The sequence below is a fragment of the Streptococcus sp. 400_SSPC genome, from assembly GCF_001072745.1.
Lineage (GTDB): Bacteria > Bacillota > Bacilli > Lactobacillales > Streptococcaceae > Streptococcus > Streptococcus xiaochunlingii.
The window spans coordinates 1-57,671 of the sequence record NZ_JVIQ01000003.1; the positions used below are offsets into that span (position 1 = coordinate 1).

58 protein-coding genes, 1 pseudogene and 1 other annotated feature (1 of these 60 running past the window's edge) are annotated in these 57,671 nt (G+C 38.2%); of the genes and pseudogenes, 49 read left to right on the top strand and 10 right to left on the bottom strand.

Annotated elements, in window-relative coordinates:
• Positions 1-74: 74 nt before the first annotated feature.
• Complete coding sequence (locus ADH49_RS00490) at positions 75-917, bottom strand: DegV family protein (protein ID WP_048687914.1); 843 nt, start codon at positions 915-917, stop codon at positions 75-77.
• Positions 918-1,044: 127 nt separating this feature from the next.
• Here ADH49_RS00490 and ADH49_RS00495 point away from each other — a divergent pair, with 127 nt between their 5' ends.
• Positions 1,045-1,623: a TetR/AcrR family transcriptional regulator gene (locus ADH49_RS00495; protein ID WP_048687917.1), complete on the top strand. Its 579-nt coding sequence runs from the start codon at positions 1,045-1,047 to the stop codon at positions 1,621-1,623.
• 26 nt (positions 1,624-1,649) lie between these two features.
• Here ADH49_RS00495 and ADH49_RS00500 read toward each other — a convergent pair whose 3' ends face one another.
• From ADH49_RS00500 to coaA, 3 genes are all read right to left on the bottom strand, one after another.
• Complete coding sequence (locus ADH49_RS00500) at positions 1,650-2,180, bottom strand: DNA topology modulation protein (protein ID WP_048687926.1); 531 nt, start codon at positions 2,178-2,180, stop codon at positions 1,650-1,652.
• 66 nt (positions 2,181-2,246) lie between these two features.
• Positions 2,247-2,495 carry a 30S ribosomal protein S20 gene (gene rpsT, locus ADH49_RS00505; RefSeq protein WP_023023719.1) on the bottom strand — a complete coding sequence of 83 codons (249 nt, stop codon included), beginning with the start codon at positions 2,493-2,495 and terminating at the stop codon, positions 2,247-2,249.
• A gap of 107 nt (positions 2,496-2,602) precedes the next feature.
• Positions 2,603-3,523, bottom strand: coding sequence for a type I pantothenate kinase (coaA, locus tag ADH49_RS00510; RefSeq protein ID WP_048687931.1), 921 nt, complete (start codon positions 3,521-3,523; stop codon positions 2,603-2,605).
• 95 nt (positions 3,524-3,618) lie between these two features.
• On the opposite strand from coaA, the gene ADH49_RS00515 reads away from it, so the two are divergent.
• The 8 genes from ADH49_RS00515 (at position 3,619) to ADH49_RS00550 (ending at position 11,358) form a co-directional block, all read left to right on the top strand.
• Entirely contained in the window at positions 3,619-4,212 is a 594-nt protein-coding gene (locus tag ADH49_RS00515) for a class I SAM-dependent methyltransferase (protein WP_082160986.1), read from the top strand.
• Positions 4,209-5,486 carry a pyrimidine-nucleoside phosphorylase gene (locus ADH49_RS00520; protein ID WP_048687938.1) on the top strand — a complete coding sequence of 426 codons (1,278 nt, stop codon included), beginning with the start codon at positions 4,209-4,211 and terminating at the stop codon, positions 5,484-5,486. The genes ADH49_RS00515 and ADH49_RS00520 overlap by 4 nt, the downstream gene beginning before the upstream one ends.
• Before the next feature lie 22 nt (positions 5,487-5,508).
• Complete coding sequence (gene deoC / locus ADH49_RS00525; protein WP_048687940.1) at positions 5,509-6,171, top strand: deoxyribose-phosphate aldolase; 663 nt, start codon at positions 5,509-5,511, stop codon at positions 6,169-6,171.
• The gene (locus ADH49_RS00530; protein ID WP_048687941.1) at positions 6,158-6,547 is read left to right on the top strand and encodes a cytidine deaminase; all 390 of its coding nucleotides are present in this window, start codon (positions 6,158-6,160) and stop codon (positions 6,545-6,547) included. Before deoC ends, ADH49_RS00530 begins: the two co-directional genes overlap by 14 nt.
• A 78-nt stretch (positions 6,548-6,625) precedes the next feature.
• Positions 6,626-7,681 carry a BMP family lipoprotein gene (locus tag ADH49_RS00535; protein ID WP_048687944.1) on the top strand — a complete coding sequence of 352 codons (1,056 nt, stop codon included), beginning with the start codon at positions 6,626-6,628 and terminating at the stop codon, positions 7,679-7,681.
• A gap of 137 nt (positions 7,682-7,818) precedes the next feature.
• Positions 7,819-9,351: an ABC transporter ATP-binding protein gene (locus tag ADH49_RS00540; protein WP_006596012.1), complete on the top strand. Its 1,533-nt coding sequence runs from the start codon at positions 7,819-7,821 to the stop codon at positions 9,349-9,351.
• On the top strand, positions 9,344-10,399 hold the full coding sequence (locus ADH49_RS00545; protein ID WP_048687948.1) for an ABC transporter permease: 1,056 nt from the start codon (positions 9,344-9,346) through the stop codon (positions 10,397-10,399). The genes ADH49_RS00540 and ADH49_RS00545 overlap by 8 nt, the downstream gene beginning before the upstream one ends.
• Before the next feature lie 2 nt (positions 10,400-10,401).
• Positions 10,402-11,358 carry an ABC transporter permease gene (locus ADH49_RS00550; RefSeq protein ID WP_048687951.1) on the top strand — a complete coding sequence of 319 codons (957 nt, stop codon included), beginning with the start codon at positions 10,402-10,404 and terminating at the stop codon, positions 11,356-11,358.
• Positions 11,359-11,416: 58 nt separating this feature from the next.
• On the opposite strand, the gene ADH49_RS00555 is transcribed toward ADH49_RS00550, so the two are convergent.
• Positions 11,417-12,307 (bottom strand): polysaccharide deacetylase family protein, encoded by an 891-nt coding sequence (locus ADH49_RS00555; protein WP_048687954.1) that lies wholly within the window; start codon positions 12,305-12,307, stop codon positions 11,417-11,419.
• A gap of 246 nt (positions 12,308-12,553) precedes the next feature.
• Here ADH49_RS00555 and ADH49_RS00560 point away from each other — a divergent pair, with 246 nt between their 5' ends.
• The 30 genes and pseudogenes from ADH49_RS00560 to ADH49_RS00705 all read left to right on the top strand — a co-directional run bounded on the left by ADH49_RS00560 (position 12,554) and on the right by ADH49_RS00705 (position 46,956).
• On the top strand, positions 12,554-13,840 hold the full coding sequence (locus tag ADH49_RS00560; protein ID WP_048687957.1) for a homoserine dehydrogenase: 1,287 nt from the start codon (positions 12,554-12,556) through the stop codon (positions 13,838-13,840).
• Position 13,841: 1 nt separating this feature from the next.
• Complete coding sequence (gene thrB / locus ADH49_RS00565) at positions 13,842-14,717, top strand: homoserine kinase (protein WP_048687960.1); 876 nt, start codon at positions 13,842-13,844, stop codon at positions 14,715-14,717.
• Positions 14,718-14,874: 157 nt separating this feature from the next.
• Complete coding sequence (locus ADH49_RS00570; RefSeq protein ID WP_048687963.1) at positions 14,875-15,801, top strand: hypothetical protein; 927 nt, start codon at positions 14,875-14,877, stop codon at positions 15,799-15,801.
• Between the two features lie 133 nt (positions 15,802-15,934).
• A complete protein-coding gene (gene murB, locus ADH49_RS00575; RefSeq protein ID WP_048687964.1) occupies positions 15,935-16,837 on the top strand; it encodes a UDP-N-acetylmuramate dehydrogenase in 903 nt (300 codons plus the stop codon).
• Positions 16,838-17,042: 205 nt separating this feature from the next.
• On the top strand, positions 17,043-18,200 hold the full coding sequence (locus ADH49_RS00580; protein ID WP_048687968.1) for an ABC transporter ATP-binding protein: 1,158 nt from the start codon (positions 17,043-17,045) through the stop codon (positions 18,198-18,200).
• Complete coding sequence (locus ADH49_RS00585) at positions 18,181-18,987, top strand: ABC transporter permease (RefSeq protein WP_048687974.1); 807 nt, start codon at positions 18,181-18,183, stop codon at positions 18,985-18,987. Before ADH49_RS00580 ends, ADH49_RS00585 begins: the two co-directional genes overlap by 20 nt.
• Positions 18,984-19,757 (top strand): ABC transporter permease, encoded by a 774-nt coding sequence (locus ADH49_RS00590; RefSeq protein WP_048687979.1) that lies wholly within the window; start codon positions 18,984-18,986, stop codon positions 19,755-19,757. The genes ADH49_RS00585 and ADH49_RS00590 overlap by 4 nt, the downstream gene beginning before the upstream one ends.
• On the top strand, positions 19,754-20,824 hold the full coding sequence (locus tag ADH49_RS00595) for an ABC transporter substrate-binding protein (RefSeq protein WP_048687983.1): 1,071 nt from the start codon (positions 19,754-19,756) through the stop codon (positions 20,822-20,824). The genes ADH49_RS00590 and ADH49_RS00595 overlap by 4 nt, the downstream gene beginning before the upstream one ends.
• Before the next feature lie 163 nt (positions 20,825-20,987).
• Positions 20,988-22,004 carry a UDP-glucose 4-epimerase GalE gene (galE, locus tag ADH49_RS00600; protein ID WP_023023679.1) on the top strand — a complete coding sequence of 339 codons (1,017 nt, stop codon included), beginning with the start codon at positions 20,988-20,990 and terminating at the stop codon, positions 22,002-22,004.
• Positions 22,005-22,148: 144 nt separating this feature from the next.
• Positions 22,149-23,459: pseudogene (locus ADH49_RS00605) on the top strand (DUF2142 domain-containing protein).
• 87 nt (positions 23,460-23,546) lie between these two features.
• Complete coding sequence (locus ADH49_RS00610; RefSeq protein ID WP_023023673.1) at positions 23,547-24,473, top strand: glycosyltransferase family 2 protein; 927 nt, start codon at positions 23,547-23,549, stop codon at positions 24,471-24,473.
• A gap of 65 nt (positions 24,474-24,538) precedes the next feature.
• Entirely contained in the window at positions 24,539-25,390 is an 852-nt protein-coding gene (gene rfbD, locus ADH49_RS00615) for a dTDP-4-dehydrorhamnose reductase (RefSeq protein WP_023023671.1), read from the top strand.
• 59 nt (positions 25,391-25,449) lie between these two features.
• The gene (locus ADH49_RS00620) at positions 25,450-26,487 is read left to right on the top strand and encodes an acyltransferase (protein ID WP_023023670.1); all 1,038 of its coding nucleotides are present in this window, start codon (positions 25,450-25,452) and stop codon (positions 26,485-26,487) included.
• A 331-nt stretch (positions 26,488-26,818) separates the two neighbouring features.
• Positions 26,819-28,072, top strand: coding sequence for an oligosaccharide flippase family protein (locus ADH49_RS00625; protein ID WP_023023668.1), 1,254 nt, complete (start codon positions 26,819-26,821; stop codon positions 28,070-28,072).
• 1 nt (position 28,073) lies between these two features.
• A complete protein-coding gene (locus tag ADH49_RS00630; protein WP_023023666.1) occupies positions 28,074-29,054 on the top strand; it encodes a glycosyltransferase family 2 protein in 981 nt (326 codons plus the stop codon).
• 31 nt (positions 29,055-29,085) lie between these two features.
• Positions 29,086-30,054, top strand: coding sequence for a glycosyltransferase family 2 protein (locus ADH49_RS00635; protein WP_048687990.1), 969 nt, complete (start codon positions 29,086-29,088; stop codon positions 30,052-30,054).
• Complete coding sequence (locus ADH49_RS00640) at positions 30,055-30,771, top strand: glycosyltransferase family 2 protein (protein WP_048687994.1); 717 nt, start codon at positions 30,055-30,057, stop codon at positions 30,769-30,771.
• Positions 30,771-31,127: a DUF2304 domain-containing protein gene (locus tag ADH49_RS00645; protein ID WP_048688001.1), complete on the top strand. Its 357-nt coding sequence runs from the start codon at positions 30,771-30,773 to the stop codon at positions 31,125-31,127. Before ADH49_RS00640 ends, ADH49_RS00645 begins: the two co-directional genes overlap by 1 nt.
• On the top strand, positions 31,117-31,893 hold the full coding sequence (locus tag ADH49_RS00650) for a glycosyltransferase family 2 protein (protein ID WP_048688004.1): 777 nt from the start codon (positions 31,117-31,119) through the stop codon (positions 31,891-31,893). The genes ADH49_RS00645 and ADH49_RS00650 overlap by 11 nt, the downstream gene beginning before the upstream one ends.
• Before the next feature lie 23 nt (positions 31,894-31,916).
• A complete protein-coding gene (locus tag ADH49_RS00655; protein ID WP_048688007.1) occupies positions 31,917-33,134 on the top strand; it encodes a hypothetical protein in 1,218 nt (405 codons plus the stop codon).
• A gap of 193 nt (positions 33,135-33,327) precedes the next feature.
• Entirely contained in the window at positions 33,328-36,279 is a 2,952-nt protein-coding gene (locus ADH49_RS00660) for a rhamnan synthesis F family protein (RefSeq protein ID WP_048688011.1), read from the top strand.
• Positions 36,266-37,567: a DUF2142 domain-containing protein gene (locus tag ADH49_RS00665; RefSeq protein WP_048688013.1), complete on the top strand. Its 1,302-nt coding sequence runs from the start codon at positions 36,266-36,268 to the stop codon at positions 37,565-37,567. The genes ADH49_RS00660 and ADH49_RS00665 overlap by 14 nt, the downstream gene beginning before the upstream one ends.
• A gap of 8 nt (positions 37,568-37,575) precedes the next feature.
• Positions 37,576-38,808 carry a glycosyltransferase family 4 protein gene (locus ADH49_RS00670; protein ID WP_048688016.1) on the top strand — a complete coding sequence of 411 codons (1,233 nt, stop codon included), beginning with the start codon at positions 37,576-37,578 and terminating at the stop codon, positions 38,806-38,808.
• Between the two features lie 98 nt (positions 38,809-38,906).
• Positions 38,907-40,055, top strand: coding sequence for a beta 1-4 rhamnosyltransferase Cps2T (cps2T, locus tag ADH49_RS00675; protein ID WP_048688020.1), 1,149 nt, complete (start codon positions 38,907-38,909; stop codon positions 40,053-40,055).
• Entirely contained in the window at positions 40,052-40,993 is a 942-nt protein-coding gene (locus ADH49_RS00680) for a glycosyltransferase family 2 protein (RefSeq protein WP_048688025.1), read from the top strand. The genes cps2T and ADH49_RS00680 overlap by 4 nt, the downstream gene beginning before the upstream one ends.
• Positions 40,993-41,802, top strand: coding sequence for an ABC transporter permease (locus ADH49_RS00685; protein ID WP_048688028.1), 810 nt, complete (start codon positions 40,993-40,995; stop codon positions 41,800-41,802). Before ADH49_RS00680 ends, ADH49_RS00685 begins: the two co-directional genes overlap by 1 nt.
• Positions 41,802-43,001, top strand: coding sequence for an ATP-binding cassette domain-containing protein (locus ADH49_RS00690; RefSeq protein WP_048688031.1), 1,200 nt, complete (start codon positions 41,802-41,804; stop codon positions 42,999-43,001). Before ADH49_RS00685 ends, ADH49_RS00690 begins: the two co-directional genes overlap by 1 nt.
• Entirely contained in the window at positions 43,002-43,862 is an 861-nt protein-coding gene (locus tag ADH49_RS00695; RefSeq protein WP_048688034.1) for a rhamnan synthesis F family protein, read from the top strand.
• A 1-nt stretch (position 43,863) separates the two neighbouring features.
• Positions 43,864-46,338 carry an LTA synthase family protein gene (locus ADH49_RS00700; protein WP_048688038.1) on the top strand — a complete coding sequence of 825 codons (2,475 nt, stop codon included), beginning with the start codon at positions 43,864-43,866 and terminating at the stop codon, positions 46,336-46,338.
• A 129-nt stretch (positions 46,339-46,467) separates the two neighbouring features.
• Entirely contained in the window at positions 46,468-46,956 is a 489-nt protein-coding gene (locus ADH49_RS00705) for an EbsA family protein (RefSeq protein WP_048688043.1), read from the top strand.
• Here the strand turns inward: ADH49_RS00705 and ADH49_RS00710 are convergent.
• Positions 46,953-47,150 (bottom strand): ferredoxin, encoded by a 198-nt coding sequence (locus ADH49_RS00710; RefSeq protein ID WP_048688046.1) that lies wholly within the window; start codon positions 47,148-47,150, stop codon positions 46,953-46,955. The genes ADH49_RS00705 and ADH49_RS00710 overlap by 4 nt on opposite strands.
• Positions 47,151-47,195: 45 nt before the next feature.
• Between ADH49_RS00710 and ADH49_RS00715 the strand changes: the two genes are divergently transcribed.
• From ADH49_RS00715 to ADH49_RS00745, 7 genes are all read left to right on the top strand, one after another.
• Entirely contained in the window at positions 47,196-47,639 is a 444-nt protein-coding gene (locus ADH49_RS00715; protein WP_048688049.1) for an SAG1386/EF1546 family surface-associated protein, read from the top strand.
• Positions 47,640-47,649: 10 nt separating this feature from the next.
• Positions 47,650-48,333: a (d)CMP kinase gene (cmk, locus tag ADH49_RS00720; protein WP_048688051.1), complete on the top strand. Its 684-nt coding sequence runs from the start codon at positions 47,650-47,652 to the stop codon at positions 48,331-48,333.
• A 20-nt stretch (positions 48,334-48,353) separates the two neighbouring features.
• Positions 48,354-48,484: a sequence feature (ribosomal protein L20 leader region), on the top strand.
• Positions 48,485-48,499: 15 nt separating this feature from the next.
• On the top strand, positions 48,500-49,030 hold the full coding sequence (gene infC / locus ADH49_RS00725; protein ID WP_006597373.1) for a translation initiation factor IF-3: 531 nt from the start codon (positions 48,500-48,502) through the stop codon (positions 49,028-49,030).
• 33 nt (positions 49,031-49,063) lie between these two features.
• Entirely contained in the window at positions 49,064-49,264 is a 201-nt protein-coding gene (gene rpmI / locus ADH49_RS00730; protein WP_001125942.1) for a 50S ribosomal protein L35, read from the top strand.
• Positions 49,265-49,313: 49 nt separating this feature from the next.
• The gene (gene rplT / locus ADH49_RS00735; protein WP_000124834.1) at positions 49,314-49,673 is read left to right on the top strand and encodes a 50S ribosomal protein L20; all 360 of its coding nucleotides are present in this window, start codon (positions 49,314-49,316) and stop codon (positions 49,671-49,673) included.
• A gap of 131 nt (positions 49,674-49,804) precedes the next feature.
• Positions 49,805-50,272 (top strand): deoxycytidylate deaminase, encoded by a 468-nt coding sequence (locus ADH49_RS00740; protein WP_023023644.1) that lies wholly within the window; start codon positions 49,805-49,807, stop codon positions 50,270-50,272.
• Between the two features lie 91 nt (positions 50,273-50,363).
• A complete protein-coding gene (locus ADH49_RS00745; protein ID WP_048688055.1) occupies positions 50,364-51,857 on the top strand; it encodes a hypothetical protein in 1,494 nt (497 codons plus the stop codon).
• Positions 51,858-51,898: 41 nt separating this feature from the next.
• Here ADH49_RS00745 and ADH49_RS00750 read toward each other — a convergent pair whose 3' ends face one another.
• Genes ADH49_RS00750 through ADH49_RS00765 form a run of 4 tightly spaced genes read right to left on the bottom strand, consistent with a single transcriptional unit; the run spans position 51,899 to position 54,845 of the window.
• Entirely contained in the window at positions 51,899-52,756 is an 858-nt protein-coding gene (locus ADH49_RS00750) for a cysteine ABC transporter substrate-binding protein (RefSeq protein WP_048688060.1), read from the bottom strand.
• Between the two features lie 11 nt (positions 52,757-52,767).
• Positions 52,768-53,526, bottom strand: a complete 759-nt coding sequence (locus ADH49_RS00755; protein ID WP_048688064.1) for an amino acid ABC transporter ATP-binding protein — start codon at positions 53,524-53,526, stop codon at positions 52,768-52,770.
• A gap of 1 nt (position 53,527) precedes the next feature.
• Entirely contained in the window at positions 53,528-54,205 is a 678-nt protein-coding gene (locus tag ADH49_RS00760) for an amino acid ABC transporter permease (RefSeq protein WP_048688070.1), read from the bottom strand.
• Entirely contained in the window at positions 54,165-54,845 is a 681-nt protein-coding gene (locus ADH49_RS00765; RefSeq protein WP_048688074.1) for an amino acid ABC transporter permease, read from the bottom strand. The genes ADH49_RS00760 and ADH49_RS00765 overlap by 41 nt, the downstream gene beginning before the upstream one ends.
• Before the next feature lie 233 nt (positions 54,846-55,078).
• Between ADH49_RS00765 and ADH49_RS00770 the strand changes: the two genes are divergently transcribed.
• From ADH49_RS00770 to ADH49_RS00780, 3 genes are all read left to right on the top strand, one after another.
• Positions 55,079-55,576, top strand: a complete 498-nt coding sequence (locus ADH49_RS00770; RefSeq protein WP_053091439.1) for a hypothetical protein — start codon at positions 55,079-55,081, stop codon at positions 55,574-55,576.
• Positions 55,577-55,770: 194 nt separating this feature from the next.
• Entirely contained in the window at positions 55,771-56,961 is a 1,191-nt protein-coding gene (metK, locus tag ADH49_RS00775; RefSeq protein WP_048688076.1) for a methionine adenosyltransferase, read from the top strand.
• A 305-nt stretch (positions 56,962-57,266) separates the two neighbouring features.
• Positions 57,267-57,671, top strand: the 5' portion of a protein-coding gene (locus tag ADH49_RS00780) for a CopY/TcrY family copper transport repressor (RefSeq protein ID WP_048688079.1). It continues 30 nt past the right edge of the window; the window shows 405 of its 435 coding nt (coding positions 1-405); it begins with the start codon at positions 57,267-57,269; its stop codon lies off the right edge, out of view.

The window sequence follows — 57,671 nt, forward strand, 5'->3', positions numbered from 1 at the left end:
CTGCGTCTTGCTCGATAATCCAAAGACAATTGAGAGGCTAGGACTTTTGTCCCAGCCTCTTTTATAGTTTGTTGTTAAATTTCATAGCCAATTAAGAGGCCACCTTCTTCAGCGTAGAAGCTGCAGAGGCCAGAGGTCGGAAGAACTTCGATATCCGCATTGGCGAACTTTTCATGGACCAAGGCAGAGAGTTGTTCTACGAATTTCTCGTTGCGGCGGTGAGCGATGGTGATATGTCCACCTTTATAGCCGGCTTTGAGCATTTCTTCAAAAGTAGTGGAAATAGCTTTCTTTTGGCCACGGGCTTTATGAAGGAGTTCAAGGGTTCCGGTATCGCTGGCTTGGCCGACCATACGGATGTTTAAGAGGCCGACAACCGTTCCGATAATTTTATTGAGTCGACCATTTTTTACCAAATTATCGACCTTAGCTAGGACAAAGATCAGTTTGGTTTTTTCTTGGTATTTGGTGATGACTTCGACCACTTGATCAAAGTCAAGGTCTTGAGCGATGAGTTGATGGAGTTTGCGGGCGAGTAGATCCACTTCACCACCAGCTGATAAACTATCAATCACATGGATATTGGTTGCAGGATTGTCTTCTAGATAAAGTTTTTTTGCAACCTGAGCACTATTGTGGCTACCAGACAAAGTACCAGTGATGGTAACAACGATGATATTATCAGCACCCTCAAAGGCTTTCATATAGTCATCGGGACTAGGACAAGCCGATTTGGAAGCAGTAGTAGTAGCATACATATCTTCCATCATTTTATCTGTATCAAGCTTGGCGTCGTCTGTGTAGATGGTCTCACCAATCTGAATGGTAAGGGGAACTGAAACAAAGCTAGTATCTGGTGCAGCACTTTCATAAGTACGATAATCACAGCCAGAATCTGCAATAATTTTCCATTTCATTTTTATTACCTCAAAATGTAAAAAATTGTACATTGACAAGTAGTTAGTCTTTTTTTACAATTATATCATGAAGTTGCATTCTCTGAAAGCAGATACATTCAGATGATACAGATAGAAAGTAAGTGTTATGGCAGAAAGAAAGATATCCGAAAAATCCTTAGCAAATCTAAAGCGATCCAATCAAGAAAGCAATGCCATCACACGGGAATCCTTGGAGATTTCCCTGCTTCAGTTGTTGGATAAAAAGGACTTGAAAAAGATTACCATTTCAGAATTGGTGGAGAGAGCAGGCGTTTCTCGTGCAGCTTTTTACCGAAATTATGAGTCAAAAGAAGAATTGCTCGAATCCATCTTCCAATCAACTGTTTCGAAGATTACCAAGTCTTTGGAAGGCTACAATTTTAAGACCGATTTGTACCAGATTTGGGTCTATCTCTTTAAAGAGGCTAAGAAGGAAGCCCGTATTATCAGCTTGGCCGTCGATTATAATTTTGAGAAACTGCTTACCAAGGCCGTTTATGAATTTCTGGAAAAGAGGAGTAAAAGTCAGAAATCCTCACAAGGACCAGCTAGCTATTTGAATTCCTTCCTCAGCTCAGCCATTGTCTCTGTCCTAGCCAAGTGGATTAAGGATGGCATGAAGGTACCGGCGGAGAAGATGGCTTCCTTAGGTCTTCCCTTGTTTCCTCAAAAGAAAAGAAAATAAGAAAAATGATCTACTAGATCGAGTGTTTACTTCGATTCCAGTAGATCATTTTTTACGTTATCTAGAAAACAGTCCAGTTCCTTTTGATTCTTGAGCGAGATAAATTTGTCTGGATAGGTTTGGTCGATAGTCTGATAGCGTGTGACCTGTCTGGCTTGGCGACCGTCCCAGAGAATCCAACGGATGAATTCCCAGTCAAAGCGTTCAGGGCAGCCTGCTGCCATACTCTCACGGACTCGGCCTCTATAACTGCGGTATCGTTTCCACCCTCTATAGAGACAGTTCCAACGAGAGAAGTTGAGAAAGATAATCTGGTCGGCTTGCTCCATTCTTTCCTCATAGCAACACCAAGAATAATTGCCATCAATGACCCAGTCTCTATGATTGCTGAGAAATTGTTTCATCTCTTGCTCCATCAAATCTCGGTCACTGTCTATCCAACCCGGTTGAAATTGAAGGGTATCCATGTGGAGCTTGGGGATGGAGTAGTAGCGGGCTAGGTTTTCAGCCAAAGTTGACTTGCCAGATCCTGAATAGCCGATAATAACGATTTTCATAAGCACCTCTCAAAATTTTAGGAACAAAAAAAGCTCCGGAGAGCTTGATTTTTATGCTGTTCTTGATTAACCAAGTTTCGCTGCAAGACGTGCTTTATCACGGCTAGCTTTGTTCTTGTGGATCAAACCTTTAGTTTCTGCTTTATCGATAGCTGAGCTAGCAGCGCGGTAAAGTTCTTCAGATGGGTTTGCTTCAAAAGCTTTGATTGCAGTACGCATAGCTGATTTTTGAGCTGAGTTTTTTTCGTTTTGTTTAACGTTCAATTCAGCGCGTTTGATAGCTGATTTAATGTTTGCCAATTTTTTCACCTCCAATGATAATCTAACTCTCTTATTATATCTGAAAACTTTTCTTTTGACAAGCCCAAACTAATTTTTCTTCGAATCGCTACTTTTTTAAAGATCATTTTGTCTTAAAACTCTTATCTCTTGAGATAGATTTCGTCGATCTCATGGTTGGCAGATTTGTGCAGGATCAGTTCGGCTCGGTTACGAGTGGGCTCGATATAGTCTTTTAGATTTAAGAGATTGATCGACTCCCATACCTGATGAGCGAAGGCGAGGACTTCTTCTTCAGGTTGCTTAGTAAAGCGGTGGTAGTAGTTGCTTGGGTCATCTTTCGCACGGTCTAACAACTTTTTAAAGCGATCGATATACCAGGACTCAATATTGGCAACCTCAGCATCCACATAGATGGAAAAGTCAAAGAAGTCTGTCATATAGAGCCGATCGTTTTGGGGATTCTGAAAGACATTGATCCCTTCCACGATAATAAAGTCCGCAGCTTGGATGGTTTGCTTTTGATCAGGGACGATATCATAAATCTCATGAGAATAGACAGGGATCTGATAGCTTTGACCATTTTTGAGTTGGTTGAGGAAATCCAAAAGGAGCTCCATATCATAACTTTCAGGGAAACCCTTGCGATTGAGGATGTTTTGTTCAATCAAGGTGGCGTTGGGATACAAGAAGCCATCGGTGGTGACCAATTCAACAGTGGAATCAGAAAAGGTCCGAGAAAGAAGGATTTGAAGGAGACGACTCGTCGTTGATTTGCCGACAGCCACGCTCCCTGAAATCCCGATAATGAAGGGCTGTTTTTTACTTTCCTGTTGGAGGAAGATACCTTTAGAAAATGCTAAATCTTCTTTCGCTTTTTTGTAGATTTGGATTAAGTGTGTCAGCGGTAAATAAATGTCTGTCACATCTTGTAAACTAATGAGGTCATTAAAACTCTTGATCGAATTCAATTCCTCTTCAGACAGAGGAGGGGTTGATTTCCGGTGGAGATTTTGCCAAGTTTGTCGATTAATTTTTTCGAAGTGTAGAAATTCTTTATCCATTGCAAGCCTTTCCTCTATAGTGACCTTTAGTATATCAGTTTTAAGATCTTCTGTAAACGATTTAAAAATAGGTTAAATTATGCTATAATGCTAATATGAGTAAAATGTACTATGACGAACATCCAGATGCCCAACATGATATCCATGAGTTACAGGTGGTTCTTTTAGGGGAGCGGATGAAATTTCTGACGGATGCCGGTGTTTTTAGTAAGAAAATGATCGACTTTGGTAGCCAGGTCCTTTTATCTTGTTTGTCCTTCCAGCAAGGAGAGACGGTTTTGGATGTTGGTTGCGGGTATGGTCCACTTGGGCTTTCATTGGTCAAGGCCCAAGGGATCCATGCTACTATGGTAGACGTCAATACACGGGCTTTAGATCTAGCTAAGAAAAATGCGGCTTTAAATAAGGTCGAAGCTACTATCTTTCAATCCAATGTTTATGATCAGGTTGAGGGAAGTTTTGATCATATTATCAGTAACCCTCCCATTCGGGCTGGAAAAAAGGTAGTCCATGAAGTACTTTCTGGGAGTTTTGACCATTTGAATCCTGGGGGAGACTTAACCATTGTTATCCAGAAAAAGCAGGGTGCTCCTAGTGCGAAAGCCAAAATGGAAGAAGTCTTTGGAAACTGTGAAATCCTCAAAAAAGACAAGGGTTATTATATTTTAAGGAGTGAAAAAGTCACATGAGAGCTGTAGATATCATTCAGAAAAAACGTGATGGCATTGAGTTGAGTAAAGATGAGATTCATTGGTTGATCGAAGGCTATGTGGCTGGAACAGTACCTGATTATCAAATGGCTGCCTTTGCCATGGCGGTTTATTTCAAGGGGATGACGACCCGAGAAATTTCAGATTTGACCATGAAGATGGTGGAGACAGGGGAGCAATTCGACCTTTCCGCTATTAAAGGCATCAAGGTGGACAAACACTCAACAGGTGGTGTAGGGGACAAAGTAACAATTGTACTGGCACCTCTAGTGGCTAGTTTTGGCGTCCCAGTTGCCAAGATGAGCGGTCGTGGTCTTGGACATACAGGGGGGACCATCGATAAGCTAGAATCCATTAAAGGATTCCAAATTGAGCGGACCCAGGAAGAGTTCATTAAACAAGTACAAGAGATTGGCCTTTCTGTCATTGGACAGTCGGACCAATTGGTCATGGCGGATAAGCTTCTCTATGCACTTCGGGATGTAACAGCGACGGTTGATACAATTCCATTGATTGCCAGCTCGGTCATGAGTAAGAAGATTGCGGCTGGAGCGGATGCCATCCTTCTCGATGTCACCGTTGGAGAAGGGGCCTTTATGAAGACCATTGAAGAGGCGCGTGAACTGGCTCGTACCATGGTAGATCTTGGTAATGCTGTTGGTCGTAAGACCATTGCTGTCTTGACAGATATGAGCCAGCCTTTAGGAACCAGCATCGGGAACCGTCTCGAAATTCTTGAAGCCTTAGATATTCTTCAAGGCAAAGGCAGAGAAGATGTGACTCACTTCATTTGTGAATTGGCTCAAATTATGCTGGAACTTGGTGGGGTGACGGCCAACTTGGAAGAAATTAAGCAGCATCTGACAGCCGGCAAAGCACTGAAGAAGTTTGAAGAAATGGTCCTTGCTCAAGGTGGAGATTTAGACGATCTCTATCGTCCAGTTCAGGTAAAAGAACAAGTGGCTGTCTATGCAGAAGAGGATGGCTATATTGCAGCCTTGCCTGCGATGGAACACGGACTCTTCGCTATGCGTCTTGGGGCTGGCAGAGCAGTCAAATCAGATGATTTAGATTATGAAACAGGGATTGTTTTTGCTAAGAAAGTTGGGGATCCTGTTCAAAAAGGCGACCTTGTTGCAACTATTTATACAAATTTAGAAATTAGTCAAAAAACCATTGCAGAATTCCAAAAAAATGTTAAAATACTAGACAAGGTTGTAAGCGTTTCAGAAATTATTGAAATTGTTTCGTAATTCATTTGGGGGAGATTTATTAATGAAATTAAACAAATATATTGACCACACATTATTAAAACCTGATGCACAACAAGAACAAATCGAGGCTTTGATCGAAGAAGCGAAAGAATATGATTTTGCAAGTGTTTGTGTCCAACCGACCTGGGTCAACTTCGCTGCAGAAGGACTTCGGGATTCAGATGTAAAAGTGTGTACAGTGATTGGTTTCCCTCTTGGCGCAAATACACCAGCTGTTAAAGCATTTGAAACTCAAAATGCCATCCAAAATGGAGCCGATGAGATCGATATGGTCATCAATATCGGTGCCTTGAAATCAAAAAATCTGACATTAGTAGAAGAGGACATTCAGGCTGTTGTAGATGCAAGTGGTGATCGCTTGGTAAAAGTGATAATCGAAACCTGCTTGTTAACTGAAACTGAAAAAGTAGTGGCTTGCCAGATTGCCAAATTGGCAGGAGCAGACTTTGTCAAAACTTCAACTGGTTTCTCTACTGGAGGAGCAACTGTTGAGGATGTTGCCCTCATGCGCCAGGTTGTTGGACCGGATATGGGAGTGAAAGCATCTGGAGGTACTCGTAGCTATGAGGATGCACAAGCCATGATCAAAGCGGGTGCTAACCGAATCGGCACTTCCTCTGGAGTAGCCATCATGAAGGGAGAAGTAGCCCATGGCGACTACTGAGTTGATTGACCTAGCTGTAAAAACAAGTGAGAATGCTTATGTACCTTATTCTCATTTTCCAATCGGAGCTGTTCTTGTGACAGATGAGGGGAAGATTTATACAGGCGTCAATATTGAAAATGCGAGCTTCGGCTTGACCAATTGTGGAGAGCGGACAGCCATCTTTAAGGCTGTTTCAGAAGGAGAGCGTTCATTTAAGGAATTAATTATTTATGGTCAGACGGAAAAACCAGTTTCACCCTGTGGTGCTTGTCGCCAGGTGATGGCTGAATTTTTCGAGCCAGACCTACCGGTTACTCTGGTAGCCAAAGATAAATCGACGGTCGTGATGACGGTCAAGGAATTGCTTCCATATTCCTTTACAGATCTTACGTAGTAACATCTGTAAAGGCGGTCTATTGACCCTTTCATTAATCCGCAACTTAGTTGCATATCTTATTTAGGAGGTTCAGAAATGAACAAGAAACAATGGTTAGGCCTAGGTCTAGTAACTGTCGCTGCAATCGGACTTGCTGCATGTGGAAATCGTGCGTCTCGCAAAGATTCTTCAGATGCAAAAACTGATTTAAAAGCTGCTATCGTTACTGACACAGGTGGTGTTGATGATAAATCATTCAACCAATCTGCATGGGAAGGTCTACAAGCTTGGGGTAAAGAAAACGGTCTTTCTAAAGATAACGGCTTTACTTACTTCCAATCTACAAGTGAAGCAGATTTTGCGAATAACTTTAGCCAAGCTGCTACAAACGGCTACAAATTAGTTTACGGTGTTGGTTACAAACTTGCTCCAGCTGTTACAGCTGCTGCAGATGAAAATGCTGATATCAACTACGTTATCATTGACTCTGTTGTAGGAGATAAAAAGAACGTAGCATCTGCTGTTTTTGCGGATAATGAAGCTGCTTATCTTGCAGGGGTTGCTGCTGCCAAAACAACTAAGACTAACAAAGTTGGTTTCATTGGTGGAGCACGTGGTGAAGTTATCACTCGTTTTGAAAAAGGATTTGAAGCAGGCGTGAAGTCTGTAAACAAAGACATTTCAGTAGACGTACAATATGCTGAAGACTTCAACAACCCTGAAAAAGGAAGAACTATTGCAGCGACACAATACGCTGCAGGAGCTGACGTTATTTACCAAGCTGCTGGTGGTACAGGAGCTGGTGTCTTCAAGGAAGCTAAAGACTTGAACGAGAAGAAAAATGAAGACGAAAAAGTTTGGGTTATTGGTGTAGACCGTGACCAAGTCGACGAAGGTAAATACACTTCAAAAGATGGTAAAGAATCTAACTTCGTATTGGCTTCAACTTTGAAACAAGTTGGTAAAACTGTTCAAGAAATCGCAACTCAAACTGCTGATGGCAAATTCCCAGGTGGAAAAGTGATCACATTTGGTTTGAAAGATGGTGGTGTTGATTTGACAACTTCTAATCTTTCTGAAGATGCTAAAAAAGCAGTAGAAGATGCTAAAAAACAAATTATCGATGGTAGTGTAAAAGCACCTGAGAAATAAAACCTTCCAGAAGCGATCCATCCTTCTTGGGTCGCTTTTTTATGAGGTGTTGAGACATTTTGTCTCAATAGAACTTACTAACTCGTTTAGCAGGTCCTACTGAAATAAAATATAGTTTTCTAGAAAGGAATATTCGAATGGCACACGAAAACGTCATTGAGATGCGTGAAATTACCAAAATCTTTGGTGAATTTGTCGCAAACGACAAAATCAACCTCGAATTGCGTAAAGGTGAAATTCATGCACTTCTTGGTGAAAATGGAGCTGGGAAATCAACCCTGATGAATATGTTGGCTGGTCTTTTGGAACCAACGAGCGGAGAAATTGTGGTCAATGGGAAGTCTGAAAAACTAGATTCTCCTTCAAAGGCTGCTTCTCTAGGGATCGGGATGGTTCACCAGCACTTCATGTTGGTGGAAGCTTTCACTGTTGCAGAAAATATCATTCTTGGTAGCGAAGTTACTAATAAAGGTGTATTAGATTTGAAAAAAGCTAATGCAGATATCCTTGAGTTGTCAGAACGCTACGGCTTGGCTGTGGATCCTACCGCAAAAGTTGAAGATATTTCTGTCGGTGCTCAACAACGTGTAGAAATCTTGAAGACGCTCTATCGCGGAGCTGATATTCTGATTTTCGACGAGCCTACTGCAGTGTTAACTCCTGCTGAAATTTTGGAGTTGATGGAAATCATGAAAACCCTTGTTAAAGAAGGGAAATCTATCATCCTTATCACTCACAAACTAGATGAAATTCGTGCCGTTGCAGACCGTGTCACAGTTATTCGTCGTGGTAAATCTATTCAAACCGTTGGTATCGAAGGTGCTACCAATAAAGATTTGGCAGAAATGATGGTTGGGCGCTCAGTTTCTTTCGTAACAGAAAAAGAAGAAGCACAGCCTAAAGAAGTGGTTCTTGCAATTTCTGACTTAGTCGTGAATGAAAACCGTGGTGTTCCTGCGGTCAAAGAGCTATCTCTTGATGTTCGCGCAGGTGAAATTGTCGGGATTGCAGGGATTGATGGCAATGGTCAGAGTGAATTGATCCAGGCTATTACCGGACTTCGCAAAGTCAAATCAGGTAGTATCAAAATTAAGGGACAAGAAGTTGTTGGCCTTTCCCCACGTAAGATTACTGAAATGAATGTCAGCCACGTGCCTGAAGATCGTCATCGTGATGGTCTTGTGCTCGAAATGATGCTTTCTGAAAACATCGCACTTCAAACTTACTACAAAGAACCACTTAGCAAAAATGGTGTTTTGAATTACAATCAAATTAATTCCTATGCCCGCAAGTTGATGGAAGAATTTGACGTTCGTGCAGCTAACGAGATTGTGCCAGCAAGTGCTCTATCAGGAGGGAATCAACAAAAGGCCATTATTGCTCGTGAAGTTGATCGGAATCCAGATTTGTTGATCGTTAGCCAACCGACACGTGGATTGGACGTTGGTGCGATTGAGTACATCCATAAACGTTTGATTGGTGAACGTGATAAAGGGAAAGCCGTCCTCGTAGTCAGCTTCGAATTAGATGAAATTCTAAATCTATCCGACCGGATTGCTGTTATTCATGATGGAAAAATCCAAGGTATTGTGAAGCCATCTGAGACCAACAAACAAGAGCTTGGTATTCTAATGGCTGGTGGAGAAATCAAGGAGGCTTCAAATGAATAAAAATACAAGACAAATTGCTATTCCTTTTATTTCTGTAATCCTAGGAATCATCCTCGGAGCCATTATCATGTGGATCTTTGGTTATGATGCTCTTTGGGGTTATGAAGAACTCTTCAAGACAGCTTTTGGTTCCATTAAAAATGTGGGTGAAATTTTCCGTACAATGGGGCCGCTGATTTTGATCGCTCTCGGATTTGCGGTAGCCAGTCGAGCTGGATTTTTCAATGTCGGCTTACCAGGACAAGCCTTAGCTGGTTGGATTGCGGCAGTATGGTTTGCTTTGTCCTTCCCTGATATTCCGCGTATCCTAATGATTCCTTTGACGGTCCTTGTGGCTGCAATTGCCGGTGGTCTCATTGGTTTAATTCCAGGACTTCTGCGAGCATTTTTGGGGACGAGTGAAGTCATCGTTACTATTATGATGAACTACATCGTACTGTTTGCTGGAAATGAAATTATCCGGAACTTCCCTAAAAAGTTCATGGTCGATTCTGAATCTAGTATCACAGTAGGAGCAAATGCAAGTTACCGCCTCGGGTTCTTGACAGAATTGACTAAGTCACGGATGAATATCGGTATCTTTATCGCCTTGATTGCTGTTGCAGTTATTTGGTTCATTATTAAGAAAACAACACTTGGTTTTGAAATCCGTTCCGTTGGTCTTAACCCGAATGCTTCAGACTATGCAGGGATGTCAGCTAAACGTACCATCATCCTTTCCATGGTGATTTCAGGTGCCCTTTGTGGGATTGGAGGAGCTGTAGAAGGGATTGGTACCTTCCAGAACGTTTATGTTCAAGCTGGTTCCTTGGCTGTTGGATTTAATGGGATGGCAGTGGCTCTCCTTGCTAGCAATTCCCCTATTGGGATTGTCTTTGCTGCCTTCTTGCTTGGAACCTTGCAAACAGGCGCGCCAGGTATGACCACAGCGACTATTCCACCAGAACTTGTCAATATTGTGACAGCTTCGATCATCTTCTTTGTAAGTGCTCACTATATTATCGAAAAATACATCAAGCCTAAAAAACAAATGAAAGGAGTAGAGTAAGGATGAATATTGTTGCTATACTAACGATTCTTGTATCGAATATGCTAGTCTATGCTGCTCCCCTCATTTTCACTAGTATCGGAGGTGCCTACTCCGAACATGCTGGTGTCGTTAATGTCGGTTTGGAAGGAATCATGGTTATGGGAGCTTTCACAGGAGTCGTGTTTAACTTGACTTTTGCTGGCTCTCTTGGAGGCATGACAATCTGGCTTTCTCTCCTTGCAGGAGGTTTGGTTGGTCTTATTTTCTCTGCCATCCATGCGGTAGCGACTATTAACTTCCGTGCTGACCATGTGGTGAGTGGTACGGTATTGAATTTGTTGGCTCCTGCCTTAGCCGTCTTCTTGGTAAAAGCCATCTACGGAAAAGGTCAAACCAACAATATCGATTTATCATTTGGTAAATTTGATTTTCCTTTCTTGTCTGATATTCCTGTTATTGGCGATATCTTCTTTAAGAATACTAGCTTAATGGGATATGTAGCGATTGCATTTTCATTTGTAGCATGGTTTATCATGTTTAAAACGAAATTTGGTCTTCGCCTTCGCTCAGTTGGTGAACATCCTCAAGCTGCGGATACTCTCGGTATCAATGTTTACCTCATGCGTTACTATGGTGTGCTCATCTCTGGATTCTTAGGAGGAGTTGGGGGTGCCTTGTATGCACAATCTGCTTCTGTCAATTTCTCTGCCACTACCATTGTGGGACCTGGATTTATCGCCCTAGCGGCAATGATCTTTGGTAAATGGAGCCCAATCGGAGCCATGCTGTCAAGTCTATTCTTTGGACTTTCACAAGCCTTGGCGGTTGTGTCTACGCAGATTCCTTTCCTTGCCCACATCCCAGGAGTGTACCTCCGTATTGCTCCGTATGTGTTGACCATCATCGTCTTAGCAGCCTTCTTTGGTAAGTCGGTTGCTCCGAAAGCAGATGGTGTGAACTACATCAAATCGAAATAAAAGCCTCCATTATGGAGAAAGAAAGCACGAGTCATTCGGACTCGTGCTTTTTACATGTTTATGGATAAGGTTGCATTTCGGCAAGTAGGTTTTCTGCTGTCGTAGTCGGTAAGATCCGCAGGCGTTTTAGTGAGTAGAGGCCATCGTCTAGACTGGCTAGTCCATTATTGGTCGTTAAGCCCATTTTGTAGCCATTGTTTTTTGCTAGTTCCATGGTGACATCAGAGTAGCGACCAGCAGGGTAGACAATGGTGGTAGTGGTTTGATGGAGTTTCTTATCTAGTACTTGTTTGGAATTTGCGAGTTCAGATTCCTGACGAGAGATATCTGATTGAGCCAAGTCTGGGTGAGATACCGTATGACTTTCAAAGGTCATACCTTGCGCTTTCATTTCTTTGATCTGATCGAAGGTTAAAACACTGGGTCTTTCTTCGTCAGAAAAGGAAGTAATGATATTGTTGGTTGCGGTCATTTGGTATTTTTTTAGGAGAGGATAGACAATGGTATAGAAGTCTGCAATTCCATCATCAAAGGTTAACCAAACGACTTTTCTCCCTTCAGGCAGTTCATTTTTAGTAAGTGCCCGATAAGCTTCTTCAGGCGTCAAGGTATAGTAACCGGCTTCTTTAAGAGCTTTGAGATGACTCTCAAAAGTTTCTGGTGCCACGATGAGATTGGCATTGGCTTCTTCAGAGGGAGCCATCGTGTGAACAGCGTGGTACATGAGAATTGGAATTTTTACAGGTTGATCTTGTTTTACCCATTTAGTGGTGGAGCCTTGCTGATTCACAGTCTGACTTGTATTTGTTTCTTGCTTGTCAGCAACGGGAGTACTAGTAGCTCGTTTTAATAGGAGAAAGCCTAAAATAAAGATGCAGGATAGCAGAAAAGCATTTAAAATTAGTAGCAATCGTATTTTCTTTGGGACACGTCTTTTTCGGTGATTCATAGAGACCCCTTTCTAATTCATTATCATTATATCATAGGGGCAGGAAATCTCTTCAAGACAAAGTAACAAATAGAGTAAAATTTTGGGAAATCTCCTTGACTTTTGAAGGCATGGTTTGCTAGTGAGTTGATGTGGAGGTTTAAATCTGAAAATGAAGTATTCTTCTAGTGGAAGAGAACCATAGAACTAGTCAGAAGGGGCTAGTTTTTGATATAATAGACTATATTAGATTTTAAGGAGACCAACATGTCTGTAAAAATTGCCTTACTAGGATTTGGGACGGTAGCAAGTGGTGTGCCGTTTCTATTAAAAGAAAATGGTGATAAGATCTTCCAAGCTGCTCAGTCTGAAATTGAAGTAGCTAAAGTTCTTGTCAAAGATGAAGAAGAGAAAGCCCGCTTATTAGCTGCTGGTCATGACTATAACTTTGTGACCAATGTTGATGAGATCATTGAAGACAAAGACATTGCCATCGTTGTTGAATTGATGGGTCGAATTGAGCCAGCTAAGACCTTTATTACACGTGCTCTTCAAGCTGGAAAACATGTCGTAACAGCTAATAAAGATTTGCTTGCAGTTCATGGAGCTGAGTTGATTGCGATTGCCAAGGAGCATGGCATTGCCCTCTATTATGAAGCAGCAGTAGCTGGTGGAATTCCAATTCTTCGGACCTTGGTTAACTCTCTCGCTGCAGATAAGGTGACTCGTGTCCTCGGTGTGGTCAATGGAACCTCCAACTTTATGATGACCAAGATGGTCGAAGAGGGCTGGTCTTATGAAGATGCTTTAGCTAAGGCTCAAGAGTTGGGCTATGCGGAAAGTGACCCAACCAATGACGTAGATGGGATTGATGCAGCCTACAAAATGGTGATTTTGAGCCAATTTGCTTTTGGGATGAACGTCCAATTTGACCAAGTAGGTCATAAGGGGATCCGCAACATTACTCCTGAGGATGTTGCTGTGGCTCAAAGTTTAGGCTATGTAATCAAATTGGTGGGATCTATCGAAGAAACTCCTTCAGGTCTCTCAGCAGAAGTAACTCCAACCTTCTTACCAAAAGCACACCCACTAGCTGGCGTGAATGGTGTCATGAATGCCGTTTATGTGGAGTCTATTGGAATCGGGGAATCCATGTACTATGGTCCTGGAGCAGGTCAAAAACCAACAGCCACTAGTGTAGTCGCTGACATTATTCGCATTGTTCGTCGCCTCAATGAGGGAACAATTGGAAAAGCCTTTAACGAATACAGCCGTCCTGTGCAGTTGGCTAAACCAGAAGATGTGAAGAGTGATTATTACTTCTCTATTCAAACTCCAGATATGAAGGGACAATTGCTCAAGTTGGCACAAATTTTCAACCAAGAAGATGTTTCCTTTAAGCAGGTTCTCCAAGCAGGTGCCAAAGATTCTGTGGCTCGTGTTGTGATTATCACTCACCAATTGAATCAAACACAATTGCACCATATCATTGAGAAAATTGATGCCGAAGCTGACTTCACCTTGTTGAATACCTTTAAAGTATTGGGAGAATAAGATGAGAATTACAGTACCAGCGACCAGTGCCAATGTCGGTCCAGGATTTGATTCTGTTGGGATTGCCGTGACTCGCTATTTGACCATTGATGTGCTAGAAGCGCAAGAAAACTGGTGGATTGAACATGACTTGGGGGAGGAGATACCAAGCAATGAAGAGAATCTCTTGCTTCAAACTGCTCTCCAAGTTGCGCCAGATATGCCTCCTCATCGTCTCAAGATGACCAGTGAAGTGCCTTTGGCGCGTGGTTTGGGGTCATCCAGCTCTGTTATCGTAGCGGGGATTGAGTTGGCCAATCAACTGGGCAAATTATCCCTAAGTGATGAAGATAAACTAGAAATTGCGACAAAAATCGAAGGCCATCCAGATAACGTAGCGCCAGCCATTTTTGGAAATCTGGTCGTAGCGAGCTATGTGGATCAGCAGACCAATCATTTGGTCCTTCCCTTCCCTGAATGTGCTTTGGTAGCCTTTGTTCCGAATTACGAACTCAAGACCAGTGATAGCCGAAATGTCCTTCCAAGTGAGTGGACTTATAAGGAGGCTGTTGCAGCTAGTTCAATCGCAAACGTGGCCATTGCTGCCCTTGCTAAGGGAGACTTGAGAGTCGCAGGAAAAGCTATTGAAGCAGATCGCTTCCATGAACGCTACCGCCAACAGTTGGTTGCAGAGTTCCCTCAGGTGAAAGAAGTTGCACATCAACACGATGCTTATGCCACTTACCTTTCTGGTGCAGGTCCAACTATTATGACCTTGCTCCCTGTTGAACATGCAGAAGCCTTTGCCAAAGACTTAAAATCTAAGGGCTTAAATGGTCAGGTCTTTTCTTTAAATATTGACACAACTGGTGTGAAGGTAGAGAACAGCGAATCTTGATTTAATAAAAAAATGATTAGATAGGCTAAATTAGTCTATCTAATTTTATTTATCTATGATAAAATAGTTCTATAAATCATTTGTCTATCAAATTATTTTAGGATAATAAACAATTATTCGAAAGATAGATAGAATTGTAAAGGAGATTGTAATTCTAATGAAAGACTTTGAACGTCATCAACTTGCTACGGAACTTGGATTCCAGTATGATCCTGAAACATCATCTATTTATGGGGAAAACTCTGGCTATTTCTTCTTACTGAGAGAAACAGACACAAAAAATGTTTTTACCATTGCGCTTTCTGTGTCGCGTGATGATGCAGAAGAAGCAGCTGCTCAATTGCATCAAATGGTGAAAGACTCTTCTGTTTTGAAGAGCATTAGCCTCAACCAATATGTCACAACTTTCACTGCTAAAGCTGGAATGACTAAAGCAAAAACAATTGAAAACATTCGTCAAGCCTTAACAGAAATATTGCAATTCCTACAAACCAATGGATTCTACACTGTTTGTGGCTACTCTGGTGAAAAAGGACCGGTTGGTCTCTACCAAATCGATGACTCCCTCTTCTTGATGAACGAAGAATGCTTTAAAGAGTTAAGTACTCAACTAAAGATCGAAACCGATTCGTATAATAGTCAGAAAGAAAATGTTCTTATTGGAACAGTAGGAGCTTTTATTGGGGCCATTATTGGAGGGGCAGTAGCACTATTTATCGCTCGTATGGGCTATGTATCCTATATCGCTGGCCTGGTTCTGGGTGTCTGCGTTGTCAAAGGTTATGAGATCTTAGGAAAGAAATTTAGCAAAAAAGGTGCTGTGATCTCAACAGTTCTGATGTTGTTGACCATTGTATTAGTTCACCAATTTGACTATACTCTACATCTTATGAGTGAATATGAATTGAGCTTCGCTGATTCTTTTGATGCGGTTAACGCGACAGTCTTAAATGGGGATGCTCCACAAGAATATTTCATTAACTTCCTCTTGCTGGCTGTATTTACGGGTATTGGAGCATGGGGAGCGATTAGCTCAGCCTTGTCTACTCAAAAATCACGTGGCATTGCACGTAAGATTGGCTAATAAATTAACAATTGTTTAAAAAAATTAAAACAGAATCGGTCCTTTGACTGCTTCTGTTTTTTTACTTCTGAGTCGAAAAGTGAGCTGGTTTTTGTTATAATGGATAAGATAACGTATAGAAGAGAGTTGTGAGATGGAAATCCTAAAGCAAATCAAAGAGGAGTTGGCTGGTATTGAAATTTTGTTCAATGAGCCACTTAAACAATATACCTATACCAAGGTTGGAGGAGCGGCAGATTATTTAGCCTTCCCTCGCAATCAATATGAATTAAAACGAATTGTCACCTTTGCTAATGCTCAGGAAATTCCTTGGATGGTCTTGGGGAATTCTTCCAATATTATCGTCCGTGACGGTGGGATTGAAGGTTTTGTGATCATGTTTGATCATTTCCATGACATCCGTGTCAATGGCTATGTGATTGAAGCAGAGGCAGGAGCTAAGCTCATCGATGTGACTCATGTAGCCCGATACCATAGCTTAACAGGCTTTGAATTTGCTTGTGGGATTCCAGGTAGCATCGGTGGAGCAGTCTATATGAATGCTGGCGCCTATGGTGGTGAGATTGCCCATATTCTCCAATCGTGTAAGGTCTTGACGCCAGAAGGAGAAATTAAAACCTTAACAGTAGAAGAATTAGCTTTTGGCTATCGCCATTCCAAGATCCAAGAAACCGGTGACGTAGTGATTTCGGCTAAGTTTGCCTTAGCACCTGGTAATTATGATCAGATCGATCAAGAAATGGCTCGTTTGACGCATTTGAGAGAGATGAAACAACCCCTCGAATACCCGTCTTGTGGCTCTGTCTTCAAGCGTCCGGTCGGGCACTTTGCGGGACAGTTGATCAGTGAAGCTGGACTGAAAGGGCATCGAGTTGGTGGTGTGGAGGTTTCTGAAAAGCATGCCGGCTTTATGATTAACGTTGATCATGGTACTGCCAAAGATTATGAAGACTTGATTGCCCATGTCATTGCGACAGTTGAAAAATCAGCTGGGGTGACCTTGGAGCGAGAAGTCCGTATTATTGGGAAAGTTTAACGGTTCGAGATGGAATAGGGGCTACTCTAGGGTAGACCCTTCCTACTTTAGAAGGGGGGTGAGTGCCTATCGATACCGAAAATAGGTGGGGCAGTCTTATAAGTCCCCGAGAGGTGTTGGTGGCCTGACGAGTCTGCTCGTCAGCCTATGAGACTAATGGTTGGTCTCAGAAGGAAACGCATGAAAAAGAAGGAATTTATGTGAATTGAAAAAACCAATTATTGAGTTTAGAAATGTCTCAAAAGTATTTGAAGACAGTGATACAGTGGTTCTCAAAGACATCAACTTTGAGTTGGAAGAAGGGAAATTCTATACCCTCCTCGGTGCTTCAGGATCTGGTAAATCAACGATTCTGAACATCATTGCTGGTTTGTTAGACGCTTCGACAGGAGATGTCCTCTTGGATGGTGTTCGGATCAATGATGTACCGACCAATAAACGGGACGTCCATACCGTCTTCCAATCCTATGCCCTTTTCCCACATATGAATGTGTTTGAGAATGTTGCTTTCCCTCTCCGTTTGAAGAAAGTTGACAAGTCTGAAATCGAGAGACGAGTAACAGAAGTCCTCAAGATGGTGCAATTGGGAGGCTTTGAGAAACGGTCCATCCAGAAACTTTCTGGTGGTCAACGCCAGCGGGTAGCCATTGCACGGGCGATTATCAATGAACCGCGAGTAGTCCTCTTGGATGAGCCCTTGTCTGCCCTTGATTTGAAGTTACGGACTGACATGCAGTATGAGCTCCGTGAATTGCAACAACGCTTGGGTATTACCTTTGTTTTTGTAACCCACGACCAGGAAGAAGCGCTAGCGATGAGTGACTGGATCTTTGTCATGAACGAAGGAGAAATCGTCCAATCAGGAACGCCAGTTGATATCTACGATGAGCCCATTAACCATTTTGTTGCGACCTTTATCGGTGAGTCCAATATCCTTCCAGGGATCATGATAGAGGACTATCTAGTAGAGTTCAACGGCAAACGCTTTGAGTCGGTCGATGGAGGGATGAGAGCAAACGAACCGGTCGAAGTCGTCATTCGTCCCGAAGACTTGCGAATCACCCTGCCCGAAGAAGGTAAGCTCCAGGTGAAAGTAGATACCCAACTCTTCCGTGGGGTTCACTATGAGATCATCGCCTATGATGAATTGGGTAATGAGTGGATGATTCACTCAACCCGTAAGGCTATCGTAGGAGAGGAAATCGGTCTGGACTTTGAGCCAGAAGATATCCACGTCATGCGTCTCAATGAAACGGAAGAAGAGTTTGATGCTCGGATCGAAGAGTACGTCGAAGTGGAAGAGCAAGAAGCTGGATTGATCAATGCCATCGAGGAGGAAAGAGATGAAGAAAACAACCTCTAACCTCTTTGTGGTTCCCTACTTTCTCTGGATCCTCCTCTTTGTCTTGGCTCCTGTAGTTTTGATTATTTGGCAATCCTTTGTCAATGTCCAGGGACAGGGTTCCTTAGAGAACTACCAAACCTTTTTTACAGCGCAGAATTGGACCTACCTCAAGATGAGTTTTAACTCCATTCTCTATGCTGGAATCGTCACCTTTGTGACGCTCTTGATTTCTTACCCGACAGCTTATTTTTTGACCCAGCTTAAGCACCGCCAACTCTGGCTCATGCTGATTGTCCTTCCGACCTGGGTCAACCTCTTGCTCAAGGCTTATGCCTTTATCGGGATCTTTGGTCAAGGGGGATCTATTAACCAATTCTTGAGTTTCATCGGAATCGGTCCGCAACAGATCCTTTTTACGGACTTTTCTTTCATCTTTGTTGCTAGTTACATTGAGTTGCCTTTTATGATCCTTCCTATCTTCAATGTCTTGGATGATTTGGATCCAAACCTCATCAATGCCAGCTATGACCTAGGAGCTAACAAGTGGGATACCTTCCGTCGGGTTGTCTTTCCACTGTCTATGAACGGGGTTCGCTCCGGTGTCCAGTCAGTCTTTATTCCAAGTTTGAGTCTCTTCATGTTGACGCGTTTGATTGGAGGAAACCGAGTTATTACCCTGGGGACTGCCATCGAGCAGCACTTCCTTACGACGCAAAACTGGGGAATGGGATCCACCATTGGGGTAGTCTTGATCCTTGCTATGCTCTTAGTCATGTGGGTAACGAGAGAAAGGAGTGAACGATGAAAAAGATTTCACGTATCTATTTAGGATTGATTTTCCTTCTCCTTTATCTGCCAATCTTCTACTTGATTGCCTATGCCTTTAATGCTGGCGGGGATATGAATGCTTTTACAGGCTTTACCTTGGAGCATTTCCAGAGTCTCTTTGAGGATACGCGTCTCATGTTGATCCTCTCACAGACCTTCCTCTTAGCCTTCTTGTCAGCCTTGATTGCGACCATTATTGGGACCTTTGGGGCGATCTACATTTACCAGTCTAAGAAGAAGTTTGAAGGACCATTTTTGTCCATCAATAACATCCTTATGGTGGCACCTGACGTGATGATCGGCGCTAGCTTCCTGATCCTCTTTACGACCATCAAGTTCCAGCTGGGCTTTGCCTCTGTCTTGATGAGTCACGTGGCCTTTTCTATTCCAATCGTGGTCTTGATGGTCTTGCCACGCTTGAAGGAAATGAACCGTGATATGGTCAATGCGGCCTATGACCTAGGAGCTACTCAGGTACAGATGTTGAAGGAAATCATGCTTCCTTATTTGACACCTGCCATCATCGCTGGTTACTTTATGGCCTTTACCTATTCCTTGGATGACTTTGCGGTGACCTTCTTTGTCACAGGGAACGGCTTTACAACCTTGTCTGTTGAGATCTACTCACGGGCTCGTCAAGGGATTTCATTGAATATCAATGCCCTTTCTGCCTTGGTCTTCCTCTTCAGTATCTTACTGGTGGTCGGCTATTACTTCATCACTAGAGAGAAGGAGGAGACAGTATGAAAAAACTCTATTCATTCTTGCTAGGGATTGTCGTGGTCATCCTTGTTTTAGCAGGGTTAAGTGCCCGTCTTGAAGCCAAGACCAATCCAAAAGACAGTGACAAGCTGGTCATCTACAACTGGGGAGACTATATCGATCCAGAATTGCTTAAGGAATTTACCAAGGAGACAGGCATTCAAGTCCAATACAATACCTTTGATTCCAATGAAGCCATGTACACCAAGATCAAGCAAGGGGGAACAGCTTACGATATAGCGATTCCAAGTGAATACATGATCGCCAAGATGATGGACGAGAATCTGCTTGAAAAATTAGATAAGTCTAAACTGAAAGGCTTAGACAATATCGACCCACGCTTCTTGAACCTGGATTTTGATCCGGACAATCAGTACTCAGTTCCTTACTTCTGGGGGACCCTTGGTATCATATACAACACCAAGATGGTCGACAAGGCTCCAGAACACTGGGCTGATCTATGGAGACCAGAGTACAAGAATGACATTATGATGTACGATGGGGCGCGTGAGGTCATGGGGATTGGACTCAATAGCTTAGGCTACAGCCTCAACTCCAAGGATCCTCAGCAATTGCAAGAGTCTGTCGATAAGCTTTATACCTTGATGCCTAATATCAAGGCCCTTGTAGCCGATGAAATGAAAGGATACATGATCCAGAACAATGCGGCTATTGGGGTGACCTTCTCTGGTGAAGCTCGTCAAATGCTGGATGCCAATGAGGACCTTCGTTACGTCGTCCCATCAGAAGCCAGCAACCTTTGGTTTGATAATATTGTCATTCCAAAGACCGTGAAGAATAAAGAAGCAGCTTATGCCTTTATCAACTTCATGCTTCGCCCAGAAAATGCATATAAGAACGCTCTCTATGTCGGTTATTCCACACCGAACAAAGTAGCTAAGAAGATGCTACCAAAAGAGGTCCAAGAGGACCAGGCCTTCTACCCAAGTGATGACACACTAAAGAACTTAGAAGTCTATGAACAACTTGGTAAGAAGTGGTTGGGCATCTATAACGACCTCTACCTACAAGTGAAGATGTATCGGAAGTAGGATAAAATTCTACAAAAGCTAAAGCAAGTTTTTACCGGTAAAAACCGGATTAAAACTTGCTTTTTTGTGTGAAAAGAAGAAAATTATTATAGGAAAAATTTTGAAAAATTTTTTTAATTGTGGGATAATGGAAAAAAGTTGATTCAGTCGGGAGATAGATTACATGCAGCATAAAATATTAGTAACTGGTGGAGCGGGTTTTATTGGTTCCCACACTATTATTGAATTGGTCAATGCAGGTCATGAAGTTGTGATTATAGACAATTTAGTAAATAGTAATGAGAAAAGTATACAAGAAGTAGAAAAAATCATTGGAAAATCGATAACTTTTTATCATGAAGATATTCGAAATAAATCAAAACTTCTAGAAATTTTTCTAAAAGAAAAACCGACTGGTGTGATCCATTTTGCTGCATTAAAAGCGGTTGGAGAATCAGTACAAATCCCACTCACTTATTATGAAAATAATATTAGTGGAACATTGACTTTACTTCAGGTCATGAAAGAAGTTCAATGTAAAAATATCATCTTTAGTTCATCAGCAACTGTTTATGGAGATCCACATACAGTTCCTATCTTGGAAGATTTTCCCTTATCTGTTACAAATCCATATGGTAGAACAAAACTTATGACTGAAGAAATCCTTCAGGATATTTACAAAGCGGATTCTACATGGAATATTGTATTGTTACGTTATTTTAATCCAATTGGGGCTCATGAAAGCGGGAATATTGGTGAAAATCCAAATGGTATTCCTAATAACCTATTACCATATGTAACACAAGTAGCAGTAGGAAAGTTAGAGTCTGTTAATGTATTTGGGAACGATTATCCAACACCTGATGGAACTGGTGTACGCGATTATATTCACGTAGTTGACCTGGCAAAAGGCCACGTTGCTGCTTTGAAAAAACTTTCCAACGACTCAGGGTTAAATATTTATAATCTGGGTACGGGTCGGGGCTACTCTGTATTAGAAATTATTCAAAATATGGAGAAGGTTGTAGGAAAAACAATTCCATTCAAGATTATTGATCGACGACCAGGGGATATCGCAACCTGTTATGCAAATCCATCCAAAGCACGCAAAGAACTAGGATGGAGTGCCCAATTTGATATTCATCGGATGTGCCAAGATGCTTGGAGATGGCAGAGTAAGCATCCAAATGGATATTGTTAGTCACAATTATTCTGATCGTATTTTGTATGGAGACATGGTTCTAGTAGGGAAGGAAAAGTATGAATAATAGGATTTATAAAGATTGAAAAGAGTAGGTACAAGTCAATATACTTGATTCAACTATACCTCATCATCTTGATTGGTTTGCTATCTATATTTGTACGTTATCCAATGTCATGGTATGACGAACAAGTTCATTATGCTCGAGTTCTTACCTATTCGAATAATTTGAGTTCCAAAAGTGAGGGATATATTACTCAAAGCGAACAAGACTTTATTCATTTATCAATGACAATCATTTCTAAGTCATTAGCGCAGGAGAGTCAAAAGATAATAAGTATAGATTGGAAGAGTGAATTTAATAATCTAACAGATAGCAAAGAAAAAGTACTCACTAAGGATGGATCTACGGCAGCAGTGTATTCTCCTTTAGTATATTTCCCGTATATTATAACTGCTTGGACTTCGAAGTTACTTAACCTAAGTACTATCAATACATTTTTACTCTTAAGGTTAGTTGGATTTTTATCAGTTTTTTGGTTATTCTTATTAGCGATTCGAAAAATACCATTTGGGAAGACAACTCTTTTAATCATCTGGTCCATCCCAACTGTAATTTTATCCTTTACAGCTATATCTGCTGGTACGCTTACTTATGGCCTTATATTCCTATTTGTTTCATAAATTATAAGCTTATATCAAAAATTAGCTCTTAACAGTGAAATTAAAAAGAGCGAATTTGTTTCTTTAATCTTGTGCTCCATTCTAGTTGTCATGTCTAAAATGCCGGCATTAGCTATCCTAGCGCTTTACTTACCGTTAATTTACATTAGTGTTAAAAGGGTTAGGTTATCAAAATCCCAGATTTATTTGTTAAGTGGAAGTTTAATTTACTGTGCCTTATTGACAGTTTTATGGTATTTGAATATCAAAAATATAAACGGGAATATAATTTACTATGGGGCAAAGAATATTGATCAAGGCAGACAGTTGAGTTTTATATTTGCTCATCCGTTAAAAGCGATGAAAACTTTTTTTGAAAGCATTATAAATTTTCCATATTTTGAATTTCAGTTAGGTTATTCCGATCTTTTAAAAATGATGCATGTTCCAATTACAATTTCATTCTTTTCCATATTTTGTATGTTTACTAGTTTTAGAATTCAAGAAAAAGATAGTATTGTGATTGAAAAATCATATCGCATGATTTATAATCTTTTCTCTAAATTGGTATTTTTAGGAATTTTATTATTAATTTTTATTTGCAGGTCACAGAAGTGGGGGCTGATGCAATTAATTGTGTTCAAGGACGGTATTTCTTTTCTAATTTTACTGATTCCTTTTTCAAATGGTAAGAGTCAATTAGATGAAAAATCTGCAAGACAAATTCTATATTTATCATTGCTCCCTTCTATCTACTATGTTTTAATCATGTTTTATCAATTGAGAACATAATCATAATAGGATTGAAATAATAAAAAACTAGGGTTTATTCTAGTTTTTTGTTACAATAGAAGGTGAAGAAATCAAGGAGAGAGTTAAATGACCATATCAGTTGTAGTCCCATGTTTTAACGAAGAAGAATCGATTCCATTATTTTATGAAGAGATGGAACGAGTTCGGATCTCCATGGGAGAAGAATTTGAATATATTTTTATTAATGATGGGTCTTCTGATAAAACCTTAGATGTTTTACGTGAACTCAATCTCTTGAATCCTTGTGCCCATTATCTATCTTTTTCACGTAACTTTGGAAAGGAAGCTGCTTTATATGCTGGCCTTCAATATGCTACAGGAGATTATGTGACCGTTATGGATGTGGACCTACAAGATCCGCCAGAGTTATTGATTGAAATGAAGCAGAAATTGGATCAGCAGTCAAATCTGGACTGTGTCGGAACCCGTCGGGTGACCCGTGATGGGGAACCACCGATTCGTTCTTTCTTTGCACGGATGTTTTATAAATTGATCAATAAGATCAGCCAAGTGGAAATGGTTGACGGAGCGCGTGATTTTCGTTTGATGCGTCGTCCGATGGTCGATGCGATTCTCGAATTATCTGAGTATAATCGATTTTCTAAGGGGATTTTTGCTTGGGTTGGATTTGAGACTGAGTATTTAGAGTATAAAAATGTCGAGCGAGTGGCCGGAGAAACCTCTTGGAATTTTTGGTCTCTCTTCAAATATTCTATTGAGGGGATTGTTAATTTTTCAGACGCACCTTTAAATATTGCCTTTATCGGTGGACTTTTGTCATGGATTTTAGCTTTTATAATGATGGTCTTGATCGTAATTCGAACTCTAGTATTTGGAGATCCAACTTCTGGATGGCCATCCCTCATGACTGTGATTCTCTTTCTTGGAGGATTCCAATTGCTAACCATTGGAATTTTGGGTAAATATATTGGTAAAATCTTTTTAGAAACTAAGAATCGACCAGTCTATGTCATCAAAGAGAAAAGCAAGTAAAAAGCAGAAAACTTCTGCTTTTTTTGCTATAATGATAGGGATAAAGCAATTGAAAGGAATTTACCATGATTTTAATTACAGGAGCAAATGGGCAACTTGGTACAGAGCTTCGCCATTTGTTGGATGAACGAAATGAAGAATATGTAGCCGTTGATGTGGCTGAAATGGATATCACAAATGCAGAAAAAGTAGACGAGGTATTCGCAGAAGTGAAGCCAACCCTAGTCTACCACTGTGCTGCCTATACAGCTGTCGATGCTGCTGAAGATGAAGGAAAAGAGTTGGACTATGCCATCAACGTGACTGGTACAGAGAATGTAGCAAAAGCGTCTGAAAAGCACGGGGCAACCTTGGTCTATATCTCAACGGACTACGTTTTTGATGGAAATAAGCCAGTTGGACAAGAATGGGAAGTAGACGATCAACCGGATCCACAGACAGAGTACGGTCGTACCAAGCGTATGGGAGAAGAGTTGGTTGAAAAGTATGTGTCTAACTTCTATATCATCCGTACAGCTTGGGTTTTCGGGAACTACGGTAAAAACTTTGTCTTCACTATGCAAAACCTTGCCAAGACTCACAAAACACTTACAGTCGTTAATGACCAACATGGTCGTCCAACCTGGACACGGACCCTTGCAGAGTTCATGACCTACTTGGCTGAAAATCGTAAGGAATATGGTTACTATCACTTGTCAAATGATGCAGAAGAAGATACAACTTGGTATGACTTTGCAGTTGAGATCCTCAAAGATACGGATGTAGAAGTGAAGCCAGTGGATTCCAGCCAATTCCCAGCTAAGGCGAAACGCCCACTTAACTCAACGATGAGCTTGGCAAAAGCGAAAGCAACAGGATTCGTTATTCCAACTTGGCAAGACGCCTTGAAAGAATTTTATAAACAAGAAGTGAAATAATTAAAATGGAAAGATGGTACGAAACCATCTTTTCATTCGGTAATACAATAAGGAGATTTATGAAAGAGCGAAAACTAAATATAGATATACTAAAATGTATTGCAATAGTATTTGTAGTAGCTGTCCATTTTTTTCTTCATACCAATTATTATGGTCGTTCCTATACCTTTAAAAGTATATTTTTATCATCTTTTATTTGGATGATTTTTATGACCTGTGTTCCCATATTTATCATGACTACAGGTTATTTAATGAAAGATAAGACTTATAGTAAAACTTACTTTATAAAATTACTACCAGTAATTGGAATTTACTGTCTTGCCGCTTCTATCTATACTTTTTTCGACGTTAGAGTTTTTAATATAGATTATCTTGGTAAGTTACTAGTAAATATATTTTCCTTTAGCCACTATGCATGGTATGTAAATATGTATATTGGGTTATATATAATGATTCCATTTTTAAATGCAGGTTTCAAATCATTTAATAATCGTAGAAATCAAGCTATTGCATTAGGTGTTCTAGTATTATTAACTATTATCCCAGCTACTCTTTCATTGTTTAATAACAATAAGCAAATTTTTATGATTGTATCGCACCTAATTCCTGATTATTGGAAAGGACTCTGGCCTATTACATATTATCTTGTTGGTGCTTTTATTGCTTCTTTTAAGAAGAGGTCGACCATAAAAGAACTTTTTTTAGTCATTTTAATTCTCGATGTATTAAGTGTTTTAGGATTATCAGTAATATCAGAATCTAGTTTTGGAATAGAATACGGTGTTCTTCCAGTATTTCTATTGTCTTCATTAATTTTTTATTCGGTTATTCAACTACGAGTCGATATTAAAAATGAGTGGCTACAAAAAGTTGTTTTATTTATCTCTAAGAACACTCTTCCTATTTATTTACTATCTGTGATAGGAGATTTATATTGGTATCCTAAAATAGTTGAGAAATGGGGAGATTTTGCAAGCATCTTACCAAAATTTCCTTTTATAGTCATTTTTTTGTTTTTACAATCTCTTTTTATCACCTACGTCATTACTCGAGTTCTAAAATTTGTTCAAATTATGATTGTTAAATATAACAAGTAATTGACTAATGAATCTGAAAATTAATGGGATTTTGTAATATATGCAATTTGTGTCTATGTCCATTTCATTATAATTTGTAAAGTGGAAAATAAAGTAAAATAAGGGGGACTGTTTCTCGATTAGAAGAAACATTTCCCTTTGTTTTTTGGAAATTTTAAGTAATGTAGTAATAATTTTAACTATTGAAATACCAAACATATTTTTTTACGGCCGCAGTAAACCAATATATTTACTAATCATAATATTGGGAGTATATCATAAGCTACTCTCTTTTTTATTGTCTTTATGGTATAATTAATGGAATGTGCTTATAGAAAGTGAGTAGAAAAACTTGAGAAAAGTAACTGCCCAAAAGGTGTTTTTCTGGAATATTTTAGGAAGTCTATCTTCAGCTGCTGTTTCAGTTATACTTCTTTTTATTGTTACACGTGCTTTAAATAGTGCTTCAGCGGATACCTATAGTTTTGCCTATGCAATTGCGAACCTCTTTGTTATTGTAGCAAGTTTTCAAGTTAGAGATTTCCAAGCGACAGATATAAGAGAGAAGTATTCTTTTGATACTTATTTCATTACAAGGCTTATTTCAAACGTTGCAATGGTTCTTCTTTTAGTGACGTATTTAATTTTTAATACTAATACTCACTCAAATCTAGGGATAATTTTTTGGGTATCTTTTTTCCGAGTTAGTGAAGCCTTATCGGATGTTTTTCAAGGCTTATTTCAGCAGAAAGAGCGTCTGGATATTGCTGGGAAGTCCCTTTTCCTGAGAAATACTATTTCAACAATTGTATTTGCTTTAACGTTAGTCCTCTCTAAAAATCTATTGTGGTCTGTGATCGCACAAACCATTAGTTCATTTGTTTTTATTGCTCTATTTGATTATCCTAATTCAAAAGTCTTCCATCGCTTAAATCTAAAGAGTGTTAGGTTGAGTAATATTATCAATGTGTTGAAAGATTGTTTACCTTTATTTATTAATGCTTTTTTGTTGGTCTCAATCTATAATCAGCCTAAATATGCTTTGAATGATATTTTTAATCAAGGTTTGATTGGAAATGGTGTTCAGAGAGATTTTAGTATTTTGTTTACACCAATTTTTGCCATGAATCTTATGATTGTGTTTCTTAGACCAATGATTACACAGCTTGCAGTCTTTTTAGAAGAAAAGAAGATTTCTCATTTTGTCACTTACAAGAATAATCTCTTCAAGATTTTAATTGGAACTTGTACATTAATATTTCTAATTGGTGCTTTTATTGCCATCCCAATTTTGGATATTGTATACGGGACCAACCTTAAACAGCATCAGACTAGTTTTGTTATTTTGCTACTTGGAGGGATTGCAAGTACTTTTTCAACTGTATGTGATAATATTTTGACAGTATTTAGGAAGCAACATCTTTTGGTTATTTCCTTTTTTGTAGGTTATATTGTATCAATCTTAACTGCCAAGCCTCTAGTGTCTAAATTTGAGGTTTTTGGAGCATGTCTCTCATTCCTTTGTGCAATGATAGCTTGGTTAATTGCGTCTTTAGTAATTTATTTTGCAACAAATCCATATACTATTTTTAGAAGGAAAAAATAATATGAAATTTTCGATTATAGTAGCTGCTTATAATGTGGCAGAGTATTTAGAAGAATGTGTAGAAAGTCTTGTAAATCAAAACTTCCCTAATTCTGAATATGAAGTTCTTATAGTAGATGATGGTTCTACTGATTGTCGAACAGGCTTGCTTTGTGATCAGTTAACATCTAAATTTGGAGTGGTTAGAACCATTCATCAAGAAAATGGCGGATTATCTTCAGCGAGAAATACCGGAATTAAAAATTCTAAGGGGGATTATTTGCTATTTGTTGATGGCGATGACTTTTGGAGTAATCCAGAATTTCTAGATAAATTATCTAAAAACATTGATAAATTTCGAAGTGATGTAATTATATTTTCTTATGATAAATATTATGGATTAGATGATAGTGTCAAGGTAAGTTTTGATTTTGTTTCAAATCATGGAAGTGCTAAAGAGAATATTACTGGATTAGTCAAAGACGAGATTTTAACTGCCCCTGCTTGGAATAAATGTGTGAAAAAAAACCTATTTGAACAAGGACTAGACTTCCCTATTGGTTTTTTATCTGAGGATTGTTTATATTGTTCGAAGTTATTAAAAATGATCTCTACTTATTCAATTTTAAATATAGATTGTTATCAATACAGACAGAATCGATTGGGAAGTATTACAAATATTGTAAAAGAAAAAAATGTAATTGATATTTTAAAGAGTATCGAAATTGGGTTAATTGATGTTAATAGCCTTGAGCTTGATGTTAAACATGCATTAAATATTTATTTTGCGATTTCTTATATTTCAATCTTACCATTTGTTAATCAGTATTATTCTCATCCTGAAATACAACGCTTACTTAAAAAATATAGATTCCTTCTTAAATTTTCAAATGAGATAAAGAATAGATCTTTCAAATATACTGGAATGATGACAAGATTATTTGGAATGAGATTATCAATTAAGATCTTAGCAAATTTGTTAAAATTTTATAAAAAACTATAATGATAAGTTTTAAAAAAGTAGAAAGTATAATATGTCTAATCCAACCGTTTCAGTAATTGTTCCTGTATATAACGCACAAGAGGGAATTAAACAATGTATAGATTCTCTTCTGAATCAATCATTTACAGATTTTGAGATTATTCTTTTAAACGATGGTTCTACAGATAATAGTTTAGAAGTTATTAAAAGGTATGCTACTGCTAATGATTTTATCCAAGTAATTGATAAAGAAAATGAAGGAGTTGCTAAAACTAGAAATAAAGGTATACAACTTGCTAAGGGCGAGTATATCGTCTTTATTGATAATGATGACTTTGTTGATTCAGATTATTTGGAGCGTTTTTATAATGTAATAGATCAAGAACAACTAGATATTGTTCTTGGGGGTTATAAGCGTGTTAATCAGGAAATGAAGACACTTTTTAAGCAAGATTTAACACAGTCTGAATGGTCTAAGTATATAGTTGTTGCTCCTTGGGCACGCATTTATAGAACTTCATTTTTAATAGATAATAATATCCAGTTCTTTGATTATCCAATAGGTGAAGATGTTATCTTTACTTTGACTGCATACAATTTAACAGAAAAAATTAAAGTAATTGATTATAATGGCTATAATTGGTTTTTTAACGAGAAGAGTATCTCAAACACATCTCAAAGAGGGTTTAATCCGAATATAGATATTGTGTTTTTCTTGAGTCACTTGCTTCAAGTTGCTGGTGATTCAAAATATATTCGCTATTTTATTAAACGATATTACATTTGGTACTTACTCTTTTCTGGAAGAGCAGCTTCAAGTTCGTCGTTTATGGATCAATATAGAAGAATTAAGCAATGGATTTCTAAAGAAAATCTTGATTCAAATTTAATACCATTATCATCCGAAATAAATGGAGAAAGAATTCAAACTATTATTTCTGTAATGGCTTTTAGAACTTTAGAACGTTTAAGATTAGTTTCACTGTTTTCGAGATTTTACTGTAAAGGAAAGGAGAAGTAGTTGAGAGTATTAATGATAATTCCTGCCTACAATGAGGAGGAAAGTATTTTCGATACGGTAATGAGTATCTTGAATTACCGCAAGAAAGTTGATTTTGATTTGGACTATGTGGTTATTAATGATGGATCAACAGATAAGACGAAACAAATTCTTGAAGAAAACCATTTTAATGCTGTTCATCTCGTGATGAATCTTGGAATTGGCGGCGCGGTTCAAACAGGATACAAATATGCACTGGAGCATGATTACGACGTTGCTGTTCAGTTTGATGGTGATGGTCAGCATGATATCGAATCCTTGTCAGATTTGCTAAACCCAATTAGAAAAAACGAAGCAGACCTAGTTATTGGATCTCGTTTTGTTGGTGATGTTAAATCAGAATTTCAGACTACTTTTATGAGACGCTTTGGTATAGGAGTTATTTCTAACTTGATTAAGTGGACAACTGGTCAAAGAGTCTTAGACACAACTTCGGGATATCGATTAGCTGACAAAGTTGTGATCAAACAATTTGCTAGACGTTACCCAATCAAGTATCCAGAACCTGAAACAATTGTTCATATTTTGAAACGTAAATATAAGGTTGTGGAAAAACCTGCTAATATGTTTGAACGAACAGGTGGCGTGTCCTCGATCACCCCTATCAAGTCTATTCGTTACATGATTGAAGTATGTTCATCCATTTTAATCGCAGCCTTTATGAGGGAGAGTGAATAATGTCAGTATTATCTATTGTTATGTTGGTAGCTTCAATCTTTTTCCTTTATCTAGTTATTAGAAATATCAACAAAAATAATATCTTATTTGAACAGGCATTCATGTGGATTGTAATCAGTTTTGTAATGATTATTATTTCCATTTTCGATGTCATTCCTGGTTATTTTGCTAGATTACTTGGATTTGAATTGACTTCGAATTTTTTACTATCGCTAGCTATATTTTTCCTTTTAGTTATTTCTTTTTTACAAACTATGACCTTATCGAAACAGAAAGAGAAGATGAAACATTTGATTCAAGAGTTGTCTATTTTAAAAAGCCATATAGAAATGAAAGAGGAGAAGAATGAAAGATAATCACACCTGGGTGATTTGTGCTTATGGAGAAAGCGAATACTTAGAAGCCTGTATTCAATCCTTGAAGAAACAAAGCCTCCAATCACGGATTATTTGTTACAGTTCAACACCACTGAAATCAATACAGGAACTTTGTCAGCGTTATGATATTCCATTTTATACGAAGCAAGGTGGAGGAATTGGCAAGGATTGGAACAATGCTATGTCTTTTGTAGAGACAAAGTTTGCTACCATTGCCCATCAAGACGATTTTTATAAGCCAAAATATGCTGAGAAAGTATTGGCCAAGATGGAAAAGCATACGGATGTACTAATTGGGTATTCTGATTATTTTGAAGAAAAAGATGGTCATAAAATTCCTGCGAATATGAATCTGAAGATTAAGTCATTAATGTTAAAAACCATGAATCTTTTTCCAGCAAGTCATTTCTGGCGTAATCGTGTGATGGCCTTTGGAAATCCGATTTGTTGTCCAGCAGTTACTTATAATCGAGAAAATCTGAAGAATTTTTATTTTGATGAAGCAATGAGGGTGAGTTTGGATTGGTACGCATGGTATAAGATTAGTGAGTATAAAGGTCGTTTTGCTTATGTATCTGACAAACTTATGTGCCACCGTATCCATGAAGAGTCTGAAACATCAAAAACCATCGCAGACAATACTCGTAGTAAAGAAGACCTATACATGTACCAACTCTTCTGGCCTAATTGGATCGCCAAGTTGCTGATGAGACAATATGTGAAGAGTCAACATTCAAATAATTAGTTTTTTATGTTTAGGGAGCAAAAATGAAAAACAGTAAAAGATTTTATTTATATATATTTATTGTATCTGTGTTGTATGCAATACAGTATTATATTAATAATAAAATTACACCAGTTGGAGATCAAACCGCATTTTTGAAATACGCAGAAGAATTTCAATATAATTATCTCTATTTTGGAATTGATCGTTATTTTACATGGAGTAGCAGACTGTTAATTGAATCAGCAACACTTTTATTTTCTGTTCATGAAAAACTATTTGTCATTGTATCTGCTTTGGCAACGTTTGTATTCCTATTACCTAGCAAAAAGTTCTCAAAGGAACTTCCATGGCTTCCAGGGTTCTTAATATTCATTTGTATTCCTGCAAGTGAATTTTTGAGTGCAGGATCAATTCCGACCTATGTAAATTATATTCTTCCTGCTTCATTCATGTTATTTTCTCTTTATTTTCGTCATTCATCCAACTTGTGGGTAAAGATTGCTAGTTTGGTAAGTTTTGTATTCGCTGTCATGCAAGAACAATTAGCAATTTATGCCTTTCTATGGATTGTTTTTGAACTTATTAGAGACTGGAAGATTAACAGTGACAGAAACTGGAATATTCTATTTGTTGTGGTTACTTCATTAGGAATCCTATCAGCGAAATTAGCTCCTGGAAATACAATAAGATTTATGAAAAATGTAGATTCTTGGTTTCCAAATTTTATTAATTTAAATAGTATTCAAAAGGTGGGTCTAGGCATTTTAGAAACCGGAGATGGACTATTATCTGTCTCATTTGCATTTGTAACTTTATTTTTAATTGTTTCGGTAATTTTATCTATTTACAAAAATAATTTTACTAGTTTTATACTTTCTACAGTTGTTTTATTAACTGTATTAAGTCATAAGTTTGAATGGAGAAGTGTATTGTTCACGCTATCCGCTGTTAGTAAGCTTGCCAGAGAAAGTGGAACATTTGAATTTAATTTCGTTTATTTTGGAGCAGTTCTATTCTATTTTGTTATATTGTTAATTTTACTGTTTATTATCTGGAGTCTTTCAGATTCTAAAGATAAGGTTTGGCTTTCCTATTTGTTTATAATTGGCCTGTTGGGACGTATGGTTATTTCCTTTTCACCAACTTTATATGCTTCAGATACTAGGACTTATTTACCAATAATGTTAAGTGTTTTCATAATAACCTGTAAGTTTATAAATGAAATTTATTTAAAGATGAAACATAGAAAAATTAATTAGAAGTAGATTCATTCTACTTTTTTTATTATTAATGAGTTTTTCATTTTTTTTTAAAACTGTAGTATAATTAGTATTATATGTACTCTTATTAAAGATTGAGGTTAGTATGCTTTTTTATGAATAAAAGTGTATCATAAATATTTTATTATTAAACTTTGATTTTCTTAGAATAAATATCGAAATGGATAGAAAAATGACTAAATTAATATCAGTAGTTGTAACATGTTACAACCATGAAAATTATATTGAACAATGTTTGCGAAGTATTTTTAACCAAACCTATCGTAACATTGAATTAATTGTTCTTGATGATGGTTCGACAGATTCTTCTTCAGAAGTTATTCAGGAGGTTTTGAAAGAATCGCCTTTTGTGACGACATTTGAATCTCACGAAAATATAGGTGTTGTGAGAACAAGGAATAAAGGACTCAATCTTTTAAATGGGGACTATTTTTTATTTGTAGATAGTGATGATTTCTTGGATGAAAGATATGTAGAGGAATTATATAATGGTGCGATTAATCATCAGGCGGATATAGTGTATTGTGATTTATACAATTTTGAAAAAAATGAAATCTATCTAAAAGCACAAGAGTTTGATTTACATAACTTATTGGAATCAAACTATATTTCAAACTGTTCTTTAGTAAAAAAAACAGTATTAAAGGGTATCTATTATGATGAAAAACTTTCAGGGAAAAAACTTGAAGACTATGATTTTTTCTTGAACCTCATTATTAATAACGGTGCTAAAGCAGTATATCAGCCGAATACCAAGCTTAATTATCGCGTTTTTGAGAAAGATTCGATTTCAAAAAGGGACTCTGTACGATATCATTATGAGATCTATCTCGAAGTTCTTGAGAAATATCTGGATAAGCTTCCTCATGATATTTATCAAGCAGTTTGCGAAAATTTAATGAATTTAGAGAATCGATTAGAAGACTTGATAAATCATCACAGTGAAGTGACGGATTATGTAAAGAGGTTGGAAAAAGAACGTGTCCAACTTGAACGAAGAAAATATATGCAGTCTAAACAACTGAAAGACGCTCAAGAAGAAATTGAGCTTATCCGAAGTTCGCTGTCATATCGTTTAGGGAACGCCCTTATTACTCCTATCAAGACAGCAGGAGTAATTGCTAAGAATCCCAAAGCTATTAAAAGTTATTTGAGAGCTTTAAAAGTCAAAGTTGTGCAGCTACGTCGTCGTATGACACCACTTAAGGTTCGTCAGTTACGCCGTCTTAGAAATAGTCAACGCTCTGCCTTATCATATAATGGTAAGAAAGTGCTGGTTTATGTTATTTTTGAGTCTGAAGCTCGTCTTCAAGAATATAAATTACGTTTCTTGCAAGCCCTGTCTCCATTGGTAGATGATGTTGTTGTTGTTGTGAATGGACAGCTTCCTGAAGATGATATCAATACTCTCGATACTTATGGTCAAGTTTTAACTCGTGACAATAAAGGATACGACACTGCAGCCTTTAGAGAAGGAATTTTTGCCTTTGGTAAGGACAAGCTTAAGGATTACGACCAGCTCCTCTTGGTGAATGATACCAATATTGGTCCGATGAGAGATTTGTCTCAAGTATTCAAGGAAATGGCTGATAAGCAACTAGATTTCTGGGGGATTTCCTTTGGCGAAGAACAAGAAGATGTTACTAAGGAGAATCCTTATGGTTATATTCCTAAACATCTTCAATCTTATTTCTTAGTTATTGAAAAGCTTATGCTAAATGATGATGCCTTTTATGAGTACTGGACGCATTTGACGGATACAGATTCTCGTGATAAGGCGATTGGTCGACATGAGACACGTTTTACCAAGTATTTTGCTGATTTGGGTTATCGTTTCGATGCGGTCGTGCAAGAATACGAAGATTCTGCCATGTATATTCACCCACTTAAGATGCTCAAAGCAGGTAGCCCTTTGGTGAAATACACAGCTCTGAAAAATTATGATGAAGACCAGTTCTTGTGGCAAGGTCTGGATCGTGATTCAGAAGTCCCTGACTTGTTGGACTTTGTTGCAGAAAAAACGGATTACCCTGTGGCAATCTTGGAAGATATTGTAAATAAATTTAAGACTGTTCCACGTGATCAATACATTCTATTGATTGATGGGGTTGAAAATATTATTCCTCAATGTACCCGTTATCGTGTCTTGAACAAGGCAGAACAATTACGCAAACATGGCTTTGCAGTCAAAGTTGTTAACCTATCTGATTTCCAATTATCGATGGCTCAAAATGCTAGTCACATCATTATCTACCGTTCCCCAATCTCACCTGAACTTTTGCGTCTCTGTCATTTGGCTAAGGAATATGGAAAACCTGTCTTCTTTGATATTGATGATTTAGTCTTTGATACGGTTTATACAGATCAATTGAGTTATACGCAAGGGTTGAATTCGGTTGAAAAAGGAAACTATGATGCAGGTGTTCGAAATTATGGCTATATGCTAGAAAACTGTGATGGTGCCATTACTTCAACTAACCAGTTGCAGGAGGAGTTGTATAAGTACCAAAGTAAGGTTTTACTTAATCGTAACTTGGCTTCTGATGAATTAATCGCTATTAGTAGTCAATATATCAAAGATTACTCTCAAACATCTAATATTGTTAAGATTGGTTATTTCTCTGGTTCAATTAGTCATAATGAGAATTTTGAATTGATTAAACCAGCTATTAAGCAACTGCTTACAAAATATAGCAATGTCCAATTACATATTGTCGGGATTCTTGATATCCCTCAGGATATGAAGCCCTTTGAAAATCAAATTATCACTCACGATTATGTGGACTGGGATAAATTGCCTGCCTTGATTAGTGAGGTTGATATTAACCTAGCACCGCTTGTGGATTCGATCTTTAACCGTGCGAAGTCAGAGATTAAGTGGATTGAAGCTGCCTTGGTGAAGGTGCCAACAGTAGCAAGCAAGATAGGAGCTTTCTCAGATACGGTTGTTGATGGTGAAACAGGATTGTTGGCTACTGATGAACAGTGGTTCGACAAGCTTGAAGCCTTGGTTTTATCTCCAGAATTAAGACAGAAAATTGCAGAGTCTGCTTATCGGGCTGTTCTTGAGAATTGTACCTTAAGCAAGAAAGATGATATGGTGACTTATTTTGAACAAAATTAAACAAATAAAAGTTGAAAATTTATTTTTCATTTTAGCAACGATTTTTATTTTTTCATTTATGTTAGTATTTCCAATTAATCGTGTGCCAGACGAAACAAACCACGCGCGTATGACTTGGGAAACTGTCCACAAACCAACTCTACAGTCCTTTAAATGGATGAACGAGATTTCGAGTGATGCTCATGTAAACCCTACTGACTATGAAAAGGTTCTTAATAAAAAACTTGATATGGAAAAAGAACCGTATCAAGTCACTCTAAACCTTAAATCTCTTTCCTTCCTTCCTCAGTTGGTTGGTATGACATTGGGAAGTTTGATAAAGCCAACAGTAGGAATGATAATCTATATGGGCAGAATTTTTAATGCCTTAGCTTATATTATAGGTGTCTTTTGTTTAATTAAATATTTTAAATATGGTAAACTAGCTCTATTCTTTATTTCGTTACAACCAATAATGGTTCAACAAGCATCTTCTTTATCTTATGATGTAATGAATTATTTAGAAATCATGCTAGCAATCGGTTTTATAACGAATTTAGCATACAAAAAGACTTTTTCAAATAAAGATGGATTTTTATTAGTACCTATATCGTTATTACTTTTAGCTACTAAACCAAATAACTTTTTATTACTATGTCTTATTCCGTTTATACCATTAAATTTTGAAGGTGTCTTTAGTTTTTTAAATACGCCCTTAAGAGTGATTAAACAGACTATTTCAAAATTTAAGTATGTGTTTTATTTAGTTCTATTACTTGCAATCTTCGCTGTTCTATATTATTTAATGAGAGATAACGGTGGAGTAATCCACTACATTCGAGTGTTGTCTAATACATTATTAAAACAACATATGAACGGTGACCTAAATACTATTTTGACAATAGGTATGTTTGGTTATTTTGGGAATTTCACTATTCAGCTTCCATTATGGCTTATTTTTGTAAATATTTGCATATTATTTCTTGTGTTTTTATCAAGCGAAGAATATTTCTTCACTAAAGATTTTGCAACTGTCTCTTCATTATTGTTTCCATTACAAGTGCTTGCAACTGTAACGGTCATGTATCTACAATGGACACCTATAGTGTTAGGAAAAGGGGCGAATATTTCTGTTGGAAGCCAGGGGAGATATTTCACTCCATTTCTCATCTTATTTTTGCCCATAATTGCTAATTTAGGTAACCTTAAAATTAAACAGCATAAGTTGCTAACTATTACTGTTGTTACCTTATTATTCAATTATCTGATTTCTCTTTACTTATTAATTCCATTTTATTGGGTATTTTAGGAGTTGCGATGACTAAAACAATTTTATTTATTTCACCTACTGGAACAATGGATAATGGTGCCGAAATTTCAATTTTTAATTTAATGAAATTTCTAGTTAGTAAAGGCTTTCGAGTAATAAACGTCTTCCCTGATTATCGTGTACCAGTTCAAAAAAATTATTTGGAGCAGATGAAGAATGCTGACGTTCAAGCTATTGGAATTCCTGCAGTTAAGTGGTGGTGGGAAGAAGCTCCGGGTGGATTACCTGGGACACATTATCAGCGAGTAAAAAGCTACGAGGATAATATTAAAAGAATTCGAGAGATTTTGAATCAGAATAAAGTTGATTTAGTTATTAGTAACACAGCTAATGTCTTCCAAGGAGCTTTGGCTGCAGCTGAAGAAAATATTCGTCATTTTTGGTTAATTCATGAATTCCCTGAGGGAGAATTTGGTTATTATAAAGATAAACTCGATTTTATTGAATATTATTCTGATCAAATTTTTGCTGTATCTGGTGCTTTGCAAAAGGAATTATCTCAATTATTAACTGATAAGAGTATTTTAAGCTTTATACCATACTCTCAAATAAGTGGTACAAATTTAAAAACTTCTAGTTCTCATAGGATTATTCAGATTGGAAGAATAACTGAGAATAAAAATCAGTTGGAATTAATAAAAGCTTATCACAATTCAAATATTTCAAATGTTCCATTGATATTCATCGGTGCAGAAGATGAAGAATATGCAAAAAAATGTAAGAGTTATGTCAAAAAAAATGACATTAAAAATGTTCATTTCATAGGATTTCTTGAAAAACCTTGGGATTTTTTAACTGATAAAGATATATGTGTATTTACATCTAAAGTTGAAACGTTTGGAATGGTATATATTGAAGCACTAATAAATAGCATTCCAACAATTGTATCGAATAACAAAGGATATAGATCTGTTAAGGACCTCTTTATACAAGGAGAAATGTACTGCTTGGGGGATATAGCTGATTTATCAAGACATATCTTAAATTTATTGACAAATTTTTCTATGAAGAAAAATGAAATGGTACAAAATAAAGAAAAAATAACAGCAATATATAATTTAGAAAATGCTTATAAGTGTATATTGAAACATATAAATGAGGATGTAGAGATTAATGTAAAGGAAAAAGATAAATTTTTAAATCTTAAGGGTGTAAAATCATCTAAAATTGATGTATTTAAAAAATTTCTTAAAAAATTATTTGTATTAAAAAAGTTATAGAATGATTACAAATGAATACTGTCACTACAATTGATTATACAAGCTTTCTTTAAAATGATATAATTGAACAGACTGTAAATTGTTAGAAAGGGAATCATATGCAACACGTTTTTATTATCGGAAGTCGTGGTCTTCCGGCTCAATATGGCGGTTTTGAGACCTTTGTGGACCAATTGGTTTCGCATCAAGTGTCTCCAGCTATTCAGTACCATGTTGCTTGCCTTTCTGATGATCAAGCCTATCAACATTTTGACTACAAGGGTGTCGATTGTTTTACGATTAAAGCACCGAAACTTGGGCCAGCTCGCGTCATTGCCTATGATATGATGGCCATCAACTATGCCTTGAAAGTTATAAAGAGACAGGGAATTGAACAGCCGATTTTTTATGTTTTGGGCAATACAATTGGGGCCTTTGTGGCACCTTTTGCGCGCAAGATCCATAAAATGGGTGGTCAATTCTATATCAATCCAGATGGACTGGAGTGGCAGAGGGCCAAATGGGCTAAACCGATTCAAGCCTATCTCAAGTATTCTGAAAAAATCATGACACGCCATGCGGATTTGGTGATTTCTGACAACCCTGGTATCGAGTCCTATATCAAGGAAGCCTACCCTTGGTCCAAGACGACCTATATTGCCTACGGGACGGACTTATCTCCGACCAGCCTGACCCGTCAGGATAGGAAGGTCAGAGAACTCTATCACAAGTGGCAGACACAAGAGAAGAACTATTATTTGATCTTGGGTCGCTTTGTCCCAGAAAATAATTACGAGACCGCCATTCGTGAATTTATGACCTCTTCAACCAAGCGGGATTTGGTCATCATTTGTAACCATGAAGGCAATCCCTATTTTGAAGAACTCAGGGCTCGAACGGGCTTTGACCAGGATCCGCGCGTCAAGTTTGTAGGAACGGTTTATGATCAAGACCTTTTGAAGTATGTCCGTAAAGAAGCCTTCGCCTATATTCATGGTCATGAAGTGGGCGGGACCAATCCGGGTCTCTTAGAAGCACTTGCCCAGACGGATCTGAATTTAGTTTTGGGTGTTTCCTTTAACCAAACGGTCGCAAAGGACACAGCCCAATATTGGACTAAAGAAATTGGGAATTTGGCGCATTTGATCAACCAAGTTGATTCTCTAGAAGATGTATCTAAATGGGGTCAATTAGCCAAAGCCAATATGAAGCAAAACTTTACCTGGGAAAAAATTGTAGGTGAGTACGAGGAATTATTCTTATCATGAAAGTAAATATCTTGTTGTCCACCTATAATGGTGAGCAGTATCTAAAAGAGCAGGTCAAAAGTATCCAAGACCAGACTTATCCAGACTGGCAACTCTTGATTCGGGATGATGGGTCAAGAGATGGTACGGTGGAAATCATTCAAGAGCTGGCAGCTCAGGATGAGCGTATCCACTTTATCAATAAAGGAGCTATCGAAAATCTGGGTGTCATCAAGAGTTTTCACACACTCTTAAAATATGAAAAGGCTGATCTTTATTGCTTCAGTGACCAAGACGATGTCTGGCTTCCTGAAAAGATTGCCCTACAAGTGGAAGAAGCAGAGAAACATCCGCAAGAGGAGCCTTTGCTAGTCTACACAGATTTAAAAGTGGTTGATGAAAACTTGAATGTGCAACATGAAAGTATGATTCGCACCCAGTCTGATCATGCCAATACAGAACTGATACAAGAGCTGACAGAAAACACAGTAACTGGTGGGGTAGTCATGATTAACCATGCGCTGACCAACTTATGGACAGGTCAAGAAAACCATGCGCTTCTCATGCACGATTGGTACTTGGCCTTACTAGCAGCTACTTTTGGGAAGCTCATTTATATCGATCAGCCAACGGAGTTGTACCGTCAGCACAGTAGCAACGTTCTTGGAGCTCGTACCCTTAGAAAACGGGTCAAGAATTGGATTCGACCCCATGCCCTTTTTGCCAAGTATTGGAATCTTATCGAATCCAGTCAGGAACAAGCGAAAAATCTATTGGATCTGCCTATCAGTTCCCAAAATAAAGAAATCATTGAAAACTTTGTGACCATTATGGATGTTCCCCTAAAAGAACGTCTGAGACGGATTCGTCAGTATGGTTATCGTAAGAACCGGGCTTTTCACACTTTTGTGTTTACTAGCTTGATTCTAACAAAGTTTGCATATCGAGGTAAAAAATAATGTTAGACGTTTTCAGTCAGAAAAATCGAATTTTATTAAGAGAATTAATCAAAACAGACTTTAAATTACGCTACCAAGGATCAGCTATTGGTTATCTTTGGTCGATTTTAAAACCTTTGATGATGTTTAGTATCATGTATGTGGTATTTGTTCGTTTTTTAAGATTTGACGATGGCACTCCGCACTACGCAGTTGGATTGCTTTTGTCGATGATTTTTTGGAGCTTTTTTACAGAAGCGACAAATATGGGGATGTTGTCTATTGTTTCAAGAGGCGATTTGTTGAGGAAGTTGAATTTTCCAAAACAGACTATTGTTGTTTCATCGGTACTAGGAGCAGCTATCAATTTCTCGATTAATCTATTAGTCGTGTTCACCTTTGCCTTGATTAATAATGTCTCATTTGGGATTCATACTCTTGTAATCGTTCCTTTGTTTATTGAGATTTTGTTTCTTTCATTAGGCTTTGCTTTTATCCTATCGGCTCTATTTGTTAAATACCGTGATATAGGTCCTGTTTGGGAAGTAGTGCTACAGGCTGGGATGTATGCGAGTCCAATTATTTATTCAATTACATACTTATTACAACGAAATCATACTGATGTTGCAAAACTATTGATGATGAACCCAATTGCACAAATTTTGCAAGATATGCGTCACTATATTATTGATCCAGTCAATCCTCGTGGTTGGGACTTGTTTGATAATAAGTTAATTGCCTGTATCCCATATTGTATTCCAATAGTTGTATTTATTATTGGAGTTATTGTATTTAACAGAAATTCTAAACGATTTGCGGAGATTTTATAATGTCAAGTAATATTGCAGTTAAAGTTGACCATGTCAGCAAATACTTTAAGTTACCAACTGAGTCAACTCAAAGCTTACGAACAACTTTAGTAAACCGATTTAGGGGGATTAAGGGTTACAAAAAACAAGAAGTTTTACGTGACATTTCTTTTGAAGTTGAAAAAGGTGATTTCTATGGTATTGTAGGACGAAATGGTTCTGGAAAATCTACTCTCTTAAAAATTATTTCTGAAATCTATGTGCCGGAAAAAGGTTCCGTCACCATTGATGGGAAACTGGTATCCTTCATCGAGCTTGGTGTCGGTTTCAACCCAGAGTTGACCGGTCGAGAAAATGTCTATATGAATGGCGCTATGCTGGGCTTCTCAACGGCTGAGATTGATGCTATGTATGAGGATATCGTAGACTTTGCTGAGTTGCATGAATTCATGAATCAGAAGCTCAAAAATTACTCATCAGGGATGCAGGTTCGTCTGGCTTTTTCGGTTGCCATTAAGGCTCAAGGGGATATCTTGATTTTGGATGAGGTCCTTGCAGTAGGAGACGAGGCCTTCCAACGTAAGTGTAATGATTACTTTATGGAACGCAAAAAATCAGGTAAGACGACAATTCTTGTTACCCATGATATGAATGCTGTAAAAAAATACTGTAATAAGGCTGTTTTAATTGAAAATGGGTTAGTTAAAGTAGTTGGAAATCCTGATGATGTTGCAAATCAATATAGTTACGATAATGCAGCAAATCAAAAAGTTTCAAATGATGATGTTACAATTGAGGATGCGGCTGTAAGCAATTTAAACATAAAATTGCTTTCGAATAAAATGTCAAGTCCTGAAGATCCCATTGAGTTTGAGGTGTCATATGATGTTAATCAGGACATAAAAACTTACATAGCTTTCTCGCTAACTGAAATTGACCGCGGTCTTTGGGTATATAATGATAATTCTTTAGATTTATTAACTGATGGGAAAGGGAGAAAGAATTTCCGCTATTCTTGTAGTTTATCAAGCTTGAATGATATCAAATTAAAACTTCAAGTTTCAGTAAGAGATAGTTCGAATACAATGCTTGCATTTGCAAAGGGAGATAATTCACCTATAATTTTATTAAATCGAACAGATATTTTAGATGATGATTTGTCAGCGAAAGATTCTGCTACCGGATTATTGCAAAGGAATGGGAAATGGGAGACGATGTAGATGAATAGAATTCTACTTTATGTTCACTACAATAAGTCTGATGATTTAAGTAGTCATGTTTTATATCAATTGGAAAAACTTTCCCCACTTTTTTCGCGTATTCTATTGATATCGAATAGTTACTTATCAACTGAACATTTAAAATCCCTACGAAAAATTGGCATTGAAGAAGTTGTTCAACGAGAGAATATTGGGTATGATTTTGCTGCCTGGCGAGATGGTATGAATTATATAGGATTTAATTCCTTGGTAGATTATGATTCGGTTACCTTGATGAACGATACATGTATTGGTCCCTTGTGGGATTTAAAAGAGTATTTCGAAAAATTTGAAAAACAAGTAGATATTGATTTTTGGGGAATGACTAATTTTAGAAAAACAAAGTATTTCAAGGAACATCTTCAGAGTTATTTTGTTTCTTATTCCTGTCAAGTTGTGTCGTCAAAAGTTTTTCAAAAATTTTGGACAAGTATTAGGGATTATGAAAATATAAGAAGTGTGATTGATCGTTACGAGACAAGATTTACTGGTATTCTAACTAAATCTGGATTTAAATACGGTGTGGTTTTTAATACTATAAATGAAGATGCAGGTAATCTAATTCACCCTGATTTTTCTTATTATAGACCCGAAGAAATTCTTAATCAACAAGTACCATTTATAAAAGTTAAGGTATTTCAAGTTAATTCTGAACAGACTAATTACATAAAGAGTCAAATCAACAATTTAACTGATTTTCCTATGTCGGTTTTAAATGAACAATTGATTTCAAATGTATATAGTATAACTGATGCGACGGTAGAAAATAAAGATTTTATTTCCAGAATAAAAAAGTTAGTTAGGAGAATATTTAGAAAATAAGATGCTTAACTTTATTAAAAACCAATACATTAAAATATGCTTATTCTTAGTGAGCTTTATTTTATTGTTAGTTGTCAATTTTAATTATTTTCTACCTTTCAATTCCACTCATTCAATTTTATATTTTTCGTATTCTCATTATACTCCCTTACTCCTTTTTATAAGTATTAGTTTTATATCCGTTGTCCTATCAAAAATTTGGTCAAGATACTTTTTTATTAAGAGTGGTATTATATACTTACTATACTTATCAGGGTCGTATATTATTGAATGTAGTAGAAACGTAAATGTTTTAAAATATAATGTTTTTTCTTTTAAAGCGAATGACTTTTTTCAAGTTCATTTTCTTCTATTTCTTTTCTCTATATTTTTAATTGCATTTATTTATCATTATGTAATCTCAATTTATTGCCCTATTCTTGAGAATAGGCTTATTAAAATTTCTGAGTACAAGGAATATTACTCAATATTATTCCACAGCTTCATGTTAATAGGTTTTTGTCTAACTGATTCAAAAATTTATAAAATATTACCGGAAACTAGTTATTTAAGAGATTTATTTACAGACGGTCTGATTAAAAACCAGTTTTCATATTTAATGGAATTAGATAAATTTATTATTCTTTTAATTATCATACTTTTTCCTTTTGTTTTTTGTAGTATTATTGGTATTGATGAATTATACAGAAATAGACCTAAATTCGGTGCTGCCTTAGTCTGTAGTTCTTTTTTTGCTATCACCTTTAATTATACGATTCAAAATAGTATTAGAACAGATGTTACTATTTTAGGTAGAAATTTATTTCCTGGTGCAACCGCCTTTCAAGTACTTGTATTTTTTGCATTATTTTTACTTATTTATTGTTTATTTAATGAGTTTTTATTAAGTACTCTATTAAGTGTATTTTTAATCATTGGTATATCAATAGCTAGCTATTTTAAGTTTCAATATAGGCAAGAGCCTATTTTGCCAAGTGATTTAAGTTGGTTGATGCATCCAGGTATTATGTTCGATTCGCTTGGGCCTCAATCGTATTTTTATGCGTTTTTAATAGTTTCAGTATTTTTGGGTTTGTACTTGTTTTGTAGAAAAATATTACTTTATGGGAGTGTATTGGAAAATTATTATCTAAGAGGAATTGTAATAATTTCTATCTTTTCATTCTTCATTGGTATTTATAGTGTTTTTAAACAGAGAAGAGATGGTAAGGTTGATGACAGTATACCTGTAATTGGTATTTTAAACAATCAACATGATATTTCTTGGTTTGGAAATACAACGAATGCTCAAATTAAATCATTATCATATGTTTGGTTTTCTCATTTAACATCAGAAGTTATGATAAAACCAAAAGACTATAGTAAAAGTTCTATTCAAAAAATTGAAGAAAAATATAAAAAAGTTGCGGGTGATATAAATCTAACCAGAAAAGAGAATATAAACGAACAAACAGTCATTTATGTATTAAGTGAAAGTTTTTCTGATCCTTCGCGTATTGAGGATGTGAAAGTATCATCTAATCCAATTCCTAAAATCCAAGAAATAAAAAAACGTACGACAAGTGGTTTAATGAAATCGGATGGCTATGGAGGTGGAACTGCTAATATGGAGTTTCAAACCTTAACTGGTTTACCTATGTATAACTTATCTCCTTCCATTTCTATATTATATACACAAGTTGCTCCAGTCATGAATTACTTTCCTTCAATAAGTAATTCTTTCAATTCTAATAATCGGATTGTCATACATATAGCTAGTCCTAGTAATTATTCGCGTAATATTATTTATGGAAACCTTGACTTTGCTAAATTTATTCATTATGGTAATAAAGGGAAAGAGGGTTACAATATTGGTGGGAATTATAGTGATGAGTCCACTTACCAATTAGTACTAAAAAATATGAATAAAGATAGTCAATTCTTTTCAGTAATGACGATGCAAAATCATACACCATGGAATGAACCTAATCCAATTGATATGAACGCATCTTATCCAGGATTTTCTGATAATGCAAATAAGCAATTATCTGCATACATCAGAATGTTATATCATACTGACAATGCCACCCAAGACTTCCTAGAAAAGTTAGCCAAAATTGATAAAAAGATAACAGTCGTCTTTTATGGTGATCATTTGCCTGGTTTGTATCCGGAATCTGCATTTAAAAATAATCCAGAAGGTCAGTACCAAACGGATTACTTTATTTGGAGTAATTTTGAGACTCCTAAATTAGACTATCCTTTAGTCAATTCAAGTGATTTCTCTGCTATGGTCTTTGAACAGACCAACTCTAAGGTCTCTCCATACTATGCTCTCTTGACGGAAGTGTTGAAGAAAGCAAGTGTTGACAAAAAAGCTTTGGAAGGAGAAGCGTTGGAAATCGCTGAGGATCTCAAAATGGTTGAGTATGATCTGATAAGTGGTAAAGGATACCTTTCCCAAGATTTCTTCGAGGTACCATCGGCGAAAAATTAATGGAAAGAGACCAGCTTTCATCAATCTGTCATTCAGTGATTTGATCACTAAAATTATTAAAAATAGAACAGGCTTTCCTGTTCTATTTTTGTTGATTTTATGCTAAACTAGTAGAAGGGGGTTCCGCATATGATTAAGATTTTTGGGAAAATCCGATACCATTGGCAGCCTGATTTATCCATGCTAATTACCTATTGGTCTTTATCGGTTATACCCGTCTTTATTGGACTAGCTCTGATGTATGAGAGTTCCAGTATCCCGACGGTGGTACTCTTTTCATTCTTTCTCTTTATGGCCTTGCTGGCTGTAGGAGTTCATCGCTATTTTACCATATACGATGATGGGTTTTTACGGATTATCACGGCAAATCCATTAACTCCTATAAAAGTTCCGATTTCATCGATTGAAAAAGTGGAAGTTACAAAGAATTCCATCAAGTTGATTTTCAACGATGGATCAAGAAGTCGGACCTTCTGTATGCGTAAGTGGCCCAAAAAATACTTTATCAATGCCTTAGCCTTAAATGATCATTTTAAGGGTGAGATTGAGTTGACAGATAACTTTATCCATGTGGACTATTATCAACTCTACTATGCAGATAATGAAAAAAGCTCTTAATCTTTGATAAGAGCTCGGGTTGGACAATTTTTAACCGCTTCTTGGATAGCAGCATCGGTAGGAAATTCCTTTTCCAATCGTTCATCCTCAGAGGCGAACTTAACGATGCCATTATCGTGATAGTCAAAAATGTCCGAATATGTTTGGCAAAGGCCACATGCGATACAACGTTCAGGTATTAATGTTATTTTCATATCTATATTGTAATGATTTTAACAGGAAAACACAAGGAGGAAGTTATGCCGAAAGAGCCATGGGAAGAAGAGATTTATGATGATGGAGAAGAAACATTGAAACGAACAAACAAATTGAATGGAATAAAAGCTGATCGCTTGTTAACCATCTTGGCGATTATTTTCTTTATAATTATTGTAGCGATGGTCTGCTTCTTAGTTTACCTTTCTACAGGTGGAAGCGATAAGAAGAAACAAATGAGCGGTTTCTACAATGGTGAAACAACAGTCGTTTCATCTAGTAGTGCAGCTCCTGTAGCAAAAAGTTCAGAAGCTTCAAGTGATGATGAGTCAGGAGAAGAGACTATCACAGTTCTTGCTGGTGAAGGAGAGGCAGCGATTGCGGCACGTGCTGGAATTTCGATCGCCCAATTGGAGCAATTGAATCCATCTCACATGTCTACTGGTTCCTGGTATGCGAATCCAGGTGATGTGGTCAAAATTCGATAAAGGATAGACTATGAAACAAATTCAAATCGCAATTGATGGTCCTGCATCCAGTGGGAAATCAACTGTTGCTAAGATTATTGCTAAAAATTTAGGCTACACTTATCTCGATACAGGTGCCATGTATCGTGCAGCGACCTATTTAGCTCTTCGTCATGATCTGACTGAAGCAGATGTTGACCAGTTGGTTGATTTGCTGAACCAATATCCTGTGAGTTTTGGTCGGTCTGAAGACGGGCAGCAATTAGTCTTCGTGGCTGATGTCGATGTGACCCATCCAATTCGTGACAATGAAGTGACCAATAATGTTTCTTGGGTATCTGCCTTAGCTCCAGTCCGTGAGCGCTTGGTAGCTCAGCAACAACAGATTGCTGCTCAAGGTGGTATCGTTATGGACGGTCGTGATATTGGGACGGTTGTCTTACCAAATGCAGAATTGAAGATTTTCCTAGTGGCTTCTGTAGAAGAACGTGCAGAGCGTCGCTATAAGGAAAATTTGAGCAAGGGTATTGAAACAGATTTAGAAGTATTGAAAAAAGAAATTGCAGAGCGGGACTACAAAGACAGTCACCGAGAGGTTTCGCCTTTAAAACCAGCAGCAGATGCCATTAATTTTGATACGACTGGTGTCGAGATTGATCAAGTGGTTGCATTTATTGAAGAAAAAGCAAAAAAAATCCTTGACAATCCATCATAAACTTGATATCATATAAAAGTTGAGAAAAGCAGAAGTGAGAACTTCTCGCCTTGCGACTAACGTTGTCTGGCCCCTACGGATCAAGTTTCAGAAATGAAATATAATCATGTAGTGCGGGTTTGCGTTAGCAAGTCCGCTCTTGTTTTTCTCTAAAATAAAAAAAGAGGTGAAAACCATAGCAAAGCAAGACTTATTCATCAATGATGAAATTCGTGTACGTGAAGTTCGCTTAATCGGTCTTGAGGGCGAACAATTGGGTATCAAACCACTTGGTGAAGCGCAAGCACTTGCGGACGACGCTAATGTGGACTTGGTTCTCATTCAACCTCAAGCTAAACCTCCTGTTGCGAAAATTATGGACTACGGTAAGTTCAAATTTGAGTACCAGAAGAAACAAAAAGAACAACGCAAGAAACAAAGCGTTGTGACCGTGAAAGAAGTTCGTTTGAGCCCAGTTATTGACAAGGGTGATTTCGATACAAAACTTCGCAATGCTCGCAAGTTCCTTGAAAAAGGGAACAAAGTGAAGGTTTCCATTCGCTTTAAGGGTCGTATGATCACCCATAAAGAGATTGGGGCAAAAGTTTTAGCCGACTTCGCTGAAGCAACTCAAGATATTGCTATCATCGAACAACGTGCTAAAATGGATGGTCGTCAAATGTTCATGCAGTTGGCACCAGCAACTGACAAGAAATAATCTGTCAGAAAGTTAAAAAAAGGAGAAAATATCATGCCAAAACAAAAAACACACCGCGCATCAGCTAAACGTTTCAAACGTACAGGTTCTGGTGGACTTAAACGTTTCCGTGCTTACACTTCTCACCGTTTCCACGGAAAAACTAAGAAACAACGTCGTCATCTTCGTAAAGCATCTATGGTGCATTCAGGAGATTTCAAACGTATCAAAGCAATGCTTACTCGCTTGAAATAATCGCGTATTTGTAAGTAAAGAATTCTAGGAAATATTGGAGGAAATATAAATGGCACGTGTTAAAGGTGGCGTTGTATCACGCAAACGTCGTAAACGTATTCTTAAATTAGCTAAAGGTTACTATGGAGCTAAACACATCTTGTTCCGTACCGCAAAAGAACAAGTAATGAACTCTTACTACTATGCATACCGTGACCGTCGTCAAAAGAAACGTGACTTCCGCAAATTGTGGATCACACGTATCAATGCGGCAGCTCGTATGAACGGACTTTCATACTCACAATTGATGCATGGTTTGAAATTGGCTGAGATCGAAGTTAACCGTAAAATGCTTGCTGACTTGGCTGTTAACGATGCAGCGGCTTTCACAGCTCTTGCAGATGCAGCTAAAGCAAAACTTGGTAAATAATTAATAAAGAGATCCATTTGGGTCTCTTTTTTTGGATGAAGGAATCGGCTGTGACAGTGTCATCTTTTTTTCTTGCTGATTTCGTGCTATAATGAAAAAAATTTAGAATGTTCATGAAGGAGGACAAGACTGTGGGACATAAACGATTAGCTTGGGATGAGTATTTTGCGGCACAGGCTTTGTTAATATCGAATCGGGCAACCTGTAAGCGGGCCAAGGTGGGTGCTGTATTGGTCAAGGATCATAAGGTGGTTGCGACGGGTTACAATGGCTCTGTCTCTGGTACGGAGCATTGCTTGGATCATGACTGCCTCATGGTGGAGGGACACTGTGTTCGGACCCTCCATGCAGAGGTCAATGCCATTTTACAGGGAGCGGAACGGGGGATTCCCAAAGGTTTCACAGCCTATGTAACCCATTTCCCCTGCCTCAACTGTACCAAGCAGCTACTTCAAGTTGGTTGCAAGCGGGTTGTTTATATCCATCAATACCGCATCGATGAGTATGCCGAGTATCTCTACCGTGAAAAAGAAGTAGAGCTAGTCCATCTTCCATTGGAAGTGGTCAAAGAAGCTATTGCAGAGGCAGACTTTATTTAAGAATAGCTTGTTGTCTCACTAGCTACAATTAAAATGAAAGCTCGTTTTTGAGTTCACGCTTCACTGATTCGTCTAGAGGGAGGAGATTGTGATGAACCGTAAAATTTGCTACCCAATTCTCTTACTAGTCCAGGTTCTTGGAGCTCTTTTTCAAGTATTTATGCTCTTATCCGGAGAGCCTGGAAATGGAGAGAATCCCTCTATCATCTGGTTGTCAATCCTTCAGATTCTTTTATGGCTACTTATTCAAGTCTTTCTCACAGTAAAAATCTGGAAAGACCAGGGGAAGCAGGAAGGGCTTCTTCTATATGCTCTCTTCCTAGTTTTCAGCATCTTTTGGCCACAAGAGGTTCCTATTGCTTTGTTTGGTACTGAGGTGGTGATGAGACTTTCTCAACTTCCAACCTTAGCGATTGTCTTAATCATGATTAATAAGGTGGAGTGGCCTCGTCTTCGTTCTTTGGTTGGTCAGGAAGGAACCTGGTATCCAATCGTTCCGTTGGTTTCCTTGGGGATCAGTATCTTACAATTGGTAGATCGGATTCCTGTTGTCCTACGCTTGTGGAATATATTGGATCATTCAAAATCTGACTTTTACTGGAGATTATTTGAAGGTGTGGACCAAGAAGTTCTGCTTGTCATCTTGTTGTCCAGTTTCCTCATCATTAAGAATCAGAAGGTCCTATTTGTGCTCAGTTGCCTTTATGCTTGTTACTATCTTCCTTCTGTCTTGATAGATCTCCTCGTTTTAAAGACGACTTCACCCATTCCTTTTTACCATTCTGTCATTTCCGTTTACCTGATTTATAAACAGAAGGAAAGTTTGCAGAAGCTCTTTGGGGTTCGGTCAAGCGCCCTTTCGGACCAAGAAGGTGTTGCAAGTGGAGATGAAGAAGAGGCAGCTGAGCGGTTAGAAAGTCAAAGAGGTTCGGATGAAGTGAGCTCCGGAAATAAGGAATCATCTTCCTTATTATCCGATTTACTTTCTTACCCAAAACGATATGGCTATCCTAATGTATTCGTCTTGATGAAAGAAAAATTAGTCATCGCTCCTCTTGTTATGTTATTTGGGAACCAATCGAGTGATAGAAGTGAAAGAGTAGTAACAAAGGGCTTAGTGGCTTGGCAGAAAAGGCCTACAGTGGATGTGACAGTTGAGCAAGACAACAATAGCCAGCAGTCACTTGAGACATCTAGAGAGCCCCTTAACAGGAACTTAAGCAAGGAAGAAAATGCATCGTCTCCTTATTCCTATCTCTTTGCTCTTCCAAAATGGCTCGGTCTTACTTATTATGGCTTGGGCTTCGTCGGACTCATCTTGACCGGCCCTTTTGCCTTAATGATTTTTTATGCAACGAGTATCCATTTGATCCTATTCACCATCGGCTTTGTCTCAACTCAGTTCGCTTTGGCGATAGATTCTCGACTACTTTGGGCATCAGCATGTATTTTCTACGGTCTATCAGCTGTTTATGGCTTGCTGTTGCCACTACAGGTCCTCTCTGTCTGTTTAGCCATCGATGTCCTACTAGGTACTTTCTTTTGGGTGAAACGACCAAAGGGTACTAAGAAAAACAGTTTTTGACAAGAAAAAAGGCTCTATCATTGCGATAGAGTCTTTATTTGTTATTTCACTTCGCCACCTTCAACAACGAGGTCATCCGCTTTTGCAGCATCGCCGTAGGTTGGGTGAAGAGTTTTTTCATAAGCTTTGTGGAAGAAGTTTTCTTTTCCAAGCTTTTGAATGTCATCGTTAATGAAATCGAGGAGTTCTTTGTTTCCTTTTTGAACCGCTGGTGCGATAGTATCTGAATCACCAAGTGAAGTAATTCCAACTTCGTATCCTTTGTTTTCAAGGGCCCAAGCAAGAACTTCTGTGTTGTCTGTTGAGAAAGCATCGCCACGTCCATCTAGGAGAGCTTGATAGGCATCGCTGTATTGGTCATATTTTTGAAGTTTTACTTCTGGATGGTTCTTTTCGAAGTAGGTTTCAGCAGTAGTTCCCTTGGTTACGATCAAGGTTTTTCCTTCCAATTGTTTCACATCTGTGATGACCTTATCTTTAGGAGATACCACACCGAGTGAAACCTTCATGTAAGGAAGGGCAAAGTCTACTTGTTTCTTCCGCTCATCAGTAACGGTAAAGTTGGCTAATGTGATATCCACTTTATTGGAGATCAAGTATTCCGCACGGTTAGCTGCATCCACTGATACATATTTCGGTTTGACACCAAGGTCTTTAGCTAATTGGTTTCCTAGTTCGATATCGTAACCTTGGTAGGATCCATCATTATCAACATAACCAAAAGGTTTTTTGTCTCCAAAGACTGCGATACGAAGCTCGCCACTTTTCTTGATTTCTTCAATGGTACGTGCTTTAGAGCCGGTAGAAGAAGATGATGACTTGCTAGAGCCACATGCAGTGATAAAGAGCAAAGCGAGAGCGAAGGTAAAAAGAACTAAAATTGGTTTAATGAATTTCATAAAAATCTCCTTTATAGATATGAGCCAAATTGGCTAAAGTCAAATACATTTAAAAATTCTTGTGCTCGTTGGGTTTGTGGGTTGGTAAAGAAGGAGTGAGCACTTCCTTCTTCGGCAATTTTGCCCTGATCCAAGAAAATGATCCGATCGGCAATGGCTTGTGCGAACTGTAACTCGTGGGTCACCAGAATCATGGTCCGTCCTTCTTGGGCCAGGTCGTTGATGAGTTCTAGGACTTCCCGGACCATCTCAGGGTCTAGAGAGGCTGTCACTTCATCGAAGAGGATAATTTCTGGATGCATGAGGAGGGAACGGACGATGGCTACCCGTTGCTTCTGTCCACCAGACAATTGCCTTGCGTAGCTATGTTTCTTCTCCAAGAGACCGACCCGTTCTAGTAACTCTTCTGCTTCCTTGATGACTTCCTCTTTAGCTCGTCCTTGAGCTTTTGTAGGACCAAGAATCAAGTTTTGGAGAACGTCTAAATGGGGGAAGAGTTCATAACTTTGGAAGACCATCCCAATCTTTTGGCGGACCAGATGGAAGTCTTTTTGGTTTTTGGTTATGGATTGACCATCCAAGAGGATATCGCCAGCTTGGATAGTTTCTAAGCCATTGATACAACGAAGGAGGGTACTTTTACCACAACCAGAAGGCCCCAAGACCACCACGACCTCCCCTTTTTGAACCTTGAGCGAAAGGCCTTGGAGGATAGGAGTGTCTCCAAAGGATTTTTTTAGGTCCTTGATTTCTAAAATGGTTTCAGACATATTAATTCCTCCAGTGGTTTTCTAACTGTCCTGCTAATTTGGAAATAGGGAAGCAAACGATAAAGTATAAGACTAAAATGGTTCCATAAATCCAAAAAGAAGCGGTTGGGATGGTCAGGCGGTTGCTATCGATGATTTGTTGGCCGACCTTGGTAACTTCTACAACCCCGATGAGGACCACTAAAGAGGTTGTCTTAATCATACGGGTAATCAGGTTAATAGCTTGTGGAAGCAATCGTCTGAGAACCTGTGGGATGATAATGTAGTGGTATAGTTGAACCTTGCTTAATCCTAAGGCTTGTCCACTTTCAAACTGGTGTTTTGGAAGAGAAGTGATGGCCCCTCGAACCAAATCCCCCATCTCAGCTGTTCCCCAAAGGGTAAAGACGATAATGGCTGAACTTTCACCAGAAATGTTTATGTTGAAATTTCGGGCAAAACCGAAGTATACGATAAAGAGCAAGACCAACTGGGGCATGATCCGAATGAATTCCAGATAAAAGCGAGTGAGCAGACGAATGACTTTTGAATGAGAAGTCATCACGATTCCGAGTAAAGTTCCAAGGATCATAGATAGGAAGACAGAGATAATGGAAATCCCAATGGTCACGCCCAAGCCTTGGAGTATCCGAAGGAGATTATTTCCCTGAAAGAGTACTTGGATTCCCGAATCCTGCATGGCGTAATCTCCTTTCTATCCAACTAAAGAGAAGTGAAATCGGTAGTAAGAGAAGTAGATAAGCAATGACCAACATGGTCAGGGCGATGTCTGTCTCGTAATAGAGCCCGATCAAATCTTTTGCTACATACATGAGGTCAGCTAAAGCGACAACAGAGAATACAGAGGTCTCTTTAATCAGGAAAATGACATTGGCACTAAAGGAAGGCAGAGCCACTGCGGTCGCTTGTGGTAGGATCACATAGCGAAAGACCTGTCTGGGTGTTAACCCAATGGAGAGACCGATTTCATGCTGAGTTTGACTGACAGCTTCTAGACCGCTTCGGAAGGACTCAGCCATATAGGAACCCCCTAAAAAGATGAGACCAATCGTTGCACAGACTTCTGAAGAAAGGACGATTCCTATCCTTGGCAATCCAAAGTAGAGGAAGAAGAGCTGAATCAAGAGCGGTGTATTTCGAGAAAGTTCGATGTAACAGCCAGCTAGTTGACTTAAAATCGGTAGATGATAATGTCGGATGATACTGACAATCAGTCCTAAAAGAAATGAACCTAAAATTCCCCATACAGCAATGTGTAAGGTCAAGAAAAAGGCCTGCTGGTAGAGTGGAAAATATTGTTCAACAATTGACCAATCCAAAAATGATTTCCTCCTCTCTAATGAGCAAGGAAAAAAGAAATGCTACCTTACTGATTAGAAAATAATACAGTCATTGTAACACGAAACAAATCATTTGAATAATATGGATAATTTATCAAGCTGATAGATAAAATTTATCACTTATCATAGCCGATGAAATGAATTATCAAATGCGGTATAATAGGAGTAAGAAACGCCAAATAACTTAAGCTTGTAAAAGAGGAGGGATAAAGATGACAGATCAAGATCCAAAGTATGAATCAAACCAAGGGCATCAAGGTCTGCCTGAGGGGGCTGTTCAGCCACCAATGGCGACGCCAGTTCCAGAAAATGCTATTCAGCCATCAACGATGGGGCCAAATCCAGAAAATCCAGCTCAGTGGCCAATGATAGAGCAAGGTTCAGAAAAACCTGTTCCTAATACAGGGCTTCTAACTTTTGTATTTTTCCTAAACATCGGCTATCTTGGACTGTTTATAGGCAGTGCTCTGATGGTAGGAGGATGGGCAATTGCCTTCCTATTCTTTTTGGGATTACATCTGATTTCTTATATTATTGCCACAGTCCTGCTTGGCATTGGAAGGATATTCGCCAGTAAGGAGATTCTATTTGTCTCTGTAGCTTTCTTTTTCATCTCCATGTTTTTGGCTGGTGATCCGGATTGGTTCCTATTTCGAATTCCATCTATCATTTCCACTATTCTTGTCTTAATAGGCACTTTGCTATTGTAAGGATTAGAGTTGGATAGCAGTTAAGTTCAAAAGATATAGTTTCAAACTATATCTTTTTCTTTTAATAAAAAAAGGAATACTTGTGCAAAATCGTGTTATAATAGTTAGGTTATATGGTCCCGATAAGGTGGTAGAAAGCATCTACCAGTTCTTTGTAACTCTATAACGATTATTTTTTAAGGGGGGACATTTTTATGTCAGAACGTAAATTATTCACGTCTGAATCGGTATCTGAGGGGCATCCAGATAAGATTGCAGACCAAATTTCAGATGCTATTTTAGATGCTATTTTAGAGCAAGATCCAGAAGCACACGTTGCTGCTGAAACAGCTGTTTATACTGGTTCAGTGCATGTCTTCGGTGAGATTTCAACGACTGCTTATGTGGATATTAACCGTGTGGTTCGTGATACGATTGCAGAGATTGGGTACACCAATACAGAATATGGATTCTCTGCTGAGACGGTAGGAGTACACCCATCTTTGGTGGAACAATCTCCTGATATTGCCCAAGGGGTTAATGAAGCCTTGGAAGTTCGTGGGAATGCAGATCAAGATCCACTTGATTTGATCGGAGCAGGAGACCAAGGTCTCATGTTTGGTTTTGCAGTGGATGAAACAGAAGAACTCATGCCATTACCTATCTCACTCAGCCACAAGTTGGTTCGTCGTTTGGCAGAGCTTCGTAAGTCTGGTGAGATTAGCTATCTTCGTCCAGATGCTAAATCTCAAGTTACTGTTGAATATGATGAAAATGACCGACCAGTGCGCGTGGATACAGTCGTTATTTCAACTCAACACGATCCAGAAGTGAGCAATGAACAAATCCACCAAGATGTGATTAACAAGGTCATCAAGGAAGTGATTCCAGCTTCTTATCTGGATGATGAAACAAAATTCTTCATCAATCCAACTGGTCGTTTCGTTATCGGAGGACCTCAAGGAGACTCAGGTTTGACGGGTCGGAAGATCATCGTGGATACTTATGGTGGGTACTCACGTCACGGTGGTGGTGCCTTCTCTGGTAAGGACGCAACTAAGGTGGACCGTTCAGCTTCTTATGCAGCTCGCTATATCGCTAAAAACATTGTTGCTGCAGGTCTTGCTAAGAAAGCAGAAGTGCAATTGGCTTATGCGATTGGGGTGGCTCACCCTGTGTCTGTTCGTATCGATACTTTCGGTACAGGAACAGTTGCTGAAAGCAAATTAGAAGCAGCAGCGCGTCAAATCTTTGACCTTCGTCCTGCAGGGATTATTCAAATGTTGGATCTCAAACGTCCAATCTACCGTCAAACAGCGGCTTATGGACATATGGGACGGACGGATATCGATCTACCATGGGAACGTTTGGACAAGGTAGAAGCCTTGAAAGAAGCAGTTAACTAAGGATATAGAAAGGAGGCTGGGACAAAAGTCCTAGCCTCTCAATTATCTTTGGATTGTCGAGCAAGACGCAGTGGTTAAGTGGGCTCTACTACGCTGATTTCATCAGCTTTTACAACCCTACTCAACTGTGCGGAGGTGGGACGGCGAAATCGAATTCTAACGAATTACCGATTTCTGTCCCACTCTCTTTTTATGAAATTAATCTACAAATGTAAACAAAATGATTGACAAACAAAATGGAAGGTGTATAATGTAACTACAAATGTAAATTAATTGTTCTTGATGAGAGCTAGAAAGGTAAAAGAATGGCAAAGATTTCAAGTGCGGAATGGGAAGTCATGAGAGTTCTCTGGACTAAGGGGGAAGCGACTTCTACAGAAATAACCAAGATTCTCTCCACCAAGCAGGACTGGTCAGCTTCGACGGTGAAAACCCTCTTAGGACGATTGGCTGATAAAGGCTATTTGACAAGTCGAAGAGAAGGTCGAACCTATTTGTATCAGGCCATCCTCAATGAAGAAGAGACAAATTTTACAGCTGTCAATGAAGTTTTTAGTAAGATCTGCTTGACCAAGCATGGTCACATATTGGAGCGATTAATCCAGCAAACCCCTATGACCGAGGAGCAAATGAAGGGGTTGCAAGACCTCCTGGCTTCGAAAGTGAGGGTGGAGCGGGTTCAATGTGATTGCCAACCTGGCCAGTGTCAC

Excerpts from the sequence above, each read along its gene's own strand:
- ADH49_RS00760 (WP_048688070.1), bottom strand. The coding sequence starts at position 54,205 with ATGCAGGATTCGGGAATCCAAGTACTCTTTCAGGGAAATAATCTCCTT.
- ADH49_RS00745 (WP_048688055.1), top strand. The coding sequence starts at position 50,364 with ATGAACCGTAAAATTTGCTACCCAATTCTCTTACTAGTCCAGGTTCTT.
- ADH49_RS00500 (WP_048687926.1), bottom strand. The coding sequence starts at position 2,180 with ATGAAAATCGTTATTATCGGCTATTCAGGATCTGGCAAGTCAACTTTG.
- ADH49_RS00590 (WP_048687979.1), top strand. The coding sequence starts at position 18,984 with ATGAAAAAGATTTCACGTATCTATTTAGGATTGATTTTCCTTCTCCTT.
- ADH49_RS00535 (WP_048687944.1), top strand. The coding sequence starts at position 6,626 with ATGAACAAGAAACAATGGTTAGGCCTAGGTCTAGTAACTGTCGCTGCA.
- ADH49_RS00555 (WP_048687954.1), bottom strand. The coding sequence starts at position 12,307 with ATGAATCACCGAAAAAGACGTGTCCCAAAGAAAATACGATTGCTACTA.
- cmk (WP_048688051.1), top strand. The coding sequence starts at position 47,650 with ATGAAACAAATTCAAATCGCAATTGATGGTCCTGCATCCAGTGGGAAA.
- murB (WP_048687964.1), top strand. The coding sequence starts at position 15,935 with ATGGAAATCCTAAAGCAAATCAAAGAGGAGTTGGCTGGTATTGAAATT.
- ADH49_RS00595 (WP_048687983.1), top strand. The coding sequence starts at position 19,754 with ATGAAAAAACTCTATTCATTCTTGCTAGGGATTGTCGTGGTCATCCTT.
- galE (WP_023023679.1), top strand. The coding sequence starts at position 20,988 with ATGCAGCATAAAATATTAGTAACTGGTGGAGCGGGTTTTATTGGTTCC.
- ADH49_RS00770 (WP_053091439.1), top strand. The coding sequence starts at position 55,079 with ATGACAGATCAAGATCCAAAGTATGAATCAAACCAAGGGCATCAAGGT.
- ADH49_RS00490 (WP_048687914.1), bottom strand. The coding sequence starts at position 917 with ATGAAATGGAAAATTATTGCAGATTCTGGCTGTGATTATCGTACTTAT.
- ADH49_RS00695 (WP_048688034.1), top strand. The coding sequence starts at position 43,002 with ATGAATAGAATTCTACTTTATGTTCACTACAATAAGTCTGATGATTTA.
- ADH49_RS00635 (WP_048687990.1), top strand. The coding sequence starts at position 29,086 with ATGTCTAATCCAACCGTTTCAGTAATTGTTCCTGTATATAACGCACAA.
- ADH49_RS00650 (WP_048688004.1), top strand. The coding sequence starts at position 31,117 with ATGAAAGATAATCACACCTGGGTGATTTGTGCTTATGGAGAAAGCGAA.
- ADH49_RS00620 (WP_023023670.1), top strand. The coding sequence starts at position 25,450 with ATGAAAGAGCGAAAACTAAATATAGATATACTAAAATGTATTGCAATA.
- ADH49_RS00700 (WP_048688038.1), top strand. The coding sequence starts at position 43,864 with ATGCTTAACTTTATTAAAAACCAATACATTAAAATATGCTTATTCTTA.
- ADH49_RS00530 (WP_048687941.1), top strand. The coding sequence starts at position 6,158 with ATGGCGACTACTGAGTTGATTGACCTAGCTGTAAAAACAAGTGAGAAT.
- ADH49_RS00710 (WP_048688046.1), bottom strand. The coding sequence starts at position 47,150 with ATGAAAATAACATTAATACCTGAACGTTGTATCGCATGTGGCCTTTGC.
- ADH49_RS00690 (WP_048688031.1), top strand. The coding sequence starts at position 41,802 with ATGTCAAGTAATATTGCAGTTAAAGTTGACCATGTCAGCAAATACTTT.
- rplT (WP_000124834.1), top strand. The coding sequence starts at position 49,314 with ATGGCACGTGTTAAAGGTGGCGTTGTATCACGCAAACGTCGTAAACGT.
- coaA (WP_048687931.1), bottom strand. The coding sequence starts at position 3,523 with ATGGATAAAGAATTTCTACACTTCGAAAAAATTAATCGACAAACTTGG.
- ADH49_RS00715 (WP_048688049.1), top strand. The coding sequence starts at position 47,196 with ATGCCGAAAGAGCCATGGGAAGAAGAGATTTATGATGATGGAGAAGAA.
- ADH49_RS00520 (WP_048687938.1), top strand. The coding sequence starts at position 4,209 with ATGAGAGCTGTAGATATCATTCAGAAAAAACGTGATGGCATTGAGTTG.
- thrB (WP_048687960.1), top strand. The coding sequence starts at position 13,842 with ATGAGAATTACAGTACCAGCGACCAGTGCCAATGTCGGTCCAGGATTT.
- rpmI (WP_001125942.1), top strand. The coding sequence starts at position 49,064 with ATGCCAAAACAAAAAACACACCGCGCATCAGCTAAACGTTTCAAACGT.
- ADH49_RS00670 (WP_048688016.1), top strand. The coding sequence starts at position 37,576 with ATGACTAAAACAATTTTATTTATTTCACCTACTGGAACAATGGATAAT.
- ADH49_RS00515 (WP_082160986.1), top strand. The coding sequence starts at position 3,619 with ATGAGTAAAATGTACTATGACGAACATCCAGATGCCCAACATGATATC.
- deoC (WP_048687940.1), top strand. The coding sequence starts at position 5,509 with ATGAAATTAAACAAATATATTGACCACACATTATTAAAACCTGATGCA.
- ADH49_RS00705 (WP_048688043.1), top strand. The coding sequence starts at position 46,468 with ATGATTAAGATTTTTGGGAAAATCCGATACCATTGGCAGCCTGATTTA.
- ADH49_RS00680 (WP_048688025.1), top strand. The coding sequence starts at position 40,052 with ATGAAAGTAAATATCTTGTTGTCCACCTATAATGGTGAGCAGTATCTA.
- ADH49_RS00685 (WP_048688028.1), top strand. The coding sequence starts at position 40,993 with ATGTTAGACGTTTTCAGTCAGAAAAATCGAATTTTATTAAGAGAATTA.
- ADH49_RS00550 (WP_048687951.1), top strand. The coding sequence starts at position 10,402 with ATGAATATTGTTGCTATACTAACGATTCTTGTATCGAATATGCTAGTC.
- ADH49_RS00560 (WP_048687957.1), top strand. The coding sequence starts at position 12,554 with ATGTCTGTAAAAATTGCCTTACTAGGATTTGGGACGGTAGCAAGTGGT.
- ADH49_RS00610 (WP_023023673.1), top strand. The coding sequence starts at position 23,547 with ATGACCATATCAGTTGTAGTCCCATGTTTTAACGAAGAAGAATCGATT.
- ADH49_RS00655 (WP_048688007.1), top strand. The coding sequence starts at position 31,917 with ATGAAAAACAGTAAAAGATTTTATTTATATATATTTATTGTATCTGTG.
- ADH49_RS00645 (WP_048688001.1), top strand. The coding sequence starts at position 30,771 with ATGTCAGTATTATCTATTGTTATGTTGGTAGCTTCAATCTTTTTCCTT.
- cps2T (WP_048688020.1), top strand. The coding sequence starts at position 38,907 with ATGCAACACGTTTTTATTATCGGAAGTCGTGGTCTTCCGGCTCAATAT.
- ADH49_RS00495 (WP_048687917.1), top strand. The coding sequence starts at position 1,045 with ATGGCAGAAAGAAAGATATCCGAAAAATCCTTAGCAAATCTAAAGCGA.
- metK (WP_048688076.1), top strand. The coding sequence starts at position 55,771 with ATGTCAGAACGTAAATTATTCACGTCTGAATCGGTATCTGAGGGGCAT.
- ADH49_RS00545 (WP_048687948.1), top strand. The coding sequence starts at position 9,344 with ATGAATAAAAATACAAGACAAATTGCTATTCCTTTTATTTCTGTAATC.
- ADH49_RS00570 (WP_048687963.1), top strand. The coding sequence starts at position 14,875 with ATGAAAGACTTTGAACGTCATCAACTTGCTACGGAACTTGGATTCCAG.
- ADH49_RS00755 (WP_048688064.1), bottom strand. The coding sequence starts at position 53,526 with ATGTCTGAAACCATTTTAGAAATCAAGGACCTAAAAAAATCCTTTGGA.
- ADH49_RS00585 (WP_048687974.1), top strand. The coding sequence starts at position 18,181 with ATGAAGAAAACAACCTCTAACCTCTTTGTGGTTCCCTACTTTCTCTGG.
- ADH49_RS00750 (WP_048688060.1), bottom strand. The coding sequence starts at position 52,756 with ATGAAATTCATTAAACCAATTTTAGTTCTTTTTACCTTCGCTCTCGCT.
- ADH49_RS00660 (WP_048688011.1), top strand. The coding sequence starts at position 33,328 with ATGACTAAATTAATATCAGTAGTTGTAACATGTTACAACCATGAAAAT.
- rfbD (WP_023023671.1), top strand. The coding sequence starts at position 24,539 with ATGATTTTAATTACAGGAGCAAATGGGCAACTTGGTACAGAGCTTCGC.
- ADH49_RS00630 (WP_023023666.1), top strand. The coding sequence starts at position 28,074 with ATGAAATTTTCGATTATAGTAGCTGCTTATAATGTGGCAGAGTATTTA.
- ADH49_RS00540 (WP_006596012.1), top strand. The coding sequence starts at position 7,819 with ATGGCACACGAAAACGTCATTGAGATGCGTGAAATTACCAAAATCTTT.